At 71.7% G+C, this 54,796-nt stretch carries 62 protein-coding genes (1 of these 62 cut by a window edge); 35 read left to right on the plus strand and 27 right to left on the minus strand.

Annotated features, from left to right (window positions below; all coding sequences use genetic code 11):
* The 13 genes from VNM44_RS06445 to VNM44_RS06505 form a co-directional block, all read left to right on the plus strand.
* Positions 1 to 262 (plus strand): hypothetical protein (locus VNM44_RS06445; RefSeq protein WP_325623883.1); only part of this gene is annotated, 262 nt, incomplete at its 5' end.
* A 93-nt stretch (positions 263 to 355) separates the two neighbouring features.
* Complete coding sequence (locus VNM44_RS06450) at positions 356 to 937, plus strand: GNAT family N-acetyltransferase (protein WP_325624103.1); 582 nt, start codon at positions 356 to 358, stop codon at positions 935 to 937.
* Between the two features lie 22 nt (positions 938 to 959).
* A complete protein-coding gene (locus VNM44_RS06455) occupies positions 960 to 1,643 on the plus strand; it encodes a 50S ribosomal protein L25 (protein WP_325623885.1) in 684 nt (227 codons plus the stop codon).
* 39 nt (positions 1,644 to 1,682) lie between these two features.
* Complete coding sequence (pth, locus tag VNM44_RS06460; protein ID WP_325623888.1) at positions 1,683 to 2,240, plus strand: aminoacyl-tRNA hydrolase; 558 nt, start codon at positions 1,683 to 1,685, stop codon at positions 2,238 to 2,240.
* A 170-nt stretch (positions 2,241 to 2,410) separates the two neighbouring features.
* On the plus strand, positions 2,411 to 5,668 hold the full coding sequence (mfd, locus tag VNM44_RS06465) for a transcription-repair coupling factor (RefSeq protein WP_325623890.1): 3,258 nt from the start codon (positions 2,411 to 2,413) through the stop codon (positions 5,666 to 5,668).
* A 93-nt stretch (positions 5,669 to 5,761) separates the two neighbouring features.
* Entirely contained in the window at positions 5,762 to 6,772 is a 1,011-nt protein-coding gene (locus VNM44_RS06470) for a peptidyl-prolyl cis-trans isomerase (RefSeq protein WP_325623894.1), read from the plus strand.
* A 10-nt stretch (positions 6,773 to 6,782) separates the two neighbouring features.
* Positions 6,783 to 7,592 carry a nucleoside triphosphate pyrophosphohydrolase gene (gene mazG, locus VNM44_RS06475; RefSeq protein ID WP_325623896.1) on the plus strand — a complete coding sequence of 270 codons (810 nt, stop codon included), beginning with the start codon at positions 6,783 to 6,785 and terminating at the stop codon, positions 7,590 to 7,592.
* Positions 7,593 to 7,652: 60 nt separating this feature from the next.
* The gene (gene eno, locus VNM44_RS06480; RefSeq protein WP_325623898.1) at positions 7,653 to 8,930 is read left to right on the plus strand and encodes a phosphopyruvate hydratase; all 1,278 of its coding nucleotides are present in this window, start codon (positions 7,653 to 7,655) and stop codon (positions 8,928 to 8,930) included.
* Between the two features lie 47 nt (positions 8,931 to 8,977).
* Entirely contained in the window at positions 8,978 to 10,390 is a 1,413-nt protein-coding gene (gene pyk / locus VNM44_RS06485; RefSeq protein ID WP_325623899.1) for a pyruvate kinase, read from the plus strand.
* A 39-nt stretch (positions 10,391 to 10,429) separates the two neighbouring features.
* The gene (locus VNM44_RS06490; RefSeq protein ID WP_325623900.1) at positions 10,430 to 10,765 is read left to right on the plus strand and encodes a septum formation initiator family protein; all 336 of its coding nucleotides are present in this window, start codon (positions 10,430 to 10,432) and stop codon (positions 10,763 to 10,765) included.
* Between the two features lie 27 nt (positions 10,766 to 10,792).
* Complete coding sequence (locus VNM44_RS06495; RefSeq protein ID WP_325623914.1) at positions 10,793 to 11,290, plus strand: DUF501 domain-containing protein; 498 nt, start codon at positions 10,793 to 10,795, stop codon at positions 11,288 to 11,290.
* Positions 11,291 to 11,308: 18 nt separating this feature from the next.
* A complete protein-coding gene (locus VNM44_RS06500) occupies positions 11,309 to 11,620 on the plus strand; it encodes a hypothetical protein (RefSeq protein ID WP_325623916.1) in 312 nt (103 codons plus the stop codon).
* Entirely contained in the window at positions 11,617 to 11,817 is a 201-nt protein-coding gene (locus VNM44_RS06505; protein WP_325623918.1) for a hypothetical protein, read from the plus strand. The genes VNM44_RS06500 and VNM44_RS06505 overlap by 4 nt, the downstream gene beginning before the upstream one ends.
* Positions 11,818 to 11,823: 6 nt before the next feature.
* On the opposite strand, the gene VNM44_RS06510 is transcribed toward VNM44_RS06505, so the two are convergent.
* Positions 11,824 to 12,252, minus strand: a complete 429-nt coding sequence (locus tag VNM44_RS06510; protein WP_325623920.1) for a hypothetical protein — start codon at positions 12,250 to 12,252, stop codon at positions 11,824 to 11,826.
* A gap of 57 nt (positions 12,253 to 12,309) precedes the next feature.
* Between VNM44_RS06510 and VNM44_RS06515 the strand changes: the two genes are divergently transcribed.
* From VNM44_RS06515 to VNM44_RS06545, 7 genes are read left to right on the plus strand one after another with little or no spacing between them, the layout of a single operon-like run.
* Positions 12,310 to 12,570 carry a hypothetical protein gene (locus VNM44_RS06515; protein WP_325623922.1) on the plus strand — a complete coding sequence of 87 codons (261 nt, stop codon included), beginning with the start codon at positions 12,310 to 12,312 and terminating at the stop codon, positions 12,568 to 12,570.
* A 29-nt stretch (positions 12,571 to 12,599) separates the two neighbouring features.
* The gene (locus tag VNM44_RS06520; RefSeq protein ID WP_325623924.1) at positions 12,600 to 13,277 is read left to right on the plus strand and encodes a TIGR01906 family membrane protein; all 678 of its coding nucleotides are present in this window, start codon (positions 12,600 to 12,602) and stop codon (positions 13,275 to 13,277) included.
* On the plus strand, positions 13,274 to 14,059 hold the full coding sequence (locus VNM44_RS06525) for a glycerophosphodiester phosphodiesterase (protein WP_325623926.1): 786 nt from the start codon (positions 13,274 to 13,276) through the stop codon (positions 14,057 to 14,059). The genes VNM44_RS06520 and VNM44_RS06525 overlap by 4 nt, the downstream gene beginning before the upstream one ends.
* A gap of 48 nt (positions 14,060 to 14,107) precedes the next feature.
* Positions 14,108 to 15,148, plus strand: a complete 1,041-nt coding sequence (locus tag VNM44_RS06530; protein ID WP_325623928.1) for a L,D-transpeptidase family protein — start codon at positions 14,108 to 14,110, stop codon at positions 15,146 to 15,148.
* Positions 15,145 to 15,726: a TlpA disulfide reductase family protein gene (locus tag VNM44_RS06535; protein ID WP_325623930.1), complete on the plus strand. Its 582-nt coding sequence runs from the start codon at positions 15,145 to 15,147 to the stop codon at positions 15,724 to 15,726. The genes VNM44_RS06530 and VNM44_RS06535 overlap by 4 nt, the downstream gene beginning before the upstream one ends.
* Positions 15,727 to 15,730: 4 nt before the next feature.
* Positions 15,731 to 16,174 carry a cytochrome c-type biogenesis protein gene (locus VNM44_RS06540; protein WP_325623932.1) on the plus strand — a complete coding sequence of 148 codons (444 nt, stop codon included), beginning with the start codon at positions 15,731 to 15,733 and terminating at the stop codon, positions 16,172 to 16,174.
* On the plus strand, positions 16,171 to 16,893 hold the full coding sequence (locus VNM44_RS06545) for a cytochrome c biogenesis CcdA family protein (protein ID WP_325623934.1): 723 nt from the start codon (positions 16,171 to 16,173) through the stop codon (positions 16,891 to 16,893). Before VNM44_RS06540 ends, VNM44_RS06545 begins: the two co-directional genes overlap by 4 nt.
* Positions 16,894 to 16,914: 21 nt before the next feature.
* Here the strand turns inward: VNM44_RS06545 and VNM44_RS06550 are convergent, their stop codons facing one another.
* The gene (locus tag VNM44_RS06550) at positions 16,915 to 17,238 is read right to left on the minus strand and encodes a DUF309 domain-containing protein (protein WP_325623936.1); all 324 of its coding nucleotides are present in this window, start codon (positions 17,236 to 17,238) and stop codon (positions 16,915 to 16,917) included.
* A 33-nt stretch (positions 17,239 to 17,271) separates the two neighbouring features.
* Between VNM44_RS06550 and VNM44_RS06555 the strand changes: the two genes are divergently transcribed.
* The gene (locus VNM44_RS06555) at positions 17,272 to 17,586 is read left to right on the plus strand and encodes a response regulator (protein WP_325623937.1); all 315 of its coding nucleotides are present in this window, start codon (positions 17,272 to 17,274) and stop codon (positions 17,584 to 17,586) included.
* 42 nt (positions 17,587 to 17,628) lie between these two features.
* Entirely contained in the window at positions 17,629 to 17,934 is a 306-nt protein-coding gene (locus VNM44_RS06560; protein WP_325623938.1) for a ferredoxin family protein, read from the plus strand.
* Positions 17,935 to 18,038: 104 nt separating this feature from the next.
* On the opposite strand, the gene VNM44_RS06565 is transcribed toward VNM44_RS06560, so the two are convergent.
* The 6 genes from VNM44_RS06565 to VNM44_RS06590 form a co-directional block, all read right to left on the minus strand.
* The gene (locus tag VNM44_RS06565; RefSeq protein WP_325623939.1) at positions 18,039 to 18,674 is read right to left on the minus strand and encodes a sensor histidine kinase; all 636 of its coding nucleotides are present in this window, start codon (positions 18,672 to 18,674) and stop codon (positions 18,039 to 18,041) included.
* Positions 18,671 to 19,300 carry a response regulator transcription factor gene (locus VNM44_RS06570; RefSeq protein ID WP_325623940.1) on the minus strand — a complete coding sequence of 210 codons (630 nt, stop codon included), beginning with the start codon at positions 19,298 to 19,300 and terminating at the stop codon, positions 18,671 to 18,673. The genes VNM44_RS06565 and VNM44_RS06570 overlap by 4 nt, the downstream gene beginning before the upstream one ends.
* Positions 19,301 to 19,340: 40 nt before the next feature.
* Positions 19,341 to 20,231, minus strand: a complete 891-nt coding sequence (locus tag VNM44_RS06575) for a radical SAM protein (RefSeq protein ID WP_325623941.1) — start codon at positions 20,229 to 20,231, stop codon at positions 19,341 to 19,343.
* A 260-nt stretch (positions 20,232 to 20,491) separates the two neighbouring features.
* A complete protein-coding gene (locus tag VNM44_RS06580; protein ID WP_325623942.1) occupies positions 20,492 to 21,793 on the minus strand; it encodes a sulfate adenylyltransferase subunit 1 in 1,302 nt (433 codons plus the stop codon).
* Positions 21,777 to 22,697, minus strand: coding sequence for a sulfate adenylyltransferase subunit CysD (gene cysD / locus VNM44_RS06585; protein ID WP_325623943.1), 921 nt, complete (start codon positions 22,695 to 22,697; stop codon positions 21,777 to 21,779). The genes VNM44_RS06580 and cysD overlap by 17 nt, the downstream gene beginning before the upstream one ends.
* Positions 22,698 to 22,719: 22 nt before the next feature.
* The gene (locus VNM44_RS06590) at positions 22,720 to 23,391 is read right to left on the minus strand and encodes a phosphoadenylyl-sulfate reductase (RefSeq protein ID WP_325623945.1); all 672 of its coding nucleotides are present in this window, start codon (positions 23,389 to 23,391) and stop codon (positions 22,720 to 22,722) included.
* Between the two features lie 249 nt (positions 23,392 to 23,640).
* Between VNM44_RS06590 and VNM44_RS06595 the strand changes: the two genes are divergently transcribed.
* The 3 genes from VNM44_RS06595 to VNM44_RS06605 all read left to right on the plus strand — a co-directional run bounded on the left by VNM44_RS06595 (position 23,641) and on the right by VNM44_RS06605 (position 27,247).
* Complete coding sequence (locus VNM44_RS06595; protein WP_325623946.1) at positions 23,641 to 24,576, plus strand: MBL fold metallo-hydrolase; 936 nt, start codon at positions 23,641 to 23,643, stop codon at positions 24,574 to 24,576.
* A 71-nt stretch (positions 24,577 to 24,647) separates the two neighbouring features.
* On the plus strand, positions 24,648 to 25,949 hold the full coding sequence (locus VNM44_RS06600) for a hemolysin family protein (protein ID WP_325623947.1): 1,302 nt from the start codon (positions 24,648 to 24,650) through the stop codon (positions 25,947 to 25,949).
* A 68-nt stretch (positions 25,950 to 26,017) separates the two neighbouring features.
* Positions 26,018 to 27,247, plus strand: coding sequence for an MFS transporter (locus VNM44_RS06605; protein ID WP_325623948.1), 1,230 nt, complete (start codon positions 26,018 to 26,020; stop codon positions 27,245 to 27,247).
* A gap of 110 nt (positions 27,248 to 27,357) precedes the next feature.
* Here VNM44_RS06605 and VNM44_RS06610 read toward each other — a convergent pair whose 3' ends face one another.
* From VNM44_RS06610 to VNM44_RS06620, 3 genes are read right to left on the minus strand one after another with little or no spacing between them, the layout of a single operon-like run.
* Positions 27,358 to 28,545, minus strand: a complete 1,188-nt coding sequence (locus tag VNM44_RS06610; protein ID WP_325623950.1) for a heterodisulfide reductase-related iron-sulfur binding cluster — start codon at positions 28,543 to 28,545, stop codon at positions 27,358 to 27,360.
* Positions 28,542 to 29,435, minus strand: a complete 894-nt coding sequence (locus tag VNM44_RS06615; RefSeq protein ID WP_325623952.1) for an FAD-binding oxidoreductase — start codon at positions 29,433 to 29,435, stop codon at positions 28,542 to 28,544. The genes VNM44_RS06610 and VNM44_RS06615 overlap by 4 nt, the downstream gene beginning before the upstream one ends.
* Positions 29,435 to 30,895, minus strand: coding sequence for an FAD-binding oxidoreductase (locus VNM44_RS06620; protein WP_325623954.1), 1,461 nt, complete (start codon positions 30,893 to 30,895; stop codon positions 29,435 to 29,437). Before VNM44_RS06620 ends, VNM44_RS06615 begins: the two co-directional genes overlap by 1 nt.
* A gap of 84 nt (positions 30,896 to 30,979) precedes the next feature.
* On the opposite strand from VNM44_RS06620, the gene VNM44_RS06625 reads away from it, so the two are divergent.
* The 3 genes from VNM44_RS06625 to VNM44_RS06635 are packed head-to-tail and all read left to right on the plus strand — an operon-like array spanning position 30,980 to position 33,499.
* Positions 30,980 to 31,630, plus strand: a complete 651-nt coding sequence (locus VNM44_RS06625; protein ID WP_325623958.1) for a fumarylacetoacetate hydrolase family protein — start codon at positions 30,980 to 30,982, stop codon at positions 31,628 to 31,630.
* A 37-nt stretch (positions 31,631 to 31,667) separates the two neighbouring features.
* A complete protein-coding gene (locus VNM44_RS06630) occupies positions 31,668 to 32,330 on the plus strand; it encodes a GntR family transcriptional regulator (RefSeq protein WP_325623963.1) in 663 nt (220 codons plus the stop codon).
* A gap of 50 nt (positions 32,331 to 32,380) precedes the next feature.
* Complete coding sequence (locus VNM44_RS06635) at positions 32,381 to 33,499, plus strand: CynX/NimT family MFS transporter (RefSeq protein WP_325624105.1); 1,119 nt, start codon at positions 32,381 to 32,383, stop codon at positions 33,497 to 33,499.
* Here VNM44_RS06635 and glgP read toward each other — a convergent pair.
* The 5 genes from glgP to VNM44_RS06660 are packed head-to-tail and all read right to left on the minus strand — an operon-like array spanning position 33,484 to position 39,729.
* Positions 33,484 to 35,649, minus strand: coding sequence for an alpha-glucan family phosphorylase (glgP, locus tag VNM44_RS06640; RefSeq protein WP_325623966.1), 2,166 nt, complete (start codon positions 35,647 to 35,649; stop codon positions 33,484 to 33,486). The two genes, VNM44_RS06635 and glgP, sit on opposite strands and share 16 nt — an antisense overlap.
* A 25-nt stretch (positions 35,650 to 35,674) precedes the next feature.
* The gene (locus tag VNM44_RS06645; protein ID WP_325623968.1) at positions 35,675 to 36,643 is read right to left on the minus strand and encodes an NAD(P)-dependent oxidoreductase; all 969 of its coding nucleotides are present in this window, start codon (positions 36,641 to 36,643) and stop codon (positions 35,675 to 35,677) included.
* A gap of 15 nt (positions 36,644 to 36,658) precedes the next feature.
* A complete protein-coding gene (locus VNM44_RS06650; RefSeq protein WP_325623970.1) occupies positions 36,659 to 38,122 on the minus strand; it encodes an aldehyde dehydrogenase family protein in 1,464 nt (487 codons plus the stop codon).
* 9 nt (positions 38,123 to 38,131) lie between these two features.
* Positions 38,132 to 39,001 carry a fumarylacetoacetate hydrolase family protein gene (locus VNM44_RS06655; RefSeq protein WP_325623973.1) on the minus strand — a complete coding sequence of 290 codons (870 nt, stop codon included), beginning with the start codon at positions 38,999 to 39,001 and terminating at the stop codon, positions 38,132 to 38,134.
* Positions 39,001 to 39,729 (minus strand): SDR family NAD(P)-dependent oxidoreductase, encoded by a 729-nt coding sequence (locus VNM44_RS06660; protein WP_325623977.1) that lies wholly within the window; start codon positions 39,727 to 39,729, stop codon positions 39,001 to 39,003. The genes VNM44_RS06655 and VNM44_RS06660 overlap by 1 nt, the downstream gene beginning before the upstream one ends.
* Positions 39,730 to 39,752: 23 nt before the next feature.
* Here VNM44_RS06660 and VNM44_RS06665 point away from each other — a divergent pair, with 23 nt between their 5' ends.
* Positions 39,753 to 40,166, plus strand: coding sequence for a diol dehydratase small subunit (locus VNM44_RS06665; RefSeq protein WP_325623980.1), 414 nt, complete (start codon positions 39,753 to 39,755; stop codon positions 40,164 to 40,166).
* Positions 40,159 to 42,423: a propanediol/glycerol family dehydratase large subunit gene (locus VNM44_RS06670; RefSeq protein WP_325623982.1), complete on the plus strand. Its 2,265-nt coding sequence runs from the start codon at positions 40,159 to 40,161 to the stop codon at positions 42,421 to 42,423. The genes VNM44_RS06665 and VNM44_RS06670 overlap by 8 nt, the downstream gene beginning before the upstream one ends.
* A 45-nt stretch (positions 42,424 to 42,468) precedes the next feature.
* Here the strand turns inward: VNM44_RS06670 and VNM44_RS06675 are convergent, their stop codons facing one another.
* The 11 genes from VNM44_RS06675 to VNM44_RS06725 all read right to left on the minus strand — a co-directional run bounded on the left by VNM44_RS06675 (position 42,469) and on the right by VNM44_RS06725 (position 51,893).
* A complete protein-coding gene (locus tag VNM44_RS06675) occupies positions 42,469 to 43,593 on the minus strand; it encodes a VIT1/CCC1 transporter family protein (RefSeq protein ID WP_325623984.1) in 1,125 nt (374 codons plus the stop codon).
* Between the two features lie 11 nt (positions 43,594 to 43,604).
* Positions 43,605 to 44,396 (minus strand): cytochrome c oxidase assembly protein, encoded by a 792-nt coding sequence (locus VNM44_RS06680; RefSeq protein WP_325623986.1) that lies wholly within the window; start codon positions 44,394 to 44,396, stop codon positions 43,605 to 43,607.
* Positions 44,396 to 45,244 carry a cytochrome c oxidase assembly protein gene (locus VNM44_RS06685; protein WP_325623989.1) on the minus strand — a complete coding sequence of 283 codons (849 nt, stop codon included), beginning with the start codon at positions 45,242 to 45,244 and terminating at the stop codon, positions 44,396 to 44,398. The genes VNM44_RS06680 and VNM44_RS06685 overlap by 1 nt, the downstream gene beginning before the upstream one ends.
* Positions 45,245 to 45,286: 42 nt before the next feature.
* On the minus strand, positions 45,287 to 45,730 hold the full coding sequence (locus tag VNM44_RS06690; RefSeq protein WP_325623992.1) for an alpha/beta fold hydrolase: 444 nt from the start codon (positions 45,728 to 45,730) through the stop codon (positions 45,287 to 45,289).
* Positions 45,727 to 46,119 (minus strand): cupin domain-containing protein, encoded by a 393-nt coding sequence (locus tag VNM44_RS06695; protein WP_325623995.1) that lies wholly within the window; start codon positions 46,117 to 46,119, stop codon positions 45,727 to 45,729. Before VNM44_RS06695 ends, VNM44_RS06690 begins: the two co-directional genes overlap by 4 nt.
* Positions 46,119 to 47,216: a xanthine dehydrogenase family protein molybdopterin-binding subunit gene (locus VNM44_RS06700; RefSeq protein ID WP_325623998.1), complete on the minus strand. Its 1,098-nt coding sequence runs from the start codon at positions 47,214 to 47,216 to the stop codon at positions 46,119 to 46,121. The genes VNM44_RS06695 and VNM44_RS06700 overlap by 1 nt, the downstream gene beginning before the upstream one ends.
* Positions 47,216 to 48,577: a xanthine dehydrogenase family protein molybdopterin-binding subunit gene (locus tag VNM44_RS06705; protein ID WP_325624000.1), complete on the minus strand. Its 1,362-nt coding sequence runs from the start codon at positions 48,575 to 48,577 to the stop codon at positions 47,216 to 47,218. The genes VNM44_RS06700 and VNM44_RS06705 overlap by 1 nt, the downstream gene beginning before the upstream one ends.
* Before the next feature lie 5 nt (positions 48,578 to 48,582).
* The gene (locus VNM44_RS06710) at positions 48,583 to 49,098 is read right to left on the minus strand and encodes a (2Fe-2S)-binding protein (RefSeq protein ID WP_325624004.1); all 516 of its coding nucleotides are present in this window, start codon (positions 49,096 to 49,098) and stop codon (positions 48,583 to 48,585) included.
* Positions 49,095 to 49,889: an FAD binding domain-containing protein gene (locus VNM44_RS06715; RefSeq protein ID WP_325624008.1), complete on the minus strand. Its 795-nt coding sequence runs from the start codon at positions 49,887 to 49,889 to the stop codon at positions 49,095 to 49,097. The genes VNM44_RS06710 and VNM44_RS06715 overlap by 4 nt, the downstream gene beginning before the upstream one ends.
* 86 nt (positions 49,890 to 49,975) lie before the next feature.
* Positions 49,976 to 50,158: a tautomerase family protein gene (locus tag VNM44_RS06720; RefSeq protein WP_325624011.1), complete on the minus strand. Its 183-nt coding sequence runs from the start codon at positions 50,156 to 50,158 to the stop codon at positions 49,976 to 49,978.
* A 58-nt stretch (positions 50,159 to 50,216) separates the two neighbouring features.
* Positions 50,217 to 51,893 (minus strand): patatin-like phospholipase family protein, encoded by a 1,677-nt coding sequence (locus tag VNM44_RS06725; protein ID WP_325624014.1) that lies wholly within the window; start codon positions 51,891 to 51,893, stop codon positions 50,217 to 50,219.
* Between the two features lie 108 nt (positions 51,894 to 52,001).
* On the opposite strand from VNM44_RS06725, the gene VNM44_RS06730 reads away from it, so the two are divergent.
* The 5 genes in view from VNM44_RS06730 to VNM44_RS06750 are tightly spaced (at most 28 nt apart) and all read left to right on the plus strand, a layout consistent with a single transcriptional unit that may run on beyond the window.
* Positions 52,002 to 52,310, plus strand: coding sequence for a hypothetical protein (locus VNM44_RS06730; RefSeq protein WP_325624018.1), 309 nt, complete (start codon positions 52,002 to 52,004; stop codon positions 52,308 to 52,310).
* A gap of 28 nt (positions 52,311 to 52,338) precedes the next feature.
* Positions 52,339 to 53,223 (plus strand): MoxR family ATPase, encoded by an 885-nt coding sequence (locus VNM44_RS06735; RefSeq protein ID WP_325624022.1) that lies wholly within the window; start codon positions 52,339 to 52,341, stop codon positions 53,221 to 53,223.
* Between the two features lie 3 nt (positions 53,224 to 53,226).
* Positions 53,227 to 54,369 (plus strand): VWA domain-containing protein, encoded by a 1,143-nt coding sequence (locus VNM44_RS06740; RefSeq protein ID WP_325624026.1) that lies wholly within the window; start codon positions 53,227 to 53,229, stop codon positions 54,367 to 54,369.
* Positions 54,366 to 54,677, plus strand: a complete 312-nt coding sequence (locus VNM44_RS06745) for an XdhC family protein (protein WP_325624028.1) — start codon at positions 54,366 to 54,368, stop codon at positions 54,675 to 54,677. The genes VNM44_RS06740 and VNM44_RS06745 overlap by 4 nt, the downstream gene beginning before the upstream one ends.
* Positions 54,674 to 54,796 carry the 5' portion of an XdhC family protein gene (locus VNM44_RS06750; protein WP_325624030.1) on the plus strand. The gene runs 630 nt beyond the window's last position, so 123 of the gene's 753 nt are visible here — the first part of the coding sequence; its start codon is at positions 54,674 to 54,676; its stop codon lies off the right edge, out of view. The genes VNM44_RS06745 and VNM44_RS06750 overlap by 4 nt, the downstream gene beginning before the upstream one ends.

The following is a 54,796-nucleotide window of genomic DNA, read 5'->3' on the forward strand; positions in this document are numbered from 1 at the left end:
CCCACGACTTGCGGGTCACGTCGATTACGAACGACGCGATCGCCGGGCCAAGCCTGTGGCGCTGATGACGAAGGCCGGACACTCGAACATGGCGACCACGAAGCGGTACCTGCGGCTCGCCGGCGTCGTGTTCGAGGACGAGGCGGCGGCACCAGAAGAACGGCTTCTAGGCGCCGCTGTTTCTACCCATTCTCTACCCGACTCACCTGACCTGAGCGATCCTCACGTGACCGAAGACGGCTTGATACCGTCGAATCCGTGACCGTAGACGCCCCTGCGACGAACCAGCTGTTCTGACGACCTGGCCGTCGACCACCCACCGCCGCCCTACCGGATCGAGACCGAGCGGCTGACGATCCGCTGCTGGGACCCGCGCGACACGCCGCTTCTCAAGGACGCGATCGACACCAGCCTGGCTCATCTGCGTGCGTGGATGCCGTGGGCGGCGCACGAACCGACGTCGCTCGACGACAAAGCCGAACTGCTGCGCACGTTCCGAGGCCGCTTCGACCTCGGCGAGGACTTCGTCTACGGGGTCTTCGCGGGCGACGAGAGCGAGGTGATCGGTGGCTCGGGCCTCCACACGAGAGTCGGTTCGGGGTCGCTCGAGATCGGCTACTGGGTCCGTGCCTCGCACGTCGGGCGGGGCTTCGCGCAGGAGGCGACCGCGGCCCTGACCAACGTCGCATTTCGCGTCTGCGGCGTCGACCGGGTCGAGATCCACGTCGATCCGGCCAACGCGGCGAGCCTCCGCGTTCCACGCGCGCTCGGCTTCACGGAGGAGGCGACGCTCCGGCGACGCCTCCCCGCAGCGGAAGGAGAGCCGCGGCGCGACTCGGTCGTCTTCACGATGTTCTCCGAGGACGTCGGGTCGTCCCCCGTCGCGCGTGTACAGGTCGACGCGTTCGACGCCCTCGGGCGGAGAATCGAGCTCTAGCCTCCGCTACAATCCTCCGCCGATGTCGAGCGATCGCGTCACACTCGAGGTCTCCGAGCGCGGAGCCGAACAGGTCGGCTCGCGGCGCGTGCGCCGCCTCCGCAAGGAGGGGCTCGTGCCCGGCGTTCTCTACGGCAAGGGCTCGACGCGCGCGATCGTCGTCGGCGAGCGCGAGCTTCGCGCGGCACTCACCGGGGCGTCGGGCCTCCACGCGATCGTCGACGTGGTGGTCGAGGGGCAGACGACTCCGCACCACGCGGTTCTGAAGGACTTCCAGCGGCACCCGATCCGCGGCACGATCACGCACGTCGACTTCCACGAGGTGCGGCTCGACCGTCCGATCCAGGCGACGGTCGCGGTGCAGCTCGTCGGCGAGTCGCCCGGGTCGAAGCAGGGCGGCATCGTGCAGCAGGTCACGCGCGAGATCCAGGTCGAGGCGCTGCCCACGGGCATCCCCGAGCACATCGAGGCCGACATCTCGTCACTCGAGGTCGGCGGCACGGTGCGCATCGAGGATCTGCCCTCTCTGGAGGGAGTCACGTACCTCGACGACCCGCAGGTCGTGCTCGCCAACTGCTCGATCCCGCGCGGGATCACGGAGCTCGAGGAGGCGGAGGCGGCGGCGGCCGCGGAGGGCGAGGAAGGCGAGGAGACGGCAGAGGGCGAGGCCTCCGAGGAGGCCGGCGCCGAGTCCGACTCCGAGTAGGCCGTGCGCCTCTTCCGCAGGGGAGAGGGCGGAACCTCGATGGATCTCCTCGTCGCCGGGCTCGGCAACCCCGGCCGCGAGCACGTGCATGACCGCCACAACGTCGGATGGATGGTCGTCGACGAGCTCGCGCGCCGTCACGGAGGCTCTTTCAAGAGCAAGTTCCGCGGGCGCCTGGCCGACGTCAGAGTCGCTGAGATGAAGCTCGCGCTCCTCGAGCCCGAGACCTACATGAACGAGTCGGGTGCGTCCATCCAGTCCGCGGCGGCTTTCTTCAAGCTCCCGGCGGGCCAGGTCGTGGTCGTCCACGACGACGTCGACCTCGAGACCGGGCGGCTCCAGGCGCGCCTCGGTGGTGGACTCGCGGGCCACAACGGCCTGCGCTCGATTGCGCAGCGCCTGGGGACGCAGGAGTTTCTCCGCATGCGCGTCGGCGTCGGCCGTCCCGGCCGCGGGGATCCGCGGCCCGTCGCCGACTACGTGCTCTCCGCCTTCGCGCCGGAGGACGACGTGGCGGCGATCGTCTCGCGCGCAGCCGACGCGGTCGAGACGCTCGCGAGTGAGGGGCTCGAGGAGACGCAGCGCCGCTTCAACTGAGCGAAGCTGCCACAGAGGCGGCGCACATTCGGTGCGAAGTCGGCACCCCTCGGTCACACATTCACCGATAGCGTGAAAGCAGGGCACGGGGGTGCCCCTGGGGGGCGTTGTGTGGCCATTTCCGGTCGTCGGGCATCGTGGCCGGGCAGTGGTCGGGCAGTACGATGGCCGTGCGGGGCGCCCTCCCCGCCGAAGCCATGGACCAGACCGCCATCCGCACCGACTCGGCGCCGCTCGCGGCCTTCGTGGACGAGCTGCGCGCCCACGAGCGCTTCCAGGCGTTCGCCCGCACGCTGCCGACCCGGGCGCGCGTCTCGGAGCCCGTTCTGCCGCTGCTTCTCGCCTCGCTCCACGAGGAGCTCGGGCGCTCGCTGCTCGTCCTGCTCCCCGACGATGCGGATGCCCGCGATGCGGCCGACGGAGCGTCGTGGTTCACGAGCGCCGCGCAGGTCGCGTTCATGCCGAGTCGCGGGGTCGCGCTCGACTCGGGCCTCGCACCGCCTCCACACCTGGTCGGCGAGCGCTTCCGCGCCCTCGACGTGCTGGGCGCCGGCGGGCTCGTGTGCGCTTCCGTGGCCGCGCTCGGCGAGGGGCTTCCTCCGCCCGGGGCGCGCCCCTCGGCGATCGAGCTCCGTGTCGGTGACGAGCCGGGTGTCGACGGGCTCGCGGAGGCGCTTGCACTCGCGGGCTACGAGCGGGTCGACCGGGTCGACGAACGCGGACAGTTCGCCGTGCGCGGCGGGATCGTGGACGTGTTCCCGTCGACGGGTCGCGAACCCTTGCGCGTCGAGCTCTTCGGAGACGAGATCGAGCAGGTGCGGGCCTTCTCGCCGTTCACGCAGCGCGCGCTGCACACGGCCGACCAGACGGTGGTCTATCCGGCCGCCGAGCGTCGTGCCGACACCGTCGAGCCGGACCTCGGAGCCGACGAGGGCGATGAGGCCGTCGCCGTGGCGGCCGATCTCGTGCCGCCCGTGCAGCGCTCCGTCGACCTCGTATGGCAGCCGGACGAGGTCCTCCAGGCCGCAGACGAGGGCGACGTGGCGCTCCCGTCGCGCGCAGGCGCGACGGAGCTCGATCCGTTCCCGCGCTCGCAGCCGCACGCCTTCGAGGCGCAGCGACCCGCTGTCGCGGCGCGGGGGCTCGCCGAGGCGGAGAACGAGCTCGCGGGCTTCGTTCGCGGCGGAAGCCGCGTCGTGGTCTCCTTCGCTCACCGCGGCGAGGCCGAGCGCCAGGCAGCGCTGCTCCGCAAGGTCGACGCGCCGCTCCTGCACGCGGGCGAATCGCTCCCGTCCAGGCCCGGCCTCCGGTTTGCCGTGGCACCGGCCCGCCGCGGATTCGTGTGGCGGGAGCTCGGGCTCGTGCTCCTCCCGGACACCCAGGTCTTCCGCAAGCGGCCGCCGCGTGCCGACCGGCGCCTGGGGCGGGCGCTCCAGAGCTTCGCCGACCTGCGGGTCGGCGACTACGTCGTCCACGAGGACCATGGCATCGGCAAGCTCCTCGGCTTCGAGACGAAGGAGGTCGCGAGCGTCACGCGCGACTACCTGCATCTCGCCTTCCGTGGCGAGGACCGGCTCTACGTCCCGCACGACCAGCTGGGCAGGCTCTCGAAGTACATCGGGGCGGATGCCACGGCTCCGGCCCTCTCGAAGCTCGGCGGCAAGGCCTGGCAGAACCTCAAGGCCCGCGCGCGAACGGCCGTCCGGGAGCTGGCCGGCGAGCTGCTGCAGCTCTACGCGCAGCGGCAGCGCGCCGAGGGCGTCGCGAACGACCTCTCGAGCGACTGGATCGAGCGGCTCGAGGCGTCGTTCCCGTATCGCGAGACGGACGACCAGCAGCGCGCGATCGAGGCTGTCCGCGAGGATCTGGAAGCGCCGCGGCCGATGGACCGCCTGGTCTGCGGCGATGTCGGTTTCGGTAAGACGGAGGTGGCCGTCCGCGCGGCGTTCGCCGTCGCCGTCAACGGCCGCCAGGTGCTCTTCCTCTGCCCGACGACGATTCTCGCGGAGCAGCACTGGAACACGTTCCGCGACCGCTACCGCGACTTCCCGGTACGTGTCGAGATGGTCTCGCGCTTCCGCAGGCCGGCCGAGGTCAAGGCCGTGCTCCGAGAGTTCGCCGAGGGGAAGGTCGATGTCCTCGTTGGTACGCACCGGATCCTCTCGCGCGACGTGATCCCGAAGCAGCTCGGCCTCGTGATCGTCGACGAGGAACAACGCTTCGGCGTGCAGCAGAAGGAGCTCCTGCGCGCGCTCCGCCTCGAGGTCGACGTGCTCGCCCTCTCGGCGACTCCCATCCCGCGGACGCTGCACATGTCGCTCTCGGGCCTCCGCGACATCTCGATCATCGAGACGCCGCCGGAGGGGCGCCGGCCGATTCGCACGAGCGTGGGTGAGTACGACGAGGAACTCGTGCGCGTCGCCCTCGAGCGCGAGCACGCGCGGGGAGGACAGTCCTTCTACCTCCACAACCGGGTCGAGACGATCGACGAGGCGGCCGAGAAGCTGCGGCAGCTGTGTCCGGGGCTCCGGTTCCTCGTGGCGCACGGGCAGATGACCGAGCGCGAGCTCGAGGAGCGCATGCACGAGTTCCTGGCCGGCGACGCGGACGTGCTCGTGTCGACGACGATCATCGAGTCGGGCATCGACATCCCTCAGGCCAACACCCTGATCATCGAGCGCGCGGACACGCTCGGGCTCGCCCAGCTCTACCAGATTCGTGGTCGGGTCGGCCGCTCGGACGTCACCGCCCACGCGTACCTCTTCTATCCGGATCCGAGCGAGCTGACGCCCGAGGCGCGTGCGCGCCTCTCCACGCTCGCCGACCACACGGAGCTCGGGGCCGGGTTCCAGATCGCCATGCGCGACCTCGAGATCCGGGGCGCGGGCGACCTCCTCGGCGCCGAGCAGTCAGGGCACGTGGCCGCCCTGGGTTTCGAGCTCTACGTCGAGATGCTCAACGAGGCGGTCGCCGAGCTCTCCGGCCAGGCGCGGGTAGCCGTCCGTCCCGTTCGCGTCGACGCACGGGTCGACGCCTTCGTGCCGGCGACGTACATCGACGCCGAGGCGCTCAAGATCGACCTCCATCGACGGATCGCGCTCGCCGAGCACGACGACGAGCTCCGTGAGCTCCGAGCCGCGACCGAGGACCGGTACGGGCCGCTCCCCGAGCCCGTGGACAACCTCTTCCGGATCCAGCAGGCGAAGCTGGCGCTCGCCCTGGTAGGCGCCGACTACCTCGTCTTCCGGGGTGGGCGCGCGACGGTGGGACCGGTGGGGCTCGCGGCCTCGGAGCTACGTGCGCTCCGGGGGATCGCCGATACGGCGGTCTACACGTCCGCCCGTCAGGAGGTGGCGATCCGGGCCGAGGGCCTGGAAGGTGCCCTCGCACTCGCCGATGCTATCGTTGCCGCTCGCCGGGCCGCCTGACACGTCGCTCCACACCGTCCGCCCCGACGCCGAACCTTTCCCGAACAGAGCGTAACCCGTCCGTAACCGCACGTCCCCTACAAAGAGGTCTCGATGAAGCGTTCGCTCCTGCTCGCCGCCGCCGCCCTGGCCGCGGTCACCGTCGTCGCCGCGGGCTGCGGCGGCTCCGACGAGGTGCCGGCGGACGCCGTCGCGGTGGTCGACGGCACGTCGATCAGCCGGACGACGCTCGACGACCTCCTGACGCGCGCGAAGAAGACCTACACGGCGCAGAAGCGCTCTTTCCCGAAGGCGGGCACGTCGGAGTACCAGTCACTCCAGACGCAGGCGGTCGCGTACCTCGTGCAGCGCCAGGAGTACGCGCGCGAGGCCGAGAAGCTCGGGATCGACGTGACGGATGGGCAGATCACGAAGAAGCTCGACGAGGTGAAGAAGCAGTACTTCGGCGGTAACCAGGCGAAGTTCGAGAAAGGGCTGGCCGACCAGGGATACACGGTGGACACGCTGCGCGACGACATCCGCTCGCAGCTCGTCACCGAGGGCATCTACAAGAAGGTCACGGACGACGTGAAGATCACCGACGCGGACGTCAAGAGCTACTACGACCAGAACAGGCAGAAGTACTCGGTTCCCGAATCGCGTTCCGTCCGCCACATCCTGGTCAAGACGAAGGCCGAGGCTGACGCGATCCACTCCCAGCTCCAGAACGGCGGCGACTTCGCGGCGATCGCGAAGGAGAAGTCGCTCGATCCCGGGTCGAAGGACCAGGGCGGCAAGCTCACGGTGACGCGCGGGCAGACGGTCGCTGCGTTCGACAAGGCGGCATTCGCGCTGAAGACGAACGAGCTCTCGCAGCCGGTCAAGACGCAGTTCGGCTATCACCTGATCCAGCCGCTCGCAGCCGTGAAGCCGGGCTCGGTCACGCCGTTCGAGCAGGTGAAGAGCCAGATCCGCTCGCAGCTCGAGTCCGAGCGCAAGAACAGCGCGGTGAACGACTGGGTCGCGAAGGTGGAGAAGTCGTACAAGGACAAGGTCCAGTACGCCGCCGGGTTCGAGCCGCCCGACACGTCGACCACGAACCAGTCGACGACGACCTCCGGATAGCGTCCGACCCGTGGGCTCGGACGGGCCGCTCGCAGAGCTCCGTGAGCTGACCCGGCGTCTTCGCGCGGAATGCCCCTGGGACCGCGAGCAGACCGCGGTCACGATCGTCCCCCACACCGTCGAAGAGGCGTACGAGGTCGCCGACGCGGCGCGCGCCGGCGACCCGGAGAAACTGCGCGACGAGCTGGGAGACCTGCTCTTCCAGGTCTACTTCCTGTCGCTCCTCCTCGAGGAGCAGGATGCGGGCGACCTGGACGACGTCGCGCGCGCCGTCCACGACAAGCTCGTGCGGCGCCATCCTCATGTGTTCGGCGACGCCGAGGCCCGGACGGCGGGACGTGTGCGTGAGCGGTGGGAGGCGATCAAGACGGAGCAGGAGGGCCGGAGCGGCATCTTCCACGACGTTCCGGGGTCGCTTCCCGCGCTGCTCCTGGCACGGAAGGTGCAGCGGCGCGCTGCGGCGGTCGGCTACGACTGGCCGTCGCTCGAAGGGCCTGCGGCGAAGGTGCGCGAGGAGGTCGACGAGGTGCTCGACGAGCTCGAGCGCGCCGGACGTCCCGCGCCGGAAACCGAGCCCGACGCCGCCGTCGAGGCCGAGCTCGGGGACCTGCTCTTCACGGTCGTCAACCTCGCCCGCTTCGTGAACGTCGATCCCGAGCTCGCGCTTCGCGGAGCGGCGGCGCGTTTCCGGCAACGCGTCGAGCGGGCGGAGGAGCTCGCCGCCGACGCGGGTGAGGACTGGGCGGCGCTCGACCTCGCCGGCCAGGAGCGCTGGTACGAGCGCGCGAAGGCGGCTCTCGGCTCCGCCGAGCGCCGCTAGTCACCGCGACGGAATCGCGAAGTAGTGCCTAGTGTTCTCCTGCGTGAGCGGGAAAACGCGATGAGCGAGATCGTCCACGTCCACGGACGCCAGATCCTCGACTCGAGGGGCAACCCGACCGTCGAGGTCGAGGTGGGCCTCGAGTCGGGCGCGTTCGGGATCGCCGCGGTGCCTTCCGGAGCATCGACGGGCGAGCACGAGGCGGTCGAGTTGCGGGACGGAGGCGAGGCCTGGCTCGGGAAGGGCGTGGGGCGTGCCGTATCGCACGTCGAGGGCGAGATCGCCGACGCGCTCCTCGGCCTGGACGCGACCGACCAGCGTGCCGTCGACCGCACGCTCGTCACGCTCGACGGCACGCCGACGAGGGCGCGGCTCGGCGCCAACGCGATTCTCGGTGCGTCGCTCGCCGTTGCGAAGGCTGCGGCGGCCGACGCCGGCGTGCCCCTCTACCGGTGGGTGGGCGGCACGAATGCGCACGTCCTGCCGGTGCCGCTGATGAACGTCGTCAACGGAGGCGCGCACGCCGAGAACTCGCTCGACTTCCAGGAGTTCATGCTCGTGCCGGCAGGCGCCGAGAGCTTCGGCGAGGGGCTGCGGATCGGTGCAGAGACGTATCACCACCTGAAGGCATTGCTCCACGAGCGGGGCCTCTCGACCGGCGTCGGCGACGAGGGCGGGTTCGCGCCCGACCTCGGATCCGCGTACGACGCCTGCGAGGCGATCCTCGAGGCGGCCGAGCGTGCCGGACACCGCGACCGTGTCGCCCTCGCACTCGACCCCGCGACGAGCGAGCTGCACCACGACGGCACCTACCGGCTCGAGCGCCAGGGCGGCACGCTCGACACGGCCGGGATGATCGACCTGTGGGCCGACCTCTGCGACCGCTTCCCGATCGTGTCGATCGAGGACGGGCTCGGGGAGTCCGACTGGAAGGGGTGGCAGACGCTGACCGACCGTCTCGGCGGTCGCGTCCAGCTGGTCGGGGACGACCTGTTCGTGACGAACGTCGACTTCCTCCGCCGTGGGATCGAGGAGCGGGTCGGGAACGCGATCCTCGTCAAGGTCAACCAGATCGGGACGCTCACGGAGGCCCTCGACGCGGTCGAGCTCGCGACGAGCAACGGCTATCGCGTCGTCATCTCGCACCGTTCCGGCGAGACGGAGGATGCGACGATCGCCGACCTCGCGGTCGCCACGAATGCCGGGCAGATCAAGACCGGGGCACCGACGCGCTCGGACCGTGTCGCGAAGTACAACCAGCTCCTGCGGATCGAGGAGGAGCTCGGCGACGAGGCTGCCTATCCCGGCTGGGACGCGTTTCCGCGGCGCTCCTCGTGAGTCCCGCCGAGCCCGGGCGCGGCGACGGAGCAACTACCCTGACCCGCGTGACCGGGCACACGCGCCGCACGAAGATCGTCGCCACCATCGGGCCCGCCTCCGCGAACCCGGCGACGGTCTCCGCACTGATCGAAGCCGGAATGGACGGAGCCCGGCTCAACCTCTCGCACGGGACACAGGACGACCACGCGCGCACCGCGCAGCTCGTCCGCGACGCCGAGGCCGCCGCCGGGCGCCCCATCTCGCTGATCGCCGACCTCCAGGGGCCAAAGCTCCGCGTCGGCGACCTCGACCACGAGGTCGAGCTCGAGGACGGCGGCTCCGTCGTGATCGCCGGCGAGGACGCGGCGCAGGACGGCGACATCCCTGTGAGCCCGGCCGTGCTCGGGTCGGTGCTCCAGCCCGGAAACGACGTCCTCATCGACGACGGGATGGTCAGGCTGCGCGTCGACCGTGTCGAGCGGGGTCGGGCGCGGTGCGACGTGGTCGTCGGCGGCACCGTCGCCGCGCACAAGGGCGTGAACGTCCCCGGCATCCCGCTGCCGATTCCCTCGCTGACCCGCAAGGACCTGGACGACCTCGACGCCGCGCTCGAGTTCGGCGTCGACTTCGTCGCGCTCTCGTTCGTGCGGTCGGCCTCCGACGTGACGGCGCTGCGCACGCTGATCGAAGCCCGCGGCTCGCACGCCTGGGTGATCGCCAAGATCGAGAAGGCCGAGGCGGTGGCGGCGCTCGACGCGATCCTCGGTGAGGCGCACGGCGTGATGGTCGCGCGTGGCGATCTCGGCGTCGAGATCGGGGCGGCCGAGGTGCCGCTCCTCCAGAAGCGAATCATCCACCACGCGCTCGAGCGGTCGAAGCCCGTGATCACGGCCACACAGATGCTCGAGTCGATGATCCACTCGCCGGAACCGACCCGCGCGGAGGCGTCCGACATCGCGAACGCGATCCTCGACGGGACGTCCGCGATCATGCTCTCGGGCGAGACGGCGATCGGCGAGCACCCGGTCGAAGCCGTGGCCGTCATGGACCGCATCGCGCTCGCGGTCGAGCCGCATCTCGGCTACCGGCACGAGACACCGCAGGCGAGCGACGAGCCGACGATCGATCAGGCGATGTCGAACGCCGCCTGCGACGTCGCAGAGGCCCTGAGCGCGAGCGCGATCCTGGTGCCGACCTTCACCGGCCGCACGGCGTCGGCGGTGGCACGGCTGCGGCCGCAGCGGGCGATCCTGGCGCTGACGCACAACATGGACTCGCTCCGCCACCTGGCGCTCGAGTGGGGCGTCACGCCGCTCGAGATCACCGAGACCACCGACGTGGAGGACCTCTGGACGCGGTCGATCGCCGCGGCGCGCGACTCCGGGTTCGTCTCGAGCGGCGAACGTATCGTGATCACCGCAGGCACGGCCGTGAACCTTCCCGGCGGCACGAACGTCATCAAGGTCGATCTCGCATAGGGGCAAAGGGGCGCGGCTCGGCGCGGCGAAGAGGGCGCCGTGGCCGGGAAGGGGAAGCAGACCAGGCGACGGCGCCTGCGACGCCGCAGGGCGCCGAAGTGGCTGCTGCCCGTGCTCGTCCTCGGAGTCGTCGGCTACCTCTACGTTCGCCCGATCACGACGTACCTCGAGACGCGTGACCAGCTCGACGGGCGCAGGACGGAGGTCGCGACGCTCCGTGCGGAACGCGCGCGCGTGTCCGCGCGCCTCGAACGCGCGACGAGCCTCGAGGAGCTGGCCCGCGCCGCTCGCCGCATCGGCTATGTCCGCCCTGGCGAGCACCTGTTCATCGTCAAGGGCACCGCTGCCTGGAAGCGCACCCACCCCGGCGGCTGACGTCGTCGCGGCCGCTACGGTCACCGGATGGACGATCGCTCCGTCGTCGCACGGCAGCTCGGGCGCGAGCCGCGCACCTTTCGCCGCGTGGTCGTCCGCTGCCCGTGGGGACTGCCGGCCGTCACGGAGCAGGAGCCCTACGGCCCGGACGGCGAGCCTTTCCCCACGACCTACTACCTGACGTGCCCCCATCTCGTCTCGGCCGTCTCGCGGCTCGAGGCCTCGGGTGGCGTGGAACGCTGGACAGCCGCGGTCGCTGCCGACCCGGAACTGCGCGAGGACCTCGAGCGAGCGACGGCCGAGCAGGGCCGTATCCGCCACGAGCTCGCGGCCGGCGCGACCGGCTCCGACGACGGCGCGTCGCTCGAGCTCGGCATCGGCGGCTCGCGCAACCCTCCGGCGCTCAAGTGCCTCCATGCCCACGTCGCCTTCGCGCTCGCGTGCCCCGGCTACCGTCTCGGGGAGGCGGTGCTCGACGAGGTGCCGCAGCGCTGGCCCGAGAGGTGCTGCACGCGCCTCCAGTAGACGCTTAGCATCGCGCGGATGGCCACGGTCTCGGCGGCGCGCCGCGAATGGGCGGAAGGTGATCGGCGTTTCGCCGAGGCGACGCGAGACCCGTCCGACGCTGACGCCCTCCACGCGCAGCGCGACGCCGTGCTGGAGGAGCTCCGCCGGCGGCTCGGCCCGACGTTCACGCTCGCCGAGCTGGCGGACGCCTACGCCAGCTCCGAGCGGTGGCTGCGCGAGGTCGTCGAGGAGCGCGCGCCGTCGCGGAACTGGGCGCGGACGGTCAGCCTCGCCGGCGACGCGGCATTCCACGCCTACAGCCGCCAGGCACAGGACTACGCGCCGTGACCGTCGACCCGCTGCCGCCTCGGCGTCGCCCGGCGCGGAGGCGCCGCTGGCCGCGGGTCCTCGTGGCCGTCCTTGCGGCGCTCGTGCTGTTCGGGCTCGGCGTCGCGCTCGGGCTGGCGCTCGACGATCGACCCGTTCCGGGCGGCACACAGACCTTCGTCCGCACGCTCGAGCCGCTCCCGCAGCGCGCGCCTTGACGCGCCCTAGAGCTCTTCGGAGGCCTGGATCAGGCCTGACACGATGACCGCGATCGCCGCGGCGAGGCTGATCCAGAGGCCGACGCCGCGGTTCGCGAAGAAGAAGTCGTCGGGCACGGAGATCACGCGGACGAGCACGAAGACCGTGGCGAGCGCGCCGAGCGCGACGGTGACGAGGCTCTGCGGCAGCGCCGCGGGAGGCTCGATGCCGAGCTCGCGGAGGACCAGGACGAGCACGACCGCGAGCCCGACGAAGAGCACGAGCTTGCCGAGGACGCCGGTGTGCCAGCCGAGCACCGAGATCGTCACGCCCTCCCCCTCGCCGGTGTACCAACCGGTGAACGAGGAGACCGCGAGCACGACCCCCGAGACGAGGCCGAGCCCGTCGCCGAGCCCGAAGAGTCCCGGATCGAAGCGTCGCTCCCGCGTGACCATTTCGCGGGAGAGTATGTCCGAGACACCGTGCGGGCGTCGCGGTCGTATGCTTCCCGGGTGGTCGAAGACGTACGCGAGGCGGCACGGGAGGGGGCCGCGGGCGCGCTCGTGCCCGACGAGCCTCCGACGTCCGATCCGGATGCCGTCCGACGCTCTTACCAGCTCCATCGGGCCCGCCGCCGCGCGCGTGTCGAGCACCGGAAGCGGACGAGGCGTGCGGGCGCGCGCTTCTGGGTGGTGCTCGTGCTCCTCGTTGCGGCGTGCGCCGTGCTTGCGATGACGACGTGGCGGGAGATCGGTCGACTGTTCGGGCTGTAGCGCAGGCCGCTCCACGTTCGCGCGCGTCCGTGCGGGCCGTCGCGGTCGTGCTCGTCGTCCTGATTGCGGCGGTCATCCCACCTGTGCTCGTGGTCAACGCGTTCCGCGTCCTCGCGACGGACACGTTCGTGCGCTTCGAGCTCGACCGGATCCCGCCGGATCTCTACGGCTTCACCGAAGATCAGCGACAGGCGCTGGCGTTGACCGGCCTTCGCTCGATCCGCCCCGGCTCGGAAGGCGTTGCACTGCTCGAGCGCGCCACGCTGCCCAACGGCTCACCTGCCTTCGAGGAGCGTGAGCTGACGCACATGCGAGACGTGCGACGGCTCTTCGGAGCGGCGTTGCGTCTCCAGCTCGTCGTGCTCGTCGCCCTCGCGGCCCTCGCCATTGCGCTTGCGCGCACGCGACTTCGCACGGTCGTGCCGACCGGTCTCCTCGCAGGGGCGCTCGCGACGCTCGCGGTCGCGCTTCTCGCGGTGCCGATCATCCTGCTCGGGTTCGACGGCTTCTTCACGCGCTTCCACGAGGTCTTCTTCGAGGGAAACTCCTGGCGGTTCTCGACTGCGGACACGCTGATCCGCCTCTACCCGGAGCGGTTCTGGCAGGACGTCTCCCGGCTCGCGGCGGCGATCGCGGTCGGCCAGGCGATCCTGCTGGCCCCGCTCGCCTGGTGGTGGCGGCGCGCGGCCCGGCGGCAGGCCGCGTGATCGACCTGACGCGTCGTGACGGCGGCGTGCTCCGAATCGGCCACCGTGGCGCGGCGCTGCTCGCGCCCGAGAACACGCTTCGCTCCTTTCGGGAGGCGGTCGCGTACGGCGTGGATCTCGTCGAGTTCGACGTGCTCGACCTACCCGGAGGACCGCTCGTGCTCGCGCACTCCGACCGGTTGGAGGAGGTCAGCCACGGCGCCGCGAGCGGCCCGGTCCGTGGACGCTCACTCGCGGAGCTGCGCGAGCTCGCACCGGAGCTGCCGACGCTCGACGAGGCACTCGACTTCTTCGTCGCGGAGGCGCCGGAGGTCGGGCTCCACGTCGACCTGAAGCTGACCACCCGCCTCGACGAGCTCGCGGAGGCTCTGCGCCGCCGCGGCCTCGAGCGTCGGACGGTGGTCTCGTCGTTCCACGTGCCGAGCCTGCACGCCGTGGCGCGCGAGGCGCCGGCCATCCGCGTCGGCTTCACGTACCCGGAGGACCGCTACGGCGTCTCGCGGCGTCCCGTCCTGCGGCCGGTGCTCCGGGCGGGGCTCGTGTCGCTCCGTGCCGCGGCGCCGCGCTTCCTGCCGAGGCTGATCCGGCGCGCCGGGGCAAGCGCCCTCATGCTCCAGCACGCGCTGGTGACGCCTCGCTCGGTGGCCGCCGCACACGGCCTCGGGGCGCCGGTGCTGGCGTGGACGGTGGACGAGGCCGCCGACCTCGAGCGCGTGCTGCGGGCAGGGGCGGACGGCGTGATCACGAACGATCCGAGGATCTTCGCCGCGATCGGCACATAACAGATCATTCACCTTCGCCGACCAGTCGCCTGGATACACTCAGCCCCGATGCGCCGTCTGGCAACGCTCGCCGTTCTTCCCTGCTCACTTGCGCTTTTCATCGCGCTCGCGCCCGTCGCCTCGGCCGACGAGACGACGCCGCCGCCGACCACCGTCCCTCCGCCGCCGACGGGCACCGAGCCTCCGACCACCACGCTTCCGCCGGCCGCAGGCCCGAAGCTGATCCAGCCCGGCGTGACGATCGGCGGCCTGCTGGTGGGCGGCCTCACGAGGGAGGAGGCGCGTGAGCTCGTCGAGGAGCGGTTCGACGCGCCGATCACGCTGGTCGCACCCGATCGAAAGGTGCGCGTCACGCCGCAGGAGCTCGGAGCTGCGGCCTGGGTGAGCAAGGCGGTCAAGACGGCGGTGCGTGTCCGCCGCGAGGGCTTCCAGGTGCCGCTCCGCGTCGACGTCGCGAACGCAAGGCTGAAGCACTTCCTGACGGACCTCGGCAAGAAGACCGACCGCGAGCCGGTCGACGCGAGCCTCACGCTCCGCCGCTTCACGCCCGTCGCGCATCCCTCCTCGCCCGGGCGCCGTCTCATGCAGGTGATCGCCGCCCAGAAGCTCTCGCTCGCGATCCGCAAGCACGAGCGGGCGGTCGAGCTGCCCTACCAGGAGCTCGAGCCGAAGGTCACCGAGAAGGACCTCGGCCAGGCGATCGTGATCAAGCGCGGCTCGAACCAGCTGCTCTACTACGTCGGTGACAAGCTCAAGCGCTCGTTCCGGGTCGCGACCGGCCAGTCCGCCTATCCGACTCCGACGGGCAACTTCGAGATCGTGACCATGCAGCGGAACCCGTGGTGGTACCCGCCGCAGGGCTCGGCCTGGGCGGAGGGAGCGAAGCCGATCCCGCCAGGACCCGGGAACCCACTCGGGACGCGCTGGATGGGGATCTCCTCCCCGTACGTCGGGATCCACGGGACGCCCGACGCCGCGTCGATCGGCTATTCCGCGTCGCACGGCTGCATCCGCATGCTGATCCCGCAGGTCGAGTGGCTGTTCCAGCGGGTCGAGGTGGGCACGCCCGTGTTCATCGTCGCGGCGTGACCGGCGGCGGGCAGGGCTCGCTCCAGCGCGTCGCGCAGGTCATCGCGCTCGTCGGGGTCGCGGCTCTCCTCGGCCTGCTGATCTGGCGTGTCGCCTTCAAGGACAACACCGGGGCTGCGGACGAGCTCGCCGCCGGGAAGCTCGTCGACGCGCCCGCGTTCACGCTCGACCGCCTCGACCGGAGCGGGCAGCTCGCCCTCGACGACCTGAAGGGAAAAGCGGTCGTCGTCAACTTCTGGGCCTCGTGGTGCATCCCGTGCCGGGACGAGGCGCCGGTGCTCCAGAAGACGTACGAGCGCTACCGTGACCGGGGGCTCGTGGTGCTGGGCGTCGACGTCAACGACTTCAAGGCGGATGCGCGCCGCTTCATGAAGCGGTACGGGATCACGTACCCGGTCGCCTACGACGGAAAGGGCTCGACGGTCGGGAAGTGGGGAGTGCGCGGGTTCCCGGAGACCTTCTTCGTCGATCGCACCGGGACGCTCGTGGGCGAGCGGATCGAGGGCGCGGTCGACATCGAGCGGAACCGCGAGACGTTCGAACGCGGCATCGCGCTCGCGCTCGCCGACGCGCCGTAGCGTCATGCGCGCCTGCTTTCTCGTCCTGTTCGTCGTCGCTCTTCTCGCCGCGACGGCGTCAGCGGTCGCGGCTCCGAGCCCGTCGGATCTCGAGGCCGAGCTCGTCTGCCCGACCTGCAAGACCACTCTCGACCAGTCCGACGCGCCGATCGCGCGGAAGATGAAGCAAGTGATCCGGACCCGCCTCTCGGAGGGGGCGACCGAGAAGCAGATCAAGGCCGAGCTCGTCGCGCAGTTCGGCCCCGGGGTGATCGCGGAGCCGCCGAAGTCGGGCTTCGACCTACTCGCCTGGCTCGTGCCGCTCGCCATCCTCGCCGGCGGCGCGCTCGGCGTCGGGGCGATCGCATGGGGCTGGCGCCGTCGCCGCCGCGACGAGGCGCCCGCGGAGCCGCTCGACCCCGCGCTCGAGCGCCGGCTCGATGCGGAGCTCGAGCGCTACGACGCATGAACGCGAGCGAGATCCCGGTCGCCCTGCTCGCAGGGTTCCTCTCGTTCCTCGCGCCGTGCGTCCTCCCGCTCGTCCCCGGCTACCTCTCCGCGGTCTCTGCGGTCGAGGCCGACGAGCTCGGTCGCCCGGGGATGGCGCGGCGGGTCGTCGTCTCCAGCATCCCGTTCGTCCTCGGCTTCACGGCGTTCTTCGTGCTGCTCGGCGTCGGCGCCTCGCTGCTCGGCGGCAGCCTCTTCCGCGACCAGTTCCTGCTCGAGCAGGTCGCCGGCTTCGTGCTCGTCGTCTTCGGCCTCGCCTTCATGGGCCTGCTCCCCTGGCCCGAGCGGCTCGTCGGGGCGGGGCTCGTCCAGGGCGCCCGTTCACGCGGCTCGCGGGTTCTCCTCGGCGGCGCCTTCGCGGTCTGCGCCGCGCCGTGCATCGGGCCGGTGCTGGCGGCGATCCTCGTGCTGGCGGGCTCGTCGGACACGGCGCTCGAAGGCGCCGGTCTCCTGGCCGTCTACTCGCTCGGGCTCGCGATCCCGTTCGTCCTCGTCGGCGCCGCGTTCACGCGGATGATGGGCGCCTTCCGCTGGCTGCGGGACCACTATGGCGCGATCCAGTTCGCCGGCGGGCTCGTCATGGTCGCCCTTGGCCTACTCCTCTTCTTCGGCCGCTTCTACGTGCTGCGGATCTACGTGAACCGCGCGCTCGAGTGGTTCGGCATCGAGCCCGTGTTCTAGCCGGGAACCGTCGGTTCCCCGCTATATCCGGACCGGCAGCAGGTCCAGCAGGCCTTCCGAGACGCGGGCCGAGGCGGCCTCGACCTGGCCGAGGACGGCGGCGACCGCGACGCCCCGGTGCGCCGGCGCGTACGGGCCGAGCCTGCGGGCCGCCTTCGCGAGCTGACGCTCCGCGCCCGGCCGGTTGCCGCGGGAGGCGTGGTGCCAGGCGACGGTGACGTGGACGAGGCCCTGGAGGAAGTCCCGCTCGGGCCCGGGCGCGTCGCGCCACTCGTCCTCGAGCGCCTCGTGCGCGTCGAACCAGCGCTCGGCGCGCATCAGCTCGATGCCCTGCTCGAGACTCACGCAGAGGCTCCCCGAGGTGCTAGAACGGGGGCCATGGCGACGATCCTGCTCGTGGGGGTCGACCTGATGGTCCGCTCCCGGCTGGACGGGCTCCTCGCCGGGCACCGGCTTGTCACGAGCGACAGCGCCGACCCGCCAGACCTCGTCATCTGCGACATCGCGAGGGTCGACGCGCAGGAGGTCGCGGACGCGTGGCCCGAGACGCCGATCCTCGGTTTCACGAACCACACGGACACGCTCGGGCTGCAGCGCGCACACACGGCCGGCTTCGACCAGGTGATCGTGAAGTCGGCGCTCGTCGAGCGGGCGCGGCAGGTGGTCGAGGAGCTCGTCGGCGTCGACGCTTGACCCGGCCCCCCGGCGGATGCCGTTGGTAGGCTCGCCCTAGAGATGACGTACATCATCGCCGAGCCCTGCATCGACATCAAAGACCGCTCCTGCGTGGATGTGTGCCCGGTCGACTGCATCCACGAGTTCGACCGGATCCTGATCATCGACCCCGAGGAGTGCATCGATTGCGGTGCCTGTGAGCCCGAGTGCCCGGTCGAGGCGATCTTCCCCGAGGACGCCCTCCCGGACAAGTGGGACGCTTTCGTGAAGATCAACTACGCGTTCCCGGAAGGCGCCGAGGTCGTGAACCCGCTCGTGCAGGCCTACGCCGACGAGCACAACGTCCAGAACGAGCCGCTCGAATAGCGCCGCGACCGCGGACAGCGGGCGCCTTCAGGGATGGCCACGACCGTGGGTCGGGGATCGGCTGCGCGATTCCCCTTCTGCGGAATCGCGCTTCGCGAGGCAGGTCAGAGCCGGGCTGCGGAGGGGGGCGCGACGAGCCTGATCGTCGTGAGGGCTCCCTCGCGGCGCGCATCGAACGTCCCGTTGAGCTCCCCGGCGCGCTCGGCGAGGCCGTCGATCACCGCCTGCCGACGTTCGGGGGCCGCGTCGTCCGATACGACGAGCTCGACGCCGCCCGACGGCGTCCGCTCGAGAGAGATCGAGACGGTGGACGGCGGTCCCCGTCGCACCGCCTGGTCGAGCGCCTCGCGGATGACCTGGAAGAGGCTCGAGCGGGCGCCCTCACCGAGCCCCTCGTCGTCGATCGCGATCGTCACCGAGGCCCCCCGGCGACCGACCGTCCGGTGGGCGAGCTCGCGGACGGCCGCAGCCAGACCGACCTCGTCGAGCATGACGGGCTCGAGGCCGGCGACGATGCCGCGCAGCTCCTCGGCGGCCTCGCGCGCGACGGCGAGCGCCCGAGCGGCCACCCGGCGGCCGGACTCGACGTCGCTCGCCTCCAGGGCCGCCACCGCGGCGTCGAGCATCTGCGACAGCGCAGCGACGTGCTGGACGGGCCCGTCGTGGAGCTGTTCGGCGATCCGGCGCCGCTCTGACCGCTCCGCGAGCAGCCGCTCCGCGACCAGGTGCTCGTCGCTCAATCGATCATCGCCTCGCGGAGCGCGATGGCGACCGCCTGCGTGCGGGTCTCCGCCTCGAGCTTCGCGAGGATGTGACGCACGTGGCTCTTCACCGTCTCCTGTGAGATGAAGAGCTGCTGAGCGACGTCCGCGTTCGACATCCCGTCGGCGAGCAGCTGGAGGATCTCGCGCTCGCGCTGCGTGAGGATCTCTTGCCCGTCGCGGCCCGTTGCGAGCGACGGGATCAGCGCCGGATCGACGAACGTGTCGCCGCCCGCGACCTTCTCGATCGCCTTGAGCAACGTCTCGTGCGGCGCCTCCTTGAGGACGTAGCCCCGGGCGCCCGACTCGAGGCCGCGCTGCAGCAACGCGCGCTCGCTGTAGGCGGTGAAGACGAGGACGCTCGTGTCGGGGACACGCGCGACGATCTCCTCGGTGGCCTCGATCCCGTCCATCTGAGGCATGCGCAGATCCATGATCACGACGTCGGGGCGCCGACGCTCCGCGAGCGCGACGGCCGTTTCGCCGTCGGGAGCCTCGCCGACGACGCGGATGTGCGACGAGCGCAGGAGCGCGAGCCGCAGGCCCTCGCGGACGACCTCGTGATCGTCGGCGATCAGGACCGTGATCTCGTTGTTCTCGGCCACGGAGTGGGATTCTACGAGCGGCGTGGGACGCCTCCCCCCGTTACACGGCGAGCCGGAGCTGCTCGGCGTCCGGCGCGGGCGTGATCGACGGCCTGCGCGGCGCCCATGTCGCGCGCGCGAGCGCCCGCACCTCCTCGCGCACGGGCTCGACCTCGGCCGCGGAAAGGTAGGCGCGTCCCTCGTAGAGCAGCTCGTAGTCGGGCAGCAGCTCGGGCCAGTCGCGCGCGAGCGCCTCGAGAAAGTGCTCGCGCGTGCCCGGGCGGAGGTAGAGGACGTTCGCCCAGATCCCGCTCGCTCCCGCAGCGCGCGCTTCGCGCACGACCTCGGCGAGGAGCGCCGGTTCGTCGGAGAGCCCTGGGAGGAGAGGAGCGAGGGCGACGCCCGTGTCGATGCCCGCGTCCGTGAGGATGCGGACCGTCTCGAGCCGCCTGCGCGGCGGCGCCGTGCCGGGTTCCGTCGCGCGCCAGATTCGCTCGTCGAGCGTCGGCACCGAGAAGCTGACGTGCACCTTTGCCCGCTGTGCGGCCTCGACGAGGACGTCGACGTCGCGCCGGATCATCGGCCCGCGGGTGATGAGCGAGAACGGAGTACGCCCGACGCCGAGCTCGCGGATGCACGCGCGTGTCAGCCGGTAGCGCCCCTCGGCCGGCTGGTACGGGTCCGTCGCGGCTCCGACGGCGACGCTCTCGCGCTTCCACGACGGCCGTGCCAGCTCACGACGAAGGACGTCGGCGACGTTGACCTTGACGCGGATCGAACGCCCGTAGCGGTCGTCGGACGGACGGTCCGCCCGAGCTTCGAACGCGCGGACGTAACAGAAGGTGCAGCGGTGCGCGCAGCCGGTGTACGGGTTGAGCGACCAGTCGAAAGGCATCCCCTTCACGCGGTTGAGCGCGCTCCGACAGGGCTCCTCGCGGTACTCGACGCTCATCGCCGTCTTGTCACCCGGCCCGCGTGGATCCAGCCGTCATGTGCGGGATCTCGGGGTCGGGATCGTGTGCGCGAGCACCCACTCGTCGTCCTGCTCTTCGCGCTCGAGCCTCCGTTCACAGGGACCCCAAGACTGCGCGCGGTCGCGGCGATCATCTGGTCGCTCGGGCTTGCGGCCGTCATCGAGACGTTCGAGGGAGCGCCAGACTGGCAGAGCCACACCGGCAATGATAGAACATATGTTCGTGCGTGTCGAGTCGCTCAGGCTGACGCGGCGAGCACCATGCCGGCCCCGACGGTCTCGTTCGTCGCCTCGTCGACCAGGATGAAAGCCCCGGTCGTCCGGTTCTCCGCGTACGGGTCGACGAGCAGCGGGGCGGCGAGTCGAAGTCGCACGCGCGCGAGGTCGTTCAGCACAAGCCCGTCGGCAGGGACCTGCTCGAGCGTCGACACGTCGAGCACGGAGACGACCTCGTCGAGAATCGCCCGCGCCCAACGCGTCGTGTGCTTGACGGCGAGGCGTGCGCCGGTCTGCACCGGCCGCTCGCTCATCCAGCAGACCCTCGCCTCCAGCTCGCGGGCGGCGGTCGGGGCGTCGTCGGGATCGCACAGCATGTCGCCGCGCGAGACGTCGATCTCGTCGGTGAGGCGCACGACCACCGCCTGGCCCTGGACGCCCACGGGCAGGGGGCCGTCGCGCGTCTCGACAGCGGCCACCGTCGTGCGGAGGCCGGAGGGGAGCACGAGCACCTCGTCACCCGCGCGCCACTCGCCGCCCGAGACCTGGCCGGCGTAGCCGCGGTAGTCGTGGTGCTCGTCCGACATGGGACGGATGACCCACTGCACGGGGAAGCGCCGGTGCGAGGCGTCGCGGTCGGCCGCGAGCTCGATCGACTCGAGGTGCTCGAGGAACGTGCCGCCGCCCCACCAGGCGAGCCGGTCGGAGGGCTCGACCACGTTGTCACCAGGTCGCGCGGCGATCGGCACGGTCGTCGCGTCGCGGAGCCCGAGGCGCTCGGACAGCTCGCGGAGGTCGTTCTCGATCGCGCGGAAGCGGCCCTCGTCGAATTCGACGAGATCCATCTTGTTCACAGCGAAGACGACGTGCGGGATGCCGAGCATCGCGGCGATGTACGTGTGGCGCTGCGTCTGCTCGATCACGCCCTTGCGGGCGTCGACCAGTACGACCGCGACGTCGGCCGTGGACGCGCCGGTGACCATGTTCCGCGTGTACTGGACGTGGCCGGGCGCATCGGCCAGCTGGAAGCGCCTCGACGGGGTCACGAACGAGCGGTAGGCGACATCGATCGTGATGCCCTGCTCGCGCTCGGCGCGCAGGCCGTCGGTGAGCAGCGCGAGGTTGAAGAAGCCGTCGCCGCGGCGCTCGCTCGTCTCCTCGACGTGCTCGAGCTGGTCCGACATCACCTGCTTCGTGTCGAAGAGCAGGCGACCGATCAGCGTCGACTTGCCGTCGTCGACCGAGCCGCACGCGACGAGCCGGAGAAGCTCGGTCGACTCCGCGGCGGGACCGAGGAGCGCTGCGTCGCTAGAAGTACCCGACACGCTTCCGGTCCTCCATCGCCGCCTCGCTCACCTTGTCGTCGGCCCTCGTCTCGCCCCGCTCGGTGACCCGCGTCGCCGCGATCTCGCGCACGACGGCGTCGATCGTTCGTGCAGTGGAGCGCACGCCGCCGGTGCAGCTCATGTCGCCCACGGTGCGGAACCGCACGTCCTCCTCGAACGTGTCCTCGTGGGGGTAGCGCTCGACGAACTCCGACGCCGCGTACAGCATCCCGTCTCGCTCGAACACCTCGCGCCGGTGCGAGAAGTAGATCGCCGGCAGCTCGAGCCGCTCGCGCGCCACGTACTGCCAGACGTCCAGCTCTGTCCAGTTCGAGATGGGGAAGACGCGCACCTGCTCGCCCTTGCGGATCCGGCCGTTGTAGAGGTTCCAGAGCTCCGGCCGCTGGGCGCGAGGGTCCCACTGGCCGAAGTCGTCGCGGAAGGAGAAGATCCGCTCCTTCGCGCGAGAGCGCTCCTCGTCGCGGCGCGCCCCGCCGATCGCAGCGTCGAAGCCGTGCTCGGCCATCGCGTCGAGCAGCGTCGTCGTCTGCAGCTGGTTCCGCGACGCGCGCGGGCCCGTCTGCTCGACGACTCGGCCCTTGTCGATCGACTCCTGCACCGACGCGATCACGAGGCGCTCGCCGAGCTCGGCGACGCGCCGGTCGCGGAACTCGATCGCCTCGGGGAAGTTGTGCCCCGTGTCGACGTGCATGAGCGGGAACGGGAAGCGGCCCGGGCGGAAGGCCTTTTCGGCCAGCCGGAGGAGGACGATCGAGTCCTTGCCGCCGGAGAAGAGCAGCACGGGCCGCTCGAGCTCGGCCGCGACCTCGCGCATGATGTGGATCGCCTCCGACTCGAGCGTGTCGAGATGCGAGAGGCGGACGAGTGAGTCGGTCGTGGTCACGTGTGGCTCAGGCGTGCAGGAATCAGGCGTGGAGGCCGCACTCCGTCTTGCCCGACCCGACCCACCGGCCTTCGCGGCCGGTCCCGGGGGTCGTGCAGTGGGTGCAGCCGATCGAAGCGTATCCGCGCTCGTGCAGCGGGTTGACCGGCAGGTCGCGCTCCCGGATGTAGGCCCACACGTCGTCGTCCGTCCAATCGGCGAGCGGGCTCGCCTTCCACAGCTCGTGGCGGTCGTCCCAGCCGAGCTTCGGCGTCGCGGTGCGGCTCGACGACTGGTCGCGGCGGACCCCGGTGATCCAGCCGTGGAGGCCCGAAAGCGCCGCACCGAGCGGGCCGATCTTCCGGATCGAGCAGCAGAGGTCGGGGTTCCGCTCCCACAACGCCTCACCGTGGATCGCGGCCTGCCGGCCGAGCGAAGGGCCCTCGAACACCTCGATCCTGATCCCGTAGCGTTGCTCCAACTGGCGCCAGACGGCGTACGTCTCGGGGAAGAGCACGTGCGTGTCGAGCGCAAAGACGCGCGCCCGCGGCTCGCGCTCGAGGAGCATGTCGAGGAGGACGCTCTCCTCCTTCTGGAAGGAGCAGGCGAGCGCCACGCCGGGGTGGAGGCGCTCGAGGACGGTCTCGACGACCTCCTCCGCCGTGAGGGCCTCGACGTCGGTCCCGCCGACGAGCTCTGCGACGCTCCGCTCCATCGGGCGAACGGTACCACTCATCACGGATGCTTATTCTGGCCATTAGGGAAACTCGTTGCACGATGCAACGACCGCCTCTACGCACTCACGACCCCGAAGCGTGGCCCCGGCGTCGGCGCTGCGATCGCGGGAACCGATCTTCGCCGTCCGGAGGCGAAGGGCGGAGATCGGTCTCAGAGACCGATCTCTGTCAAGAGGGCCGTTTCGGACCTTGGCCCGACCGGCCATGCGCGGCGTAGGGTTGCGTCGATGGACGAGCTCGCCGGGGGCATTCGGCGCGTCACGCTCCCGCTGCCGACGCGGCCGGGGCACGTCCACTCGTACCTCTTGCCCGGGGACGAGGGCTGGACGGTCGTCGACACGGGCCTCGGGCTGCCGGATGCGCGGGAGCGCTGGGCCAGGGAGCTCGAGGGGCTTCCCGGCCACGTCCGGCGCATCGTCGTCACGCACTTCCACCCGGACCACGTGGGTGCCGCGCGCGATCTGTCGGAGCTGACGGGAGCGCCGGTGCTCCAGGGGCGCCTCGACTACGCGCAGTGCGAGCTCGTCTGGGGAGAGACGGACTGGGGGCCCGTCCTCGTCGACTGGTTCCGCCGTCACGGCGTGCCCGAAGGCATGGTCACGGAGCTGATCGAGCAGGGCTCGCTCTACCGGCCGTTCATCCGCTACCAGCCCGACCCCGAGCTGATCGATCCCGGCGACGCGATCGACGGCTGGCGGGCCGTCGCGGCTCCCGGTCACGCGGATGGCCAGCTGATGCTGCTGCGCGACGGCGTGCTCGTCGCCGCGGACCACGTGCTCGACCCGATCTCCCCGACCGTCGGCCTCTGGCCGCGTAGCCGCCCGGACCCGCTCGGGGACTACGTGGGGGCGCTCCGGGCCGTTGTCGAGCTCGGCCCGACGTTTGCGCTGCCGGGGCACGGCGAGCCGATTGCGGATCCGGTCCGGAGGGCCCGGCAGCTGATCGCCCATCACGACGAGCGGCTCCAGGCCACTGCCGCGATGCTGCATGACGAGCCACAGAGCGGGTACGACGTCTCGTTCCCGCTGTTCGGCGACGACCTGAAGCCGGCGGCCAGGCGGTTCGCCGTCGCGGAGACGCTCTCGCACCTCGAGCGCCTCGTCCTCGCCGCGGGCGCTCGGCGCCACGAGACCGCCGAACGGGTTACCTATACTGCGCGCTGAGTGGACGGCGAGCTACCGCCCAGTACCCGTGCCCCGGGCCGCGGGGCGACCATCCTCGGTAGAGGGTCCCGATGAGCGACGTATGGCGCATCCTCGCCGTGTTCGCGCTCGTCCTCGGCAACGCGGTCTTCGTCGCGGCCGAGTACGCGCTCGTCACCGCGAGGCGCAACCGGCTGGAGGGCCGCGCCGAGCACGGGAACCGCCGCGCACGCACCGCGCTCCTGCTGATGGACGAGCCGGTGCGCTTCATCTCGACCGTCCAGGTCGGGATCACGGTGCTCAGCATCGCACTCGGCGTCGTCGGCGAGCCACTCGTGTCGCAGTACTTCGAATTCCTCCCCCGCGGTGTGGCGTTCATCGTCTCGTTCGGGGTCCTGACGTACCTGAGCGTCGTCCTCGGCGAGCTCGTTCCGAAAGCGGTCGCGCTCCAGAAGGCCGAGCTCCTCGCCTTGATCCTCGCGGTCCCGATCGACCTGCTCTCACGGGCGTTCGCGCCGGTCGTCTGGATCCTCCAGCACTCGTCGAACGCTGTCCTTCGCCTGCTCCGCGTGAAGCCGGCCCCGGCCGGGATGATGGCCTTCACGCGCGAGGACATCCGACAGTCGGTCGCGGTCGCCGAGGACGTCGGCGAGATCCAGACCGCCGAAGAGGAGATGCTCTACAAGGTGTTCGACTTCGCCGAGAAGGAGGCCGCGGACGTGATGGTCCCGCGACCCGACGTCTTCGGCCTGTCGGTCGACCTGCCGCCCGAGCAGGCCCTCGGCCTGATCCTCGACAACCCGTACACCCGGTACCCGGTGTACCGCGAGTCGCTCGACGACATCATCGGCATCCTCCACATCCGCGCGCTGGTCGCAGCCCTCAACGACCAGAGGATCGCGTCCGTGAACCTCGGGGAGCTCCTGAACCCGACATACGTCGTGCCCGAGACGAAGGACCTCGGCGCCCTGCTCGCGGAGTTCCGCAGGACGAACCAGCACATGGCCGTCGTCGTCGACGAGTACGGCGCCACCGCGGGCATCGTCACGCTCGAGGACCTGCTCGAGGAGATCGTCGGCGACATCGAGGACGAGTTCGACCTCCCGAACGAGTCGGTCGAGCGGCTGAACGACACGACCATCCGGATCGACGGCTCGTTCACGATCGACGACTTCAACGAGGAGTTCCAGACCACGCTCGACTCGGACGACTTCCACACGGTGGCCGGCTACGTCTTCGGCCATCTGGGACGCGCCGCGGAAGTCGGCGACGAGGTCGCCGCGGAGCAGCTCCGCTTCCTCGTGCTCGAGACGAGCGGCTCGCGCATCCAGCGTCTCGAGGTCGAGTTCCTCCCCGCGCCTGTCGGGGCGGACGACACGCCCGAAGCGGCCTGATCGGCCCCGAACGCGCGACGCGCTCACGCGACGCACTTTCCACGCGGGTTCGTGTAAGCAACTGACCCATGGGCTCGCCGCTCAGGCACCGCGATTTCGCGCTCTACGTCGCAGCCACGGTGGCGACCGCGTTCGCGATCGAGATGTCGTTCGTGGCGATCGGATGGCAGGTCTACGCGATCCACGGCGACCCGCTCGACCTCGGGCTCGTGGGACTCGCGATGTTCGTGCCGCTGCCGCTGCTCGCCTTGCCAGCGGGTCATTTCGCCGACCGGCATCCGCGCAGGACGGTGCTGGCGCTCGCCACGGGGCTCGATGCGCTCGTCGCGGTGGGTCTCCTCGTCGTGACGCGCAACGGGGCGGACGCAACCTGGCCGTTCTTCGCGCTCGCTTTCATGACGGGAGTCGCGTCGGCTGTCGGGGCGCCTGCCGGGCGCGCGATGACGCCGTCGCTCGTTCCGCAGGAGATTCTCGTGAAGGCCTTCGCACAGCGATCGGTGGCCTTCCAGCTCTCGGTGATCGTCGGCCCCGCTCTCGGCGGGCTGCTCTTCGCCATCCAGCCGGAGCTCGTGTACGCGGCCTCCTCCGCCTTCTCACTCCTCGCGCTCGCCGCGATCCTCGCCCTCCGCGCCGGCCGCGAAGGCGCGGGCGCCGGGACGCCGGACCTCGCGAGCGTGCTCGGTGGGGTCAGGCTCGTCCGACGGACGTCGGTTCTGCTCGGTGCGATCTCGCTCGACCTCTTCGCAGTGCTCTTCGGCGGGGCCGTCGCGTTGCTCCCGATCTTCGCGAAGGACGTGCTCGACGTCGGGCCGGCGGGCCTCGGCGTTCTGCGCGCGGCGCCCGCGGTGGGGGCGCTCGCCGCCGCGTTGGTCATGTCGCGCCGCCCGGTTCGGCGCCGCGCGGGGAGGACCCTGCTGACGGTCGTGGCGCTCTACGGGGCGACGATGATCGTCTTCGGGCTGTCGCAGACGATGTGGCTCTCGCTCCTCGCCCTTGCGGCCGGAGGCTCCGTGGACATGGTCAGCGTCGTCCTTCGACAGACGATCCTGCCCCTCGTGACGCCGGACGAGCTCCGCGGCCGCGTGACGGCGATCGAGATGGTGTTCATCAGCGCCTCGAACGAGCTCGGCGCGTTCGAGTCGGGCGTCGCCGCCGCCCTGATCGGCGCGGTGCCCGCCGTGCTCGTCGGCGGGGTCCTGACGATCGGCGTCGCACTCGCCTGGAGGCGGCTGTTCCCCGGCCTCCTCGAGGTCGACCGGCTCGACGAGTTGCGGCCGGTCGAAGCGGTCGCGTCCTGAACGGACGTCTGGAGGCGCCGCGACCGGAGTAACACGATCCTATCGAGGCACGGCTCGACCGCCTCGAGGGTGGGGAACAGCCGAGCCTGCGCCGGGTCTGACGCGACCCGTCAGCGGCGGGCGCCCGCGAGCAGCTTCGACGCGCTCACGCTGCGGATCGACGCGTCGAGCAGCTCGACCGGGTGCAGTGCGGGCAGCGGGGTGCCCGCCCGCCCGAGCGCCTGCGCCACCTGCACGAGACAGCCGGGATTCGCGCTCGCGTAGGCGTCCGGCGCCGTCGCAAGCACGTGAGCTGCCTTGCGGTCGCCGAGCTCGTGTGCCGCCTCGGGCTGCGTGACGTTGTAGATCCCGGCCGAGCCGCAGCAGATGTCCTGCTCCGCGGGCTCCACGACGCGGAGGCCGGGGATCCGCTGGAGCAGGGGCAGCCAGGCGGCCGGGAGCCGCTGTGCGTGGCGGAGATGACAGGAGTCCTGGTAGGCAAGGGTCAGCTCGAGTGGGTGCAGCGGCGGCAGCTCCGCGTCTGCGAGCGCCTCGGTGACGTCGACCGCCGCCACGCCATGGTCCTTCAGGTGCGAGCCGCAGCCCGAGGCGTTGACGACGATCGTCTCGGTGCCGGCGAAGCTCCGACGGAGCCGCTCGGTGAAGCGCTCGGACTCGGTCGCGCGGCCCGCGTGCGCCGACAGCGCCCCGCAGCAGCCCTGCGGCGGCGCGACGACCTCGTGGCCCGCGGCGGCGAGCACCCGTGCGGTCGCGGCGTTGACCTCCCCGAAGACGACCGACTGCACGCAGCCCGTCAATAGCCCGACACGGCCGTGCGCTCGAGCCGGCTCGGCGGCGGGCGTCACCGGCGCGGGCTGCTCGCGCGAGCGCCAGCGCGGGGCGAGGTCGAGCATCGGGCGCGCCCAGCGCGGCGTCGGCAGCGCGCGTCCGAGCGGCGCCAGGCGAAGTGCCCAGCGCATCCGTCGCGGATACGGAAGCGTCGCGAAGAGCAGCCGCCGCTGGAGGCGTTCACCGCGCGGCCGGTCGTGCTCCGTCTCGACGACGCGGCGCGTCTCTTCGATCAGGCGGTCGTAGCGGACGCCGGACGGGCAGCTCGTGACGCACGCCATGCAGCCGAGGCAGCGGTCGAAGTGCTCGACGACGGTTGCGTTCAGCGTCAGCGTGCCCTGGGCGGTCTTCTCCATCAGCTGGATTCGTCCCCGGGGCGAGTCCATCTCCTCGCTCCAGAGGACGTACGTCGGGCACGTCGGGAGGCAGAAGCCGCAGTGGACGCACGCCTTCGTCAGCTCCTCGATCATGCGAGAACGCCGGCGGGGTCGAGCTGCTCCTTCAGGGCGCGCTGCACCCGGCGCGCCGCAGGAGCCGGCACGCCGCCGACGCGGTGGGCCACGTAGGCGATGCCGGCCGCCGGTCGCACGACCGCCTCGTCGAGGGTCGTGAGCGCGTTCCCGAGGTCGGCCGGCGAGAAGCGCACCCTGCCGAGCGAGTGGCCCTGGCGCTCCCGGGCCTCCTCCCACACCGCGCCCTCGGCGACGGCGCCGCCGACGAGCGATCGTGCGGCGTCGAGCTGCGCGGCGACCGCCCGTTCACGGCCCTCGAACAGGACTGCGACCCGGCCCGGGTGCAGCACGTCGAGCGCGCTCGGGTCGAGCTGCGAGCGGCGCAGAGCGCGGACGATCGCGGCCGCGTCAGCCGTCTCGACGACCAGGGTCGCCGCTGCCGGCGGCAGCGGATGCAGGCGCAGCGAGACGCGGGCGATCAAGGCGAGCCGCCCTTCCGAGCCGCAGACGAGCTTGCCGAGGTCGTAGCCGGCGACGTTCTTCACGACCTTGCCGCCCGAGCTCGCGACCGTCCCGTCGCCGAGGACGAGCGTCACGCCGAGGACGAGGTCTCGCGGCGTCCCGTAGCGGTGGGAGAGCGGGCCCGAGAGACGGCCGGCCAGGCAGGCGCCGATCGTCGGGTCGCCGGGGGGGTCGAGGGAGAGGCGCTGGCCGGACGCGGCGAGCACCTCGCGCAGCGCCGAGAGACGGATTCCCGCCTCGACCGTGCAGGTGAGATCGCCCGCCTCGTGCTCGAGCACACGGTCGAGCGCCTCGGTCGAGAGGTCATCTCCGATCCGGACCCGGCGTCCTGCGGCCGCTGCGTCCGCAAGCACGCCCGCAGCCTCCTCGACCGTCCCGGGACGCATCAGAACCGCTCCGCGAGCCCGAGCCGTTCGAGGGGGTGCATCCGATACGGGCCCGGCACCTCGCCGCAGAGCCTGGGCGTCGGAATCACCTTGCCGGGATTCGCGATCCCGTCCGGGTCGAAGGCACGGCGGACGCGTTCGAACGCCTCGAGGTCGCGCTCCGAGAACATCGACGGCATCGCGCAGGCCTTGTCGACGCCGATCCCGTGCTCGCCGGTGAGCGAGCCGCCCGCCTCGACACACGCCGCGAGGATCTCGTCCGCGAGGCCCTTCGCCCGCTCGTACTGGCCCTCGACAGCGCCGTCGTAGAGGACGAGCGGATGCAGGTTCCCGTCGCCCGCGTGGAAGACGTTGCCGACGCGGAGGCCGTGCTCCTCCGAAAGCTCGTCGATCCGCCGGAGCACCGCCGGGAGCCTCGTCCGCGGAACGACGCCGTCCTGGACGTAGTAGTCGGGGGAGACGCGTCCCATTGCCGCGAACGCGCCCTTCCGTCCCTTCCAGAGGAGCGCTCGCTCCTCCGCATCGTGCGCAGTGCGGATCTCGAAGGCGCCCGCGGCGCGGCAGATCCCGTCGACGGCGGCGACGTCCTCCTCGACCTGGGCCAGCCGGCCGTCGAGCTCGACGAGGAGCACCGAGCCGGCGCCCTCGGGGTAGCCCGGCCGGAACGCCTCCTCCGCGGCCTGGATCGTGAAGCTGTCCATGATCTCCATCGCGGCGGGGAGGATCCCGCCTGCGACGATCTGCGAGACGGCGTCGCCCGCGGCCTCGACGGTGGTGAACGCGGCGAGCTGCGTGACGACGGCCTCGGGCTGCCGGACGATCCGCAACGTCACTTCGACCGCGATCCCGAGCGTCCCCTCGGAGCCGACGATGACGCCGAGCAGGTCGGGGCCGTCATCTCCGTCGATCGCCTTCCCGCCGAGCTCGAGCAGCTCACCGTCCGGCAGCACGACCTTCGCGCCGGTGACGTGGTTGACGGTGAAGCCGTGCTTCAGGCAGTGGGCGCCGCCCGAGTTCTCGGCCACGTTGCCGCCGATCGTGCAGACCTGCTGGCTCGAGGGGTCGGGTGCGTAGAAGTAGCCCTGTGCCGCGACGGCGCGTGTCACGTCGAGGTTCGCGACGCCGGGCTCGACGACGACGCGCTCGGCGGCGACGTCGACCTCGAGAATCCGGTTCATGCGCGCGACGGAGACGACGATCCCGTCCGCGACCGGCAGCGCGCCGCCCGAGAGACCGGTGCCCGCGCCGCGTGCGACGAACGGCACGCGGTCGCGCGCGCAGAGGCGCAGGACACCCTGCACCTCTTCCGCCGAGCCGGGGAGGACGACCGCGGCGGGTTGCGCACGCCACCCCGTGAGGCCGTCGCAGTCGTACGTCGCGAGGCGCTCCGGCTCGGTGACGAGGTGCTCGTCGCCGACGACGGTGCGGAGGTCGTCGAGGAACCTGGGCGAGAGGCTCATCGCCGCCGATCCTACTCGGCGGACCTCCTGCGGATCGCGCAAGTATCGATGATCGATGATCGTGGATTCGGTTAGGGTCAACGCATGACGCTCCCCATCCCGCGCCCCGGCAAGATCGTCTGCGTCGGGCTCAACTACCGAGACCACGCGGAGGAGCAGGGTGTCGACCTGCCGGCCGCGCCGCTCTTCTTCGCCAAGTACACGACGTCGCTGATCGGGCCCGGCGACGCGATCGTGATCCCGCCCGTCGTGACGAAGTGCGACTACGAGGCGGAGCTCGGCGTCGTGCTCGGCGCGACCGTCCGGAACGTCTCGAAGGAGAACGCGCTCGAGGCGGTCGCGGGATACGTCGTCGCGAACGACGTCTCGGCGCGTGACCTCCAGTTCGCCGACGGCCAGTGGACGCGCGGCAAGTCGCCGGACACGTTCTGCCCGGTCGGCCCGCTCGTCCCGGCGGCGGAGGTTCGCGATCCGCACGCGCTGCGCATCAGGGCGATCCTGAACGGCGAGACGATGCAGGACTCGACCACTGCGAACCTGATCTTCGGGATCGACGAGGTGATCAGCTACGCCTCTCAGACGTCGACCCTCGAGGCCGGCGACCTCATCCTGACGGGGACGCCCGCCGGCGTCGGCGTCTTCCGCGACCCACAGCGCCTCCTCCGGCCCGGCGACGAGATCACCATCGAGATCGACGGGGTCGGAACGCTGACGAATCCCGTCACGGGAGCTTGACGGCGCCGCTCGAGTGGCGGATCGTCGCCCGGCCGTCATGAGCGCGATCTCCAGAACCGTGCTCCGTGAGCAGGTGAAGGACGTCCTGCTGCAGCGCATCGTCAACGGCGAGCTGAAGCCGGGCGAGCGGCTCGTCGAGACGAGGATCGCGAGCGAGCTCGGTACGAGCCAGGCACCCGTGCGCGAGGCGCTACGCGATCTCGAGCTCCTGCGCATGGTCGAGTCGGAGCCGTTCCGCGGCGCACGGGTGCGGGCGTTCGGCAACGACGAGCTGATCGAGGTCTACCCCGTGCGCGCGGTGCTCGAGGAGCTCGCGGCGAAGGAGGCAGCGAAGCTCCTCGACGGCGACGTCACCGTGCTCGAACGCGAGGTCGACGAGATGCGGGACGCCGCGGGGCGCGGCGACATCAACGCCCTCGTCCGCCACGACCTCGCCTTCCACCGCGTCATCGTCGAGGCCGCCGGGAACTCGGTGCTCGAGCAGTGCTGGAAGTCGCTCGGCGTCGAGGGTCGGATCACGATCTCGCTCTACGGCACGTACGTGGAGCCACAGGAGGCGGCCGAGAAGCACGTCCCGATCCTCGAGGCGATCCGCGCGGTGAAGCCCGGCCCGGCCGGCCGCGAGGCACGTCGGCACGTCGAGGAGTTCGCGCGCATCGCACGGCAGCGCGCGAAGACCGCCGGAGCCGCGGCGCGCTGAGAGGCGGCCGCTCCACCGGAGCGGCCCTCGCCGGCCTCTTCCTCGCCTCGCTGGCGCTGCGGCCCCAGATCGTCGGCGTCGGGCCCCTGATCGACGAGATCCAGGACGACCTCGACGCTTCGCACGCGCTGGTCGGGCTGCTCGGCACGATCCCCGTGCTCTGCATGGGGCTCTTCGCGCCGGTCGCCGCCTATCTCTCTGCCCGGCTCGGCACCCGTCGCGCGATGACGATCGGGCTGGCGTTGATCGGGACGTTCGGGATCCTGCGCGCCGTCGCGCCGAGCGCCTGGCTCGTCGTGCTTCTCACCTGGGGCGTGGGCATCGGGATGGGGATCGGGAACGCGCTCGCGCCGCTCGCGGTGCGGGAGACGGTTCCCGATCGCCCCGCGACCGGAACGGGTGTGTACACGACAGGCATCCAGCTCGGCGCCACCGTCGCCGCTGCGATCGCGGTGCCGCTCGCGACGATTTTCGGCGGCTGGCGGGGCGCACTCATCGCTCTGTCCCTCTCGGCGTGCGCGATCGCGGTCGTCTGGGCGGTGCTGGAGCGGGGCGGGCCGGAGCACGTGCGGTCCGGCTCCTTGGTCCCGCGGTTGCCGTGGAGGTCGCATACCGCGTGGCTGCTCGTTGCGATCTTCGCCACGATGGCGTCGGGCTACTACGGCCTCAACGCATGGCTCGCCGACGCGTACGGCGAGCGCGGCTGGAGCGACACGTCAGCCGGCCTGCTGCTCGCCGCGATGACGCTGACGGCGATCCCGAGCTCCTTCCTGATTCCCTGGCTGTCCGACCGTCACGGTGGCCGGCGCGCATGGCTCGTGGGGGCGAGCACGGTCTTCGCGATCGGCGCCATCGGGCTGGTCGCCCTTCCCGCGGCGGGGTTCTTCTGGGCGCTGCTCGCGGGAAGCGCACAGGGCGGCACCTTCTCGCTCGTCATGACCCTGCCGCTCGATTTCGAGCAGACGCGAGAGCGCATCGGCGCGCTGGTCGGGCTGATGCTCGGTGTGGGCTATTCGGTGGCGGCGATCGCCCCGTTCCTCCTCGGCGCCGTCCGCGACGTCACGCACTCCTTCGACGCGGTGCTCTGGACGTGTGCCGCCTTTCTCGTCCTGCTCGTCGTCCTCGTCCGCCTGCTGCCGCGGCCCGAGGCGCGCTACGCGGGCGGATAGATGTTCGACGCGTACTCCTCGACCATGCGCGCCGCCGAGAAGCGCGGGCCGTTCGTGCGCAGCGAGCGCTTCACCATCCGAAGCCACCGGTGGGGGATGCCGTCGGCGTCGCGGTCCTGGAAGAGCGGGATCACCTGCTGCTCGAGCAGGTCGTACAGCGCGTGTGCGTGGCGCGCGTCCTGCGCGACCTCGTCCTCGCCCTCGGGGCCCGCGCCGTCGATCTCCCAGCCGTTCTCGCCGTCGTACCCCTCGACCCACCAGCCGTCGAGCACGCTGAGGTTGAGGCCGCCGTTCGCCGCGGATTTCATCCCGCTCGTCCCGCTCGCCTCGAGCGGCGGTCTGGGCACGTTGAGCCAGACGTCGCAGCCGCCCACGATCGGCGCCGCGACCGAGAGGTCGTAATCCTCGAGGAATGCGACCCGCGAGGTGATCCCCACCGCCTCGGAGAGGCCGAACACGTCGACGAGCATCTGCTTGGCGTTCTCGTCGAGCGGGTGCGCCTTGCCCGCGACGACCATCTGCACGGGCGGGCCGTCGGCGAAGATGCGGCGCACGCGCTCGGGGTCGTACGTGAGCAGGAAGAGGCGCTTGTAGGTCGCGATCCGCCTGGCGAAGCCGAGCGTCAGGGTGTCCTCCGCGAACGTCTCCGCCACCGCCTTCACGCTCTCGGGATCCTCGCCGCGCAGCAGCCGGTCCTGGATCGACTTCGCCTTGACGTACTCGACGAGCGAGCGGCGCGACTCGTTTCGCGCGGCCCACAGCTCCTCGTCGGGGATGTCCTCGACCGGGGCCCAGGTCTCGGGGTCGGACGCGCGATCGAGCCAGCCTTCGCCGAGATGGCGGTCGAGCAGGCCGAGCATCGGCGCGGAGAGGAAGCTCGGGAGGTGAACGCCGTTCGTGACGTGCGTGATGGGCACCTCGTCCGCGGGCGGATCGCCGAAGAGCGGCCGCCACATCTCGCGGGCGACCTCACCGTGGCGCAGGCTGACGGCGTTGGCGCGACGTGAGAGCCGGAGCGCGAGCGGTGTCATGCCCGGCCACTCGTCGCTTCCCTGGTGCGTCCGGCAGAGGTCGAGAAACCGTCCCTCGTCCATCCCGAGTCGCTCCGGCAGCTCGGCGAACGCCTCGAGGAACGACGCGGTCTCGTACGTCTCGTTTCCGGCGGGGACGGGCGTATGCGTCGTGAAGACGCAGTCGTGGCGCGCGAGGTCGAGCGCCTCGTCCAGCGACACGCCGCGCTCGATGTGCTCGGACGCGAGCTCGAGGGCGGCGAGCGCGGGATGGCCCTCGTTGAAGTGGAGGACGCCGGGCTCGATCCCGAGGGCCCGCAGTGCGCGCACCGCGCCGAGCCCGAGCAGCCCGTACTGGCCGAGCCGCGTGAGCGGGTTTCCCTCGTAGAGCCGGGCGGTGATCCAGCGGTCGACCGGGTCGTTCTCCTCGAGCTCGGTGTCGAGCAGGTAGAGCGGGACGCGGCCGATCTCCGCTCGCCAGACGTGGAAGGCCACCTCGCGCCCGAAGAGCGGGAACGAGAGACGCAGCGGCGCGCCGGTCTCGTCGAGCACGAGGACGGTCGGCAGGCGCTCGGGCATGATCTGCGTCCAGTACTCGTGCTGGAGCCCCGTGCGGTCGACGCGCTGGTGGAAGTAGCCCTTGCGGTAGAGCAGGCCGACGCCGATCATCGGCAGCGCGAGGTCGCTCGCCTGCTTCAGGATGTCGCCCGCGAGCGCGCCGAGCCCGCCGGAGTAGATCGGGAGCGACGGATGGATCCCGAACTCCGCGCAGACGAAGACGACGGGTTGGTCGATGCCCCGTACGGGCGTCTCGGGCCGCGCGCGGTTCTCGTCGAGCACGCGTTCGAGGCGCGCGATCCGCTCGAGCGTCGGCCCGTGTCCCGCCGCGAGTTGCGCGGCGTGCGGCGGGAGGTCGGCGAGCTGACGCACCGGATTCTCGGCGTTGATCACCCATGCGTGGGGATCGAGCGCACGGAAGAGCGCCGGCCCGTCGGGATCCCACGCCCAGCGGTAGTCGAGCGCGATCCGCGCGAGCGGCGCGAGCTCGGTCGGCAGCCGCCACGCCAGCTCGGTGGCGCGCTCGTCCGCCTCCCGCGCGCCGGGCAGCGCCGCGATGTCCACGATCCGCGTCGTGCTCACGGAGGCCCAACCTAGCCGAGGCCGGCTAGGCGGCGGTACGGAAGTGCGCGATCGTCGCGGCGACGCCGGCGTCGAGCGCGGTGCGAGGGAACGGGCCGACGTCGCGGTCGAACCCGACGGCCTCCAGCTCGGGCGGGAACGGGAGCGTGTCCCCTCCCCACGTGATCTCGGCCTCAGGGACGACCGCTCGGATCGCCGTCACGACCTCTTCCATCGAGGCGGCGACGCCGGGAGCGTTGTACACGGCGGCGCCCGCGCGACCCGACGACGCTGCCATGACGAACGCGCGCGCCACGTCGGGCGCGTAGTCGTACTGGGCGGTGCCGGAGTAGCCGATCGCGTACGGCTCGCCCCGGGTCGCGGCGAGCATCGCCATCGTCGGCCCGGACGTCATGCCCTGGTCGCGGCCGGGCCCGTAGACGACGTAGGGTCGAAGGCCGACCGAAGGCAGTCCCCTGTCTGCCGCGTAGACCCGCGCCATGCCCTCGTCGGCGAGCTTCGAGACGCCGTACAGGGTACTCGGCGTCGTGCCGCCGAGCTCCGGCGCGGGCGAGGGGTCGGAGGCGCTGTAGACGGCCGTCGAGCTCGCGTACGCGACGCCCGGGATCCGGTCGAGGCGGCCCGAGACCGCCTCGAAGACGTTGACCGTGCCCGCGACGTTGACGCGCATCCCGAGCGGCGGGTTCGCGCGCACGAACGGCACCTGGAGCGCCGCGAGGTGCACGACCCGCGTGATCGCGTGGTCGTCGAGCACCCGCTCGAGGGCCTCGAGGTCGGTGATGTCGCCCCGGACGAGCGTCACCCGGTCGGTGTCCTCGTCTCCGAGCACGAGCCGCAGACGCGCGGTGTCCTCGCCGAGGTCGTAGCCGACGACCTCGCCGCCGTCGGCCAGCACGGCGCGCGCGACCCAGGCGCCGAGGCAGCCGAGGACGCCGGTGACGAGGAACCGCTCGCTCACGTCCTCGGGAACCAGGAGGTGCGAGGCTGGAGCCACGCCCCATGGAGAAGCTCAGGCAAGCGGCGCGTCCTGGTACACGGTCACCGCGTCCGTGAAGAACTCGCGCGCCGCGCGGCCCTGCTCGTGGGGCCCGAAGCCCGAGCCCTTGATGCCGCCGAACGGGACGTGGACGTCGGCCCCGGCCGTCTGGGAGTTGACATGGAGGATGCCCGCCTGGAGCTCCTCCGAGAAGCGCTGCACGGCATGGAGGTCGCGCGTGAAGATCGACGCGGAGAGCCCGTACTGCACGGCGTTCGCGCGCTCGAGCGCCTCGTCGAGCGTCGTGAAGCGGTAGAGCGACGTGACGGGCCCGAAGACCTCCTCGCAGGAGAGGTGCGCGTCCTCCGCGACGTCCTCGAACACCGTCGGCTCGACGAGGAACCCGTCGCCCGGGCCGCGCCTGCCGCCCGCCGCGACCGAGCCGCCCTCGTCGCGGCCGCGCTCGATCGCCGCGAGGACGTCGTCGAAGGCGCTCTCGGTGACGAGCGGCCCGACCTCCGTCTCGGGGTCGGCCGGGTCGCCGACCTTGCCGGCCGCCACGCGCGCCAGGAGCTTCTCGCGGAACGCGTCGTAGGCGCCGTCCTGGACGAGGATCCGCCGGGTCGCGGTGCACTTCTGTCCGGCCGACCAGAAAGCGCCTGCGTATGCCGCCTCGACGGCCCGGTCGAGCTCCGCGTCCGCCATCACGACGAACGGGTTCTGCCCTCCGAGCTCGAGCTGCACGCGGGCGCCGCGCGCGGTTGCCGTCTCGCGGACGCCCTCGCCGACAGCGACCGAGCCCGTGAACGAGATCGCCTTCACGTCGGGGCTCTCGACGAGCGCCGAGCCGACGACCGAGCCCGAGCCCGTCAGCACGTTGAGCACGCCCGGGGGGAGGCCCGCCTCGGCGAAGCACTCCGCGACGTGCAGCCCGGTCCGCGGCGCGTCGTGGGCGAGCTTCAGCACGACAGCGTTGCCGTGGATCAGTGCCGGCGCGAGCTTCCACACGGGGATCGCGATCGGGAAGTTCCACGGTGTGATCAGGCCGACGACCCCGAGTGGACGCCGCACCGTGTAGAGGCGCTGCAGCGGGACGGACGCCGCGTAGACCTCCCCGATCGGGCGCCACGCCTCGCCGGCGGCGAAGCGGAGGATCGTCGCGGCGCGCGCGGTCTCCATGCGCGCCTCGCGCAGCGGCTTTCCCATCTCGGCCGTCATGTCGCGCGCGACCGCCTCCGTCCGCGCCTCGATCGCATCGGCGGCCCGGTGGAAGATCGCGGCGCGCGAGGGCGCCGGGAGCGCGGCCCACGCGGGGAAGGCGGACGCCGCCGCCGCGACTGCCGCCTGGACGTCGGCGACGCCGGACGACTGGAAGACGCCCGTCCCCTCCGACGGCCGCCATGGGTCGTGCTTCTCGTAGGTCTCGCCCGAGTCGGCCTCGCGCCACTCGCCGCCGACGTAGTTGCGGGCTGGGGTTCCGATCAGGGTCTCTGTCATCGCGACTCCTTAGAGGAGGCTCGTCGCGAGCGCGACGGGGTTGACGAGTGTGCCGATCTCCGGGACGTGGATCTCGACCCAGTTGCCCGGAACGAGGCTGAACGAGTCGGGCGGGACGAGGCCCGTGCCCGTGAGGAGCACCGAGCCTGGCGGCACGGGATTCTCCTTGACGAGCCAGGCGGTCAGCTCCTCGAACGTCCGCACCATCTGGGTCGTCGACGTCTTGTCCTCGTAGAGGACCTCGCCCTCCTCGTCGGAGATCCGCATGATGATCTGGAAGCCCTGCGGCTCGCGCGGAGGGATGTAGAGAGCGGGGCCGATCGAGCACGCGGCTGCGTACACCTTTGCCTGGCTGAGATAGAGGGGGTTCGTGCCCTCGATCTCGCGCGACGACACGTCGTTGCCGATCGTGTAGGCAAGGATTCGGCCGCGCTCGCCGACGACGACCCCGATCTCGGGCTCGGGCACGTTCCACGTCGAGTCGCCGCGGATCCCGATCGGCTCACCGGGCCCGACGGTGCGGCGGCACGCGGCGTCCTTCAGGAAGAGCTCGGGCCGATGGGCCTCGTAGACGAGGTCGTAGACGTCCTTGACGGCGCTCTCCTCCATGCGCGCGTTGCGGCTCCGCTCGTACGTGACCCCCGCGCACCAGACCTCGGGTGGGTCGAGCGGCGCGATCAGCGTGCGGCCGTCGCCGAGCTCGAGGCTGTACGGGTCGACGGGCGTCACCTGGCCTCCCTCGGGGGAGAACATCTCGCCCCGCAGGAACGGCATCGGGTCCTCGATCCCGCTGAGCTTGCGGAAGTGGCCCTCGTTGTCGACCTCGACGCCGACCGAGACGCGGCCGGAGCCGTCGACCCAGCGAACGATGCGGCGCATCAGTACACCGCCCGGCCGCCGGAGATGTCGTACGTCGCGCCGGTCGAGAACGAGCATTCCTCGCTCGCGAGCCAGCAGGCGAGCGTCGCGACCTCGTCGGGCGTGCCCATCCGTCCCATCGGGATCCGCTCGATCATGTAGTCGATGTGCGACTGGGCGAGGCCGTCGAGGATCGGCGTCTCGATCACGGCGGGCGCGATGCAGTTGACGACGACTCCGGTGCGGGCAACGTCCTTGCCGATCGCCTTCGTCATCGCGATCACCGCAGCTTTTGCGGCGGAATAGGCGGCCGCCATCGGGTTCCCTTCCTTGCCCGCGATCGACGCCACGTTCACGATCCTCCCGTATCCGCGCTCGATCATGCCCGGGAGGACGGCGCGGTTGCAGAAGAAGACGCCGTCGGCGTCGATCGCCATCACGCGGCGCCACTCGTCGTCCGAGACGTCGACCGTGGAGATCGACGCTCCCGTGATGCCGGCGGAGCAGACGAGGACGTCGATCGGCCCGAGCTCCGACGCCGCGCGGGCGACGGCGGCCTCGACCTGCTGCGAGTCGGAGACGTCGCCGTGGAGCGTCAACGCACCGTCGGGCGCCCCGCCGTCGAGGTCGAGCGACGCCACCTTCGCGCCCTCGGCGAGCAGGCGCCGCACGGTTGCCGCGCCGATGCCGCTCGACCCGCCCGTGACGAGCGCGACGCGGCCCGCGAATCGATCGTCGTTCCGCGCCACCCCGGCTAGCCTAACCTCTGGGCGTGGGATTCGACCCCGTCACCGACTACCCGCTGGGCACACGCCGGCCCGAGCTCGTGACGACGCCCTCGGGGCTTCCGCTCGACGACGTCACGCTCGCCGCCGCGCGCGACGGGCAGCTCGCCGCGACCGACACGCGTGCGACCGCCGCCACGCTCGGGCTGCAGGCCGAAGTCGCCCGGGCCGCCGGCCGCGCCCAGCTCGCAGACGGCCTCGAGCGCGCCTCGGAGCTGACCCGCGTTCCCGACGACGAGCTGCTGGCCGTGTACACGGCGCTGCGGCCCGGCCGGTCGTCGGCGCACGAGCTCGAGTCCTGGGCGGCGCGGCTCGAGGAGCTCGGCGCGCCGCGGAACGCGGCGTTCGTTCGCGAGGCGGCCACGGCTTACACGGTGCGGGGGCTCGCCACGGATGGCTGACGAGCGGCGCAGCGCACGGTTCGAGGCGCGGGAGGCGACGGAGCTCCGCCGGGAGACGCTCGTCGAGCCGTGGCCCGAGCTCGGTCTCGTCGCGGCCGACGGCCCCGCCGACCCCGAGCCCGAGCTCGTCGTCGAGCACGGCGTCGTCGTCCGCCTCGACGGCAAGGACGCGTCGGAGCTCGACGTGATCGACCGGTTCCTCGTGGCGCACGGCCTCGACCTCGAGGTCGCCGCGGAGGCGATGGCGCTCCCGGACGAGCGGCTCGCCCGCATGCTCGTCGACGTCGACGTGCCGCGGGACGAGCTCGTTCGCCTCGGCCGCGGCCTGACGCCGGCGAAGCTCGCGCGGGTCGTCGGGATGCTCGACCCGGTCGAGCTGATGATGGCCCTCAAGAAGCTGCGCGCGCGGCGCGATCCCGGCAACCAGGCGCACGTCACGAACCTGAAGGAAAGCCCTGCGCTCCTCGCAGCCGACGCGGCCGAGGCGGCGCGCCGCGGCTTCGACGAGCTGGAGACGACGGTCGGCGTCGCCCGCTATGCGCCGCTCAACGCGCTCGCGCTCCTCGTCGGCTCGCAGACCGGGCGCCCCGGCGTGATGACCCAGTGCGCCGTCGAGGAGCGACGCAACCTCGAGCTGGCGATCCGCGGGCTCGTCACCTACGCGGAGACGCTCTCGGTGTACGGGACGGAGGCCGTCTTCGCCGACGGGGACGACACACCGTGGTCGAAGGCGTTTCTCGCGTCTGCGTACGCCTCGCGTGGTGTCAAGGTGCGCTTCACGTCGGGCACGGGCTCGGAGGCGCTGATGGGGCACGCGGCCGGGCTCTCGATGCTCTACCTCGAGGCGCGCTGCGTCTCGGTCGTGCGCGCGGCGGGCGCGCAGGGAGTCCAGAACGGCTCGATCTCGTGTGTCGCACTCGTGCTCTCGGTGCCCGGAGGGACCCGCGCGATCCTCGCCGAGAACGTCCTCGCCGCCTGGCTCGATCTCGAAGTCGCCTCGGGGAATGACGCGATCGCCTCCCATTCGCCGATCCGCAAGACGGCGAAGCTGATGGGTCAGTTCCTTCCAGGGACGGACTTCGTGACGTCGGGCTACTCGATCATGCCGCGGCGCGACAACACGTTCGGCGGCGGCAACTACGACGGGGACGACATCGACGAGTGGCTCACGATCCAGCGCGACTGGCAGGTGGACGGGGGGATCGAGCCCGTGGCGGAGGAGGAGGCGCTGCGCGTACGCGAGCGCGCCGCGCGGGCGGTGCAGGCCGTCTTCGCCGAGCTCGGCCTCCCGGAGGTGACCGACGCGGAGGTGGAGGCGGCGACGGTGGGCCACGGCAGCCCCGACATGCCGGACCGCGACCGCGCCGCTGACGTCGAGGCGGCCGACGAGCTGCTCGCGCGAGGCGTGTCCGCCCTCGACGTCGCGCTCGCGCTCGACCGCCGCGGCCACGAGGACGTCGCAGAGGCGGTGGTGGGGATGCTGCGTCAGCGCGTGGCGGCCGACTACCTGCAGACGTCCGCCGTGATCGAGCCGGACGGGCTCGTGCGGTCCGCCGTCAACGACCCGAACCTCTACCTCGGCCCGGGAACCGGTTACCGGCTCGAGGGAGAGCGCTGGGAGCTCCTTCAGGCGCTGCCGCACGTCGTCGACCCGCGGCGGCTGGGCGCGGCGCCGGCGGACGCCGAGCCCATCGTCGCGGAGGGCGACACGGCCCGGCGGGGCGACGACGCCTCGGAGGTCGTCGTCGCGGTCGGGCCGGCGTTCGCCGACGGCCTCCGCGAGACGATCGCCGGCCTCTCGCATGCCGACGTGCTCGCTGCCGTCGTCGAGGGCGTGGACGAGGCGGGCGCCTCCGCGCGCCTCGTCCGCATCCGACGTGCAGCGGACGTCGCGTTCATCGGCCACGACGGCGCGCGGCTCTCCGGGTCCGGCGTCGCGCTCGGCCTCCAGTCCAAGGGAACCGCGGTGATCCACCGCGCCGACCTGCAGCCGCTCGACAACCTCGAGCTCTTCGGGATGAGCCCGCTCTACACGCTCGAGAGCTATCGCGCGATGGGGCGAAACGCGGCCGGGTACGCGCTCGGGCAACGGGTCGGCCCCGTCCCGACCGAGCTCGACAACTTCGCGCGCGCCAAGCTGATCGTGCTGACGACGCTGCTCCACGCGCAAGAGGCGCGGGCGGTCGTCCCCGGCGCGCCGCCCGTCGAGCTCACGCTGATCTCCGCAAGCCTGCGAGCGCGAAGCGGGCGCCTATAAGGGTCTGCCCCTGCCGCAGGCGGGGGATCAGCAGCGAAAACGAGCTCAGCCCACCACCGCACCGAACAGCGCGCCGACCCCGTAGGTCACGAGGAACGCCGCCGCGCCGAACGCAAGCTGCCGCGAACCCGAGAGGAGCACGCTCCGCCCGGTGAGGAGCGTGATCGCGGCCCCGATGCCGAACAGGCCGAGCGCCGAGACCGCCAGCGCGACCCCGACCGCCACATGCCCCGAGAGGAACACGAAGGGCAGGATCGGGAGGATCGCGCCGAGCACGAAGAGGACGAACGACGTGCCGGCGGCCACCCAGGGCGAGCCGCCGAGCTCCTCCGGATCGATCCCGAGCTCCTCGCGGGCATGGATGTCGAGCGCCGTCGTCGGGTCTGCCGACAGCCGTTCCGCAATCTGTCGCGCCTCCCGCGGGTGCAGCCCCTTCTGCTCGTACACGAGCGCGAGCTCGGCCTGCTCCTCCTCGGCGCTCGCCGCGATGTGCTGCTCCTCGATCTGCAGCTCCCGCGCGTGCAGCTCGCGGCTCGACTGGACCGAGATCCACTCGCCCATCGCCATCGAGCCGGCGCCGGCGATCAGCCCGGCGACGCCCGTCACGAGGATGTCCTTCGAGGCGATGCCGGCGCCCGCAACCCCCATCACGAGGGCGGCGTTCGAGACGAGCCCGTCGTTGACGCCGAGAACAGCCGCCCGGAGGGCATTGCCGCCCGCTGCGCGCCCGCGCTGGAGGCGGGCGAGCGCGCGACCGATCGGCTCGCCGCGGGTGTCGCCGACGAGGGCCACCAGGGCGCGCTCGTGGCGCTCCTCGTCGTCCGCAAAGGCCCGCGACTCGTCGAGATACGCCTCGGTCGAGAGCGCCTCCCTGTCGCGCATGATGGGCACCACCACGGTGTCGCCGAAGTCGCCGGCCAGCTTGCAGAGCACGCGCGCCCGCTGGCCGGGGCGGGCCGGGCCCGGGTCGACGTCGGCCTCCCGGAGCCGCTCCTCCCAGTGCGTCGCGTGGCGCCGTTCGTCGTCGGCGAGCTCCTCGAAGAGCCGCCTCCGCTCCGGAGTGCGCTCCGACTCCGCCAGCGCACGATAGATCGCCTCGGCGTCGAGCTCCTCCTGCCGAGTCGCCTTCCAGCGCTCGATCGTGGCCGTATCGTTCGCGAGGTCGCTCATCGGCGCGCACCTTAGTGCTCGCGCAGGCCGGCCGCGCGCTGCTCCGCTGCGAGCCGCTCCTCGGCCTCTGCCTCTTCGCGGAAGAGCCGGACGAGGAGCCACACGACCGCGGCGAAGAAGACGAGCGCCTGCTCCGTCGACATGAGGATCCCTCCGAGGTTCTGGTCCTGCTCCGCTGTGATCCCCCAGAGGCGCTCGGGGCGCGACTCGTAGTAGTCGTAGACGGGCGGCGAGAAGGTGAGGGCCAGTCCCAGGAAAGCGGAAAACACGAACGCGGCGAGCACGTAGCCGATCCGTCCGAGGGTCGACACCGCCCGCGGCACGTCGCAGAGCACGGGCCACCAGAAGAGGAGCCCGATCGCGATCAGGAACGCGTGCTCGAGGCCGAGCAGCACGGGGTTCCGGACGGCCGCGTCGTACACCGCGCCGAGGTGGACGAGATACCAGCCGACGAGCCAGGCCGGGAGCGCCACCTGCGGCCGGGTCAGCCACGCGAACCAGTCGCCGCCGCGAGCGGCGAGCCCTTCTCGCATCGCGGGCGTGAGGCCGATCAGGACGAGCGGAGGCGCCCAGTCGGAGATCATCACGTTCTGAAGCAGGTGGAAGAGGACGAGATACTCGATCGCGATCGTCCCGAGCGGCGAGTTGAGCGCGACGACGACGAGGGCGACGCCCGCGCCGAAGCACCACGCCCGCCAGGCCGGCCCCGGCTCCTTCCGCCAGGCGCGGACGTACACGACGACCGCGCCGGCCGCCGCGACCACGAACACGGGCTCGAACGTGAACGACCAGGGAGACGGCATCAGACCGGCTCGGGCGCCGCCGCCGGCACCGCCCGCGTGCGGCGGGCAGCGACCACGAGCACCACGAGCGCCACTCCGAGCGTCAAGAGCTGCTCGGCCATCATCACGACGCCGGCGAGCTTCTGGTCGGCCAACGGGGAGAGCCCGAAGAGGCGCTCGGGCTGCTCCGCGTAGACGTCGTAGTACGGGTGGAACGAGAACACGAAGACGTACGCGAGGAGCTGACCCATCCAGAGCATCACGACCGCGAGGCCGATGCGCTGGCCGAGCGTGAGGCGGCCGTGGCCCGCCGGGTCGATCAGCAACGTCCAGACGAGCGCGCCGACGACGACGAACGACAGGTGCTCGACGCGGTGGAGCAGCGGGTGGCGAAGGGCGGCGTCGTAGAGGAACGGGATGTGCCACGCCACGAGCACGCCCAGCCACAGGGGCACGGCGACGCGCGGCCGGAGCAGGAACGAGAGTGAACGCCGCAGCCACTGCCGGCGGGCCAGCGGCGCGAGCAGGTCCTGGGGAAGGAAGAACATCGAGAGCGGCCCGCGGACTGCGACGAGCGCGAGCGCCACGCCGAGGTCGGCGATCAGGACGTGCTGCAGCATGTGGGCGGACTGGAGGTACTCCTCGGCGACAGCGTCGAGCGGGGAGACGATCCCGAGCACCACGATCGCGACGCCGGCGAGGAAGATCGGCCAGCGCGACCACGGCGCCAGTTCCGGGCGTCGCCCGCGCAACCGCCGCCAGCCCTGCGCGAAGAACGCGATCGCCACCGCCGCGCCGACGAGGACGAGCGGGTCGAACGACCACGCCCGCCACAGGTCCCCGGTCGCGGTCGCTGCGAGCGCGCTCACCACCTCTACGGTAGCCCTGCGCGGGCCCGCGAGTGGACGGGGTCAGGCGACTCGCGCCAGGGCCGCGGCCAGCTCGCGCGGGCGCGAGAGGAAGGGCGAATGGCCGCCGTCGAGCTCGACCGGCTCGACACCGAGCTGCGCCCGGGCGACGGCGCGCGACCACTCGGGCCGGATGCAACGTTCGTCGCGGCAGACGATCGACGTCCGCTCGACGTCGGGGATGCCGTCCTCCGGCCACGGCTCGCCGCGCGGCGCGCTCGACTGCGGACGGAGGCGGGCGACTGCCTGCCGGGCGTCGTCCTCCGTGCAGTCGTGGACGGGGAGCGCAGCGGCCGTCAGCTCGGCGTAGCGCGTGAGCCCCGCGTGCGGATCCTCTGCCGGCAGGTCGACCGCAACGGTGCGGTGGCCGAGCACCTCGAGCTCGGGGACGAGCCTCTCCCAGCACCACGCGCCGTGCCAGGCGCCGTGGACGAGGCCGAAGGTCAACGTTCGACGTGGAGGCTGCCCGCGAGGTCGCCGAGGACGAGGTCGCGCTCGCGGTCCGGGATGTGGTCGAGCGGCACCGGGCCGAGCGCCTCGACGAACGTCACGCCGTCGGTCGAGTGGAGCTCGTGCTCGACCCCGCGGTTGACGACGCAGACGTCCCCGGCGCGCAGCTCGCGCGTCGCGTCGCCGATCGTCATCGTCACGGAGCCGTCCAGGATCAGCATCACCTGCTCGGTGTGCTCGTGGCTGTGGCGGGCGACCGTCGTCCCGGGTGCGTAGGTGACGTGCCCGAGGAACACCTGGTCGCCGGCAACCGCCTTGAGCCCCACGCCCGGGAAGAGGGGGTGGGGCTCACGGCCGTTGAACGTCTCGAAGGGCGTCAGGGGCACTAGGCGGGCACCTCGAACGACATGCCGCCCTGCGAGACGGCGTTCACGGAGAGCTCCGCGTCGAAGACGACCTTCTTTCCCTCGCGGGCCGGCTCCGCCTTGGCCTGCAGCGCCCGGAGCACCCTCTCCGGCGTGATCGGCAGCTCGGTGACCCAGACGCCGACCGCGTCGTACACCGCCGAGGCGATCGCGGGCGGCTGGGCGTTGTTCGCCATCTCACCGATGCCCTTCGCGCCGTACGGGCCGTCGGACGAGGGGTTCTCGATGATGATCGTGTCGATCTTCGGGAGGTCCTCGAAGCCCGGCGCCAGGTAGGAGCCGAACTGGCCGCCGCGGTGCTCGGCCGAAGGGTAGTACGGGTAGCAGTTCTCGAGCACGCCGAGCCCGAGCCCCTGGACGGCGCCGCCCTCGATCTGCCCCTCGACGAGGGTGGGGTTGATCGCACGGCCGACGTCGTAGACCTGCACGAGGCGCGTGACCTTGACGACGCCGGTCTCGTCGTCGACCTCGACCTCGGCCGCGCAGGCGGCGTACGAGATCGCGGAGTGGGGTGGGAGGTCGACCTGGCCGGTCTCCGGGTCGACGATCGACGCGTAGTCCTTGAGCTGGGCCCCCGTGCCCGTGATCAGCTCGCCGTACGTCCAGGTCGCCGCCGCAGCGACGTCGGGCACGGCGATCTTCTTCTGCGGGGCGCCCTTGGCGAGGACCTCGCCGTCCACGATCTCGAGGTCGGAGGGGTCGATCTCGAGCTCCTTGCCGGCGATGTCGAGAATCCGCTCCTTGACCTTCTCGGCAGCCTTCTCGACGGCCTTGCCCGCGACGAAGGTCGCACGCGACGCGAACGTCCCCGTGCAGACCGGAGACGAGTCCGTGTTCGAGTTGTCGTAGGTGATCCAGTCGTACGGGACGCCGATCGTCTCCGCGACGATCTGCGACTGGATCGTCTTCGACCCGTTCCCGATGTCGGACGTGCCGGCGAAGACGTCCACCCGCCCGTCGGGCTTGACCTTGATCCACGCCTGTGAGGGGTCGCCGTTCTGGTTCATCCCCGTGGGGTACTCGATCGCCGCGATCCCGCGGCCCTTGTGGACAGCCATCAGTGGTCCTCCGGGTTTGCCGTCTGCGAGACGAGGTGCTCGGGCAGGAGGTCGCCCTCGCGCGGGTCGCGGCTCATCGCCGCGTACTCGGGCGCGAGCTCGACCTCCATGCCGCCGGCGAGCGCCTTCACGACCGAGACGGTCGACGGGTCGGTGTAGACGATCCGGTTCGGTGAGGTGTCGCCGATCCGGTTGGCGTTCTTCAGCCGCACCTCGTACGGGTCGAGGCCGAGCACGTCCGCGATGCGGCTCAGGTGCGTCTCGGTCGCGAACGACACGGAGGTGACCCCGAAACCGCGCATCGCGGTCGTCGGCACGCGGTTCGTGAAGACGACGTAGCCGTCGAACGAGAGGTTCGGGATCGTGTACGCCCCGGTGTGGTGGAACGAGTGCTTCGTCAGCCCGTACGGCGAGAAGCGCGAGTACGCGCCGGAGTCGTGCAGCGTCAGCATCTTGCGGCCGAGGATCCAGCCGTCCTTCGTCACGGCGTCGGCGATCTCCATGTGCCACGGAGCCCGGGTCGAGGAGCAGAGGAACTCCTCCTCGCGCGTCCAGCGCCACTTCACCGGACGGCCCGACTTCCGGGCGAGCAGGGCGCACATCGTCTCGCTCGCCGTGTCGACCTTGCCGCCGAAGCCGCCGCCGACCGTGCCGCCGACGACCTTCAGCTTGTTGAGCGGAACCTGCAGGTGCGCCGCGACGACGCCCATCGAGAAGTAGAGCGCCTGCGTGCAGGAGTAGATCGTCAGCCGCCCGCTGGCCTCCGGAACCACGAGCGCAACCTGCGTCTCGAGGGGAACATGCTCGATCGCGGCCGGGCGGTAGACGCCCTGGACGATCGCGTCGGCCTGCTCGAACGCGTCCTCGACCGATCCCTTGCGGATCTGCCGCCGGTCCATCTCGCCCTCGAAGTGCGGGTACCAGTTGCCCCACTGGTGCACCTTCGGGGCGTCGCTGTCGAACGCCTTGCGGATGTCGAAGAGCGGCGTCCGCTCCTCGTAGTCGATCTCGATCGCGTCGACGGCCGCCATCGCCGTCTCCTCGTCCTCCGCCGCGACGACGGCGATCGGCTGGCCCTTGTAGCGCACCTCGTCCTTCGCGAGCAGCGGCTCGTCGGCGGGGATGCCGAGGGCGGAGAGGTGGCCGTACTCGAGCAGCGGGACGTCCGCGTGGGTGATGACCGCGTGGACGCCGGGCATCGCCTCGGCCTTGGACGCGTCGAGCGAGGTGATCGCCGCGCTGTGCAGCGGCGACCGGAGCGCCTTCGCCCAGAGTGTGCCGGGGACGCGCACGTCGTCGACGTACGTCGTGCGGCCCGTGACGTGCTCGATCCCGTCGTAGCGGGGGAGTCGTGCACCCACGGCTTTCATCGGTCGCCACCTCCCAGATTGGTCATGCCGGCGCTCGCGGCGGTGACGCTCAGGTCGAACGAGTCGCCCCGCGCCACTGCGGCGACGGCATCGATGATCTTCACGTAGCCGGTGCAGCGGCAGACGTGCCCCGCGAGCGCCTCCTGGATCGCCTCGCGGTCGTCGGTGCCCCCGCGCTGCAAGTAGGCCTCCGCGGCGAGCATCATCCCCGACGTGCAGAAGCCGCACTGCGCCGCGTAGTGGTGGGTGAACGCCTGCTGGAGCGGCGACAGCGACTCCGGAGCGCCCAGGCCCTCGACCGTTGTCACCTGCGCCCCCTCGATCGCGCCGACGGGCGTCAGGCACGCGCGCTGCGGCTCGCCGTCGACGAGGACCGTGCAGGCGCCGCAGCCGCCCTGCTCGCAGCCCGCCTTGGGGCTCGTGACGCCGAGCTCCTCTCGGAGGACGTCGAGGAGCGTCGTCAGCGGTGCGCTTTCGACGTCGCGCGCGACGCCGTTGACCGTGAGGTTCATGCGGCCTCCTCGAGCTCGGCGAGGACACGGCGGACGAGGACCGGCAGCGTCTGCTCGCGGTACCACGTCGATGCGAGCGCGTCGTCGCCGAGCCTCACGTCGCCGACCGCGGCTGCGCCCGCCTGCTGCGGGTCTCCGGCGGCCTCGGCGGCGCGCAGTCGCGTGCCGTAGCCCGCGACGCCGGTCGCGGCGAGACGCGTCTCGCCGCCCGCGGTGCGGACCCCGGTGACGGCGAGCACCGTGTACTCGTGCGTGTGCGGATAGTCGATCGCCGCGAATGCGGACGCCGCGGGCTTCTCGAACGTCAGGTCGAGGAGCAGCCTCCCGTCGCGGTGGGCGAGGAACTCCTCGAGCGGCTCCGTCGCCTCGCCGGCGGAGCCGACCGAGCGCGCCTGCGCTTCGAGCGCGAGAAGCGGCCCCTGGAGGTCGCCGCGCGGGGCGTCGTGGCCCGCGCCCGCGCAGACGTTGCCGCCGACGGTGCCCTGCCGGCGGATCTCGTAGTCGGCGACGTTGAGCGCGCACTGTGCGAGGGCCGTGACGTCGTCGGCGAGCTCGGCGAGCCGGGCAATCGGCAACGCCGCCCCGATCGTGACGCTCGTCCCGTCCGCCTCGAGCGTGTCGAGACCGGCCCGGGCGAGGCTCACGACCTTCGACGGCGCCAGCCGCCCGTACGTCAGCTCGGGCATGACGATCGTGCCGCCCCCGAGCACCGTGACGTCGCCTCCGTCCCCGAACTGCGCGATTGCCTCCTCGGCCGAGGTCGGAAACAAGACCTCAGTGGCTTGCGTCATGGGCCTTCCTTCGGTCGTTGGTCAGCGCTGCCGAGTCTAACGCCGCGCGCAGCGAGAAGAATCGATTATCGGTTACCGGCTTCCGGCTACGACTGCTGCTTGCCGGCGATGCCCCAGTGCTTCGGATCGACGCCCTGGATCACCACCTGGATGTGCGCGGGGTCGGCTCCGCTCGTCTCCGCCAGGGCGGTGGTCAGCGCGTCGATCATCTTCGGCACGGACTCCTCGGTCACACGCCGGTCGTAGAGCTTCACCTCGATCAGCGGCACAGTTGCTCCTCTCGTCAGGGGTCGACCACGAGTCTCGCACGTGAGAGACGGACGGTCGTCAGTCGACGGGGGCGCCGACCGCCGCGAGAATCTCGTCCCGGCCGCCGTCGTCGAGGGCGGCGCGCGTGGCGGCCCGGCCGGCCTCGATCGCACGGTCGAGCGCCCCGAAGTCGCGGAGCGGAATGCCCTGGACCTCGGGCGAGAGGACGAGGAGCGCCAGGTCGCGGTTGCGCTCGGCCCGCTCGACGCTGCCGAGCACCGTGGCGCGCGAGAGGGTCTCCATGATCGAGGGCAGCGCCGGCACGTCGTCGTCGGAGGGCTCGAGACGCCGGACGACGTCGACTGCGACGATCGGTCCCTCGGCCGCGTCCGCCATGGCGTCGACCGGCAGGTTGTTGAGCACGCCGCCGTCGACGAGCAGCCGCCCGCTGCGCGGAAGCGGGGGCGCGAGGCCCGGGATCGACATGCTCGCCCCGACCGCCTCGATGAGGCTGCCGCGCCGGTGCACGACGAGGCGGCTCGAGAGAAGGTCGGCGCTCACCGTGAAGAGCGGCTTGGCGAGCTCCTCGATCGTCAGGCCGCCGAACAGGCGATCGAACATCCGCGCGGCCTTGCGGGAGCGGATCAGGGCAACGCGCGGGATGGTGTAGTCGTTGAACGGCGAGCGGCGGACGAGCTCTTCGTGGCAGTGGTCGCGGATGCTCTGCGCATTCCAGCCGGCTGCGGCCATCGCGGCGATGAGCGAGCCCATCGAGCAGCCGCCGTAACGGTCGACCTCGATCCCCTCGTCCTCGAGCTCGGCCAGCGCGCCGATGTGGGCGAACCCGCGCGCGCCGCCGCCCGAGAGGACGACGCCGAGCGCGCGACCGACGAGGCGTCGCGCGAGGCGGCCCGCGCCGGGATCCGTCGCCTCGGTGGACGCCAGTCGGTGGTGGGCGCGCGGCGCGACGGCGTCGAGGAGCGCTCGCAGCGCCTCGCCCGAGGACGGCCCCAGCACGACGAGGTCCGCGGTGGGACTCGGGACGGGGGGCGGTGGGCTGTCGGCCGTCGCGACGAGCAGCGTGCGGTCGGCCTGCCGGGCGCAGAGGTCGCTCCACACGCCGGCGCCGGCCTCGTCGAGGAGCAGCACGTGGGCGTTCTCGTCCTCTGCGCGCTCTACGGCGTCCGTGCCGGCCGCGCTCGCGCCGAGGATCTCGACCCGGCCGTACCGCGAGAGCGCGCCGGCGAGCGAGGACGCGACGTCGGCGAGCGGCACCTCCGGACCAAGCCGCCGCAGCGCCAGAAGCACGGGCCGGGTCGGCGGGGCCGCGAGGCCGCCGCTCGTCTGGAGCTGGGATGCGAGCTCGCGGGCGACGGCAGCGGCGAACCGGCCGTCCCGCTCCATCAACTCGACGAACCTGTCTCGGCGAAGCTGGAGGAGAGTCGTGTCGCGCACCGCCTGGACGGAGGCGGACCGTGGCGCCCCGGTCAGCAGGGCGAGCTCGCCGATGGCGGCGCCCGGCCCGAGGGTCCGCAGTGTCCGCTCTCCCTCGTCCGACTTCGCGACGACGCGCAGGCGGCCGCGGAGGATGACGAAGAGGTCGTCGGCCTCGTCGCCCTCTCGGATCACCCAGTCCCCCGCGAGCGCGCGACGCGGCCGAGCGTCCGCGGCGAGCGCCTCGAGTGCGTCGGGATCGGCGCCCGCGAGCAGCGGGACGCCCGCGAGCGTCGACGTCGAGACGCCGACCGCGCTCATGCGCAGATCCGCCGCATGTGCTCGATCGTACGCCTCGAACGGCGACGTCGCGAGTCGCGCAGCCGACCGCGCGATTTCGGCGTCTCAGTTGGGTGAGGACGTGACGTGATGGGGTCGGAGGACATGGGGCGCCAGCCCGAGGAGCTGCGCGTCGCGCAGGAGCGCGAGCTTGCCGCGGGCTTCGCGCTCGCGTCGATGGAGCACGCGCTCGCTCGCGAGGCCTTTCACGTGGGCCTGGCGCTCCGGGCGGCCGGGGTCGAGCTCGACGCGCGGACCTTCGTCGCGCTGCGCATCCTCGAGGTCTGCGTCGCCGAGCTGATCGACCCCTCGCATGCCCTCGGCGAGCTCGTCGAGAACGGGTCGCTCGAGCGCTCGGTCGAGCTCGCCACGACGCTGCTCGAGCGCGACGCGGCCTGAGCCTCCGCGCGCGGGCTACGCTCCGTGCATGGAGTTCGCGTCGATCGACGAGCTCGAGGAGGCGCTGCGCGGCGCCGACTACCTGCCCGATCGCGGGCTTTCGACGGCGCTCTATCTCTCGCTCATGCTCTCCAAGCCGGTGCTGCTCGAGGGCGAGGCCGGCGTGGGGAAGACGGAGGCCGCGAAGGCGCTCGCCACGGTCCTCGGCGCCCGGCTGATCCGGCTGCAGTGCTACGAGGGCCTCGACGTCGCACACGCCGTCTACGAGTGGAACTACCCCCGCCAGCTGCTCCACATCCGCGCCGCCCAGGAGGGCACGCTGCGCGAGGAGGAGCTCTTCGGCCCCGAGTACCTGATCCGCAGGCCGCTGCTCGAGGCGATCGACTCGGACGGGCCGGTCGTCCTGCTGATCGACGAGATCGACCGCGCGGACGAGGAGTTCGAGGCGTTCCTCCTCGAGGTGCTCTCGGACTTCCAGATCACGATCCCCGAGCTCGGCACGATCGTCGCGCGGCGTCGTCCGGCCGTCATCCTCACGTCCAACCGGACACGTGAGCTGCACGACGCGCTCAAGCGGCGCGCGCTCTTCCACTGGATCGGCCATCCGTCGATCGAGCGGGAGATCGCGATCGTCCGCCTCCGAGTGCCGGGGATCCCGGAGCGGCTCGCCGGGGAGGCCGCGGCGTTCGTGCGCGAGCTTCGCGGGCTCGACCTCGCGAAGCCGCCCGGCGTGGCCGAGACGATCGACTGGGCGATGGCGCTCAACGCCCTCGGCCGCCGGGAGATCGACGCCGAGGTCGTCCAGCAAACGCTCGGCTCAGTGCTCAAGTACCGCGAGGACATCGACGCGGTGCAGGACGAGACGCTCTCCCGGCTGGTCGAGGCCGCGCGGACGGCCGCCGCGGCGGGGTGAGCCGTGCCCGCCGGCGACGCGATCGTGGGGCACGTCGTCACCTTCGGACGGGTGCTCCACGAGGCCGGCCTCGAGGTCGGCCCCGGCCGCGTGGCGGACGCGCTGCGCGCGCTCGACGCGGTCGACCTCGCGAGGCAGGAGGACGTCTATTTCTCGCTCCGCCAGACGCTCGTCTCACGGCACGACGAGCTCGACCTCTTCGACCGGGCCTTCAGCGCCTGGTTCCTGCGCGCCCCGGTGCTCCCGCCCGTGCGGTCGCGCTCGTCGGCCGAGGTCGAGACGCGCGTCGGCCAGGCGGTGGACCGCCTCCGCACGCGCGAGACCGAGGAGGAGGAGGCCGACCCCGGTGATCCGCTCGAGCTCGGGGCCTCGGGCCACGAGCTCCTGCGCGACAAGGACTTCGCCGAGCTGACCGGGGACGAGCTACGTCGGCTGCGCGAGCTGATCGCCCGCATCGGCCGGTCGCGTCCGCAGCGCCACTCGCGCCGCCGGACACCGGACGCCCGCGGTGACCGGCTCGACGTGCGCCGCATGATCCGCCGTTCGCTCCGAGCCGGCGGCGACCCCCTCGACCGCCCGCTCCGTACGCGGAAGGACGTGCCGAGGAAGCTCGTCGTCCTCTGCGACGTCTCCGGGTCGATGGACAGCTACGCCCGCGCGCTCCTGCTCTTTCTCCACGCGGTCGTCGGAACCGGGCGCGGGGTGGAGGCGTTCGCCTTCGGCACGCGCCTCTCGCGCCTGACGCCCGACCTCGCGACGCGCGATCCGGATGCGGCGCTCGCGCGCTGTACCGAGGCGGTCGTCGACTGGGGGAGCGGGACGCGGATCGGGGCGTCGCTCCGCGAGTTCAACGAGGTCTACGGCCGGCGCGCACTGTCGCGAGGGGCGATCGTCCTCATCGTCTCCGACGGCTGGGAGCGCGAGGACCCGGAGCTCGTCGGGCGCGAGATGGCGAAGCTTGCGCGCGCGGCCTACGCGGTCGTCTGGGTCAACCCGCTGAAGGGCAACCCGCAGTACCAGCCGCTCGCGGGCGGCATGCGCGCGGCGCTGCCGTACGTCGACCGGTTCCTGCCCGGCCATAATCTGAGGAGTCTCGAGGAGCTGGCGGCCGTGCTCGCCGGCATCGAAAGGAGGCACGCAGCGTGAAGGAGATCCTGCCCGAGGTCGAGGCGTGGCAAGAGGCCGGCGAGAAGGTCGTCGTCGCCACGGTCGTCGCCACGCGGCGTTCGGCGCCCCGCCCCGTCGGGACGAGCCTCGCCGTGTCGGAGTCCGGAAAGATGTGCGGCTCGGTGTCCGGAGGCTGCGTCGAGAGCGACGTCTTCGACAACGCGATGGAGGTCATGCGCACCGGCGAGCCGAAGCTCCTCCATTACGGCATCACCGACGACCAGGCGTGGGAGGTCGGCCTTCCCTGCGGCGGCGAGATCGACGTCTTCGTGGAGACGGTGGAGTGACGGTCGTCCTCTCCCGGCTCCGGGAGCTCCTGCGCGACGGCGGCCGCGGCGTGCTCTTCACGGTTGTGGAGGGCGAGGGCGTCGGGGCGAAGGCGCTCGTCGTCGAGGGCGGCGACACG

This window comes from Gaiella sp. (assembly GCF_035558935.1).
Classification (GTDB): domain Bacteria; phylum Actinomycetota; class Thermoleophilia; order Gaiellales; family Gaiellaceae; genus Gaiella.

Coding starts and splice junctions, on each gene's coding strand:
- VNM44_RS06725 (WP_325624014.1), bottom strand. CDS start 51,893: ATGAGCGCGGTCGGCGTCTCGACGTCGACGCTCGCGGGCGTCCCGCTG.
- VNM44_RS06455 (WP_325623885.1), top strand. CDS start 960: ATGTCGAGCGATCGCGTCACACTCGAGGTCTCCGAGCGCGGAGCCGAA.
- VNM44_RS06735 (WP_325624022.1), top strand. CDS start 52,339: ATGGAGTTCGCGTCGATCGACGAGCTCGAGGAGGCGCTGCGCGGCGCC.
- pth (WP_325623888.1), top strand. CDS start 1,683: ATGGATCTCCTCGTCGCCGGGCTCGGCAACCCCGGCCGCGAGCACGTG.
- VNM44_RS06630 (WP_325623963.1), top strand. CDS start 31,668: ATGAGCGCGATCTCCAGAACCGTGCTCCGTGAGCAGGTGAAGGACGTC.
- VNM44_RS06680 (WP_325623986.1), bottom strand. CDS start 44,396: ATGCCGTCTCCCTGGTCGTTCACGTTCGAGCCCGTGTTCGTGGTCGCG.
- VNM44_RS06600 (WP_325623947.1), top strand. CDS start 24,648: ATGAGCGACGTATGGCGCATCCTCGCCGTGTTCGCGCTCGTCCTCGGC.
- VNM44_RS06540 (WP_325623932.1), top strand. CDS start 15,731: ATGCGCGCCTGCTTTCTCGTCCTGTTCGTCGTCGCTCTTCTCGCCGCG.
- VNM44_RS06605 (WP_325623948.1), top strand. CDS start 26,018: ATGGGCTCGCCGCTCAGGCACCGCGATTTCGCGCTCTACGTCGCAGCC.
- VNM44_RS06710 (WP_325624004.1), bottom strand. CDS start 49,098: ATGAACCTCACGGTCAACGGCGTCGCGCGCGACGTCGAAAGCGCACCG.
- VNM44_RS06555 (WP_325623937.1), top strand. CDS start 17,272: ATGGCGACGATCCTGCTCGTGGGGGTCGACCTGATGGTCCGCTCCCGG.
- VNM44_RS06590 (WP_325623945.1), bottom strand. CDS start 23,391: ATGGAGCGGAGCGTCGCAGAGCTCGTCGGCGGGACCGACGTCGAGGCC.
- VNM44_RS06620 (WP_325623954.1), bottom strand. CDS start 30,895: ATGAGCCTCTCGCCCAGGTTCCTCGACGACCTCCGCACCGTCGTCGGC.
- VNM44_RS06470 (WP_325623894.1), top strand. CDS start 5,762: ATGAAGCGTTCGCTCCTGCTCGCCGCCGCCGCCCTGGCCGCGGTCACC.
- VNM44_RS06615 (WP_325623952.1), bottom strand. CDS start 29,435: ATGCGTCCCGGGACGGTCGAGGAGGCTGCGGGCGTGCTTGCGGACGCA.
- VNM44_RS06675 (WP_325623984.1), bottom strand. CDS start 43,593: ATGAGCGACCTCGCGAACGATACGGCCACGATCGAGCGCTGGAAGGCG.
- VNM44_RS06700 (WP_325623998.1), bottom strand. CDS start 47,216: ATGGCTGTCCACAAGGGCCGCGGGATCGCGGCGATCGAGTACCCCACG.
- VNM44_RS06500 (WP_325623916.1), top strand. CDS start 11,309: ATGGCCACGGTCTCGGCGGCGCGCCGCGAATGGGCGGAAGGTGATCGG.
- VNM44_RS06715 (WP_325624008.1), bottom strand. CDS start 49,889: ATGACGCAAGCCACTGAGGTCTTGTTTCCGACCTCGGCCGAGGAGGCA.
- VNM44_RS06730 (WP_325624018.1), top strand. CDS start 52,002: ATGGGGTCGGAGGACATGGGGCGCCAGCCCGAGGAGCTGCGCGTCGCG.
- VNM44_RS06650 (WP_325623970.1), bottom strand. CDS start 38,122: ATGACAGAGACCCTGATCGGAACCCCAGCCCGCAACTACGTCGGCGGC.
- VNM44_RS06530 (WP_325623928.1), top strand. CDS start 14,108: ATGCGCCGTCTGGCAACGCTCGCCGTTCTTCCCTGCTCACTTGCGCTT.
- VNM44_RS06670 (WP_325623982.1), top strand. CDS start 40,159: ATGGCTGACGAGCGGCGCAGCGCACGGTTCGAGGCGCGGGAGGCGACG.
- VNM44_RS06595 (WP_325623946.1), top strand. CDS start 23,641: ATGGACGAGCTCGCCGGGGGCATTCGGCGCGTCACGCTCCCGCTGCCG.
- VNM44_RS06655 (WP_325623973.1), bottom strand. CDS start 39,001: ATGCGCCGCATCGTTCGCTGGGTCGACGGCTCCGGCCGCGTCTCGGTC.
- VNM44_RS06510 (WP_325623920.1), bottom strand. CDS start 12,252: ATGGTCACGCGGGAGCGACGCTTCGATCCGGGACTCTTCGGGCTCGGC.
- VNM44_RS06545 (WP_325623934.1), top strand. CDS start 16,171: ATGAACGCGAGCGAGATCCCGGTCGCCCTGCTCGCAGGGTTCCTCTCG.
- VNM44_RS06495 (WP_325623914.1), top strand. CDS start 10,793: ATGGACGATCGCTCCGTCGTCGCACGGCAGCTCGGGCGCGAGCCGCGC.
- VNM44_RS06575 (WP_325623941.1), bottom strand. CDS start 20,231: ATGAGCGTCGAGTACCGCGAGGAGCCCTGTCGGAGCGCGCTCAACCGC.
- VNM44_RS06560 (WP_325623938.1), top strand. CDS start 17,629: ATGACGTACATCATCGCCGAGCCCTGCATCGACATCAAAGACCGCTCC.
- eno (WP_325623898.1), top strand. CDS start 7,653: ATGAGCGAGATCGTCCACGTCCACGGACGCCAGATCCTCGACTCGAGG.
- VNM44_RS06625 (WP_325623958.1), top strand. CDS start 30,980: ATGACGCTCCCCATCCCGCGCCCCGGCAAGATCGTCTGCGTCGGGCTC.
- VNM44_RS06610 (WP_325623950.1), bottom strand. CDS start 28,545: ATGATCGAGGAGCTGACGAAGGCGTGCGTCCACTGCGGCTTCTGCCTC.